Here is a 54752-nt window from a genome sequence, read left to right as displayed (position 1 = left end):
ACCTGGTCGAAAAGATTCCACTAACACATCCGCGGTTTTTACCAACTCCAAAAACATATTCTTCCCATGTTCTGACTTTAAATCGATACTGACACTACGCTTATTTCTATTTAATGAATAGAACATAGCTCCTCCAGTATCCGCGATAACAGGGTCTTCCCATCTTGCGTAATCGCCCATTTTAGGCTCTTCAACTTTTATTACATCCGCTCCGAAGTCCGCCAAAGTTGATGTGCAATATGGTCCTGGCAACAGGCGACTCAAATCTAAAACCCTGATATTTTCCAATGGAAGTGACATTTTAATTAACTACTCCTTTTCGTCTTGTTGTAAACAAGTTTTTAATTGTCATCTATTTTAGAGTTATTAAAGGATAACTCGACCCTGCTTATCAAAGTAATAATTTCAGTATATAATCCCCAAATTTCTCCTTAACTTCATCTAGTGTTAAGCCACTATTTGGCCGATACCATTGATAGGTCCAGTTCATTGAACCAAGAATCATCATTCGAACAAATGCTGGATCTTGGACATTAAATTCTCCAGTAGCAAGCCCTTTTTCGATCACTCTATCGAATGGATCCGAATAGAGTTTACGATATTTTAGTACCTTCTCTATTTGATCTTCGGCATAAAACTCTCTAGGACTGATCAGCACGTTATTCGTTTCCTTACAACCTATTACATAATCGATATGCGTTTCAATCATTCTTCGAAGGATTTGTTCAGCCGTTCCACCTTCATTTAAATTCTCTTCCAGATCTTTTATTCCTTGAGTAAATATAAAAATATGGCACTGGTACAATAAATCATTTTTATTTTTAAAATAATAATACAAAGAACCTTTAGTCATTAGCAGTTCCGCTGCAATATCTTCCATTGTTGCACCTGCATATCCTTTTTCATTTATAAGCTCTATAGCTGAGGCGATTATTTGTTCTTTCTTTTTTAATATTCTTCGTTCAAAAAGCTTCACTCTTCTGTCCACCTCCTAAATTACTGATTTCAGAACTAATTAATGTGAATATACTTTTTGGCTCTTCATTTAATAGATAAGGTTGAATTTCTACCTACTAGCAATTCTTATGGAGTGTAATGGCTTTCAAAATTTATTAATCTATCCTTTATGGGCTACTAATTTAATTGCCTAAGAATAATCCTAATAAAGCTATGATTTCAAAATCCTTAATATTTATTAGTTAAAAAAGCACCTTTTTAAACTTAATTTATTAATCTGATAATTCTCAACATAAAATTATTCTACCAGTGATTTATTTTATTGCAAGCATTTTTTCGAATAGCGTTATAATTTTGAACCCAGTTTAATCTATCCGTGAATCTCAAAACTAAAAATCCTGAAACGCGAAAAACCACAGTTAAACCGAGTATGATTAGGTCAAAAACGCAATCAATGCAAATTGGTTAACTGTGGCATAAATAGATCTAGTTTGGTCAGGTTAAAGTCTTATTCATCCTCCAAAATATCTACTAGTTTCTTAGATTTAAAAAGATGAATGTTCATCAAAATTAAGCTGGCGGTCATTAGTGGTAAACCAATTGCAATACCTATATGTAAAGGCTCTTTCAAGAAAGCAACACCCAATGCTATCGAAATAAAAGGGATGATAAATGTTACCATCACTGCAAGGAAGGGACCACTTGAAGTGATAATACTATAGAACAAGACGTAACCAAGTCCAGAGCTTAGGCTACCTAGAATAAGAAGCGGAATCAATACTTCTAGCGTTCCAAGTTGTAAAAAAGATTGAGGTTCTAAAAACAAACTAATTGGTCCATTGATAGCTACCGAAACTGCTAGTGTCCAAAAAGCAATCTGAAGAGGTGAAGTGTCTGAGAAGTATTTTGCGATCAACACAGAATTGAGTCCATACGCTGTTGTGGAGCAAAACATTAGAAGTGCATGTGGAAGGGAGAATTCACTACCCACTGCTTGTCCGGAAAAAGTAATTAGACAAACTACTGCAATGAATCCGATAACCAAGCTAACTACCTGGTTTGGTAATGGTTTTACTTTTATTAAGAACACTGAAAACACTACGGAAAATAACGGGGTCGTCGCATTTAAAATACTGGTAAGTCCAGTATCTATGCCCTTTAATGACAAACTCGTAAAATACCAAGGAAGTGCCGCGGCCAAGGATACTACAAATAGAAAAAACAAACTTACTTTCATATTTATTCGATATTTTGAAATCAGTATGAAGGGGATTAGTGGAATTAATCCAAACAAGCTTCGTAAAAAGGCAACTCCAGTAGGGGAGAAGGTATCTAAAAGAACTTTTGTCCATAAAAATGAGGAACCCCATAATACACTTAATATTAGTAAATACAAAATGGATTTCATTCTTTTTTCACCTCTTCTATCCTCGATCTAAATTACACATATCGTTTACAACGCCAGTCTCCTTGCCGGCGATTGTCTTTGACAACTTCAATCATCCGGCACAGCATATTCGAACATTTCATTCGCTTTTATAAAAAATCTTAACAAATTCTTTCACTTTAATATTTTGTAAAAGCACGCATTTCCAAATTGATTCAACCACAACTATTTTACTCGTACACAAGCCTTTTTGTCTGACTCATCGTTCCAGCAAGTGTCTCAACAATCTTTTCGTTGTCGGTAACTGTTGTATGGACGGTTGCGTTCACCTCTTCAAGGGATGCGCTTGACTCAGCAAGGAGGTCTGAAAATGTAACTGTCATTTGCCCAATATCCGCCGTTTCTTTCGTGATGGCACCCATTTTTTCATCAAACACACTAAACTTCTGGTGCAACTCGCTAAGTGTTGTGTGCATCGATTCAACTTGAGTCTCGGCCATTGTTGTCAATTTCACTTGGTATGAAAGCTTATCGGTACTACTCGCAAGATTTAGTCGAGAACGATCATTGGTGATGTTGACATCAGATAGATTTTCATGAATTCCCTTCAACGTATCCGCTGTCATTCCAGCAAGTTTTCGAATTTCAGTTGCCACAACCGCAAAGCCTTTCCCGTGCTCGCCTGCCCGTGCCGCTTCGATTGAAGCATTGAGCGCAAGAAGATTGGTTTGATCTGTTATCGTCTCTATCAATCTCGCAAGCTCGTTGGTTTTCATAATATTATCTGTAAGTGCATCAAAAGATGAGTTTAGTTCGCTCAAAAATGTTTCAACTTCTTGCATACCACCGCGTAAATTATGCATGACGTCAACGATTTCTTTCGATGCATCGCGCATTTTTAATGTGTCCTCATTCATTGTATGCGTTTCAGCATGCATTTCAATCACTTCACTTGTTGTTCGTTCTGCATTTTCCGCAATTCTGGCGATTTGTGACGCTTCTTGCTCAACCCCTGCTGCAACTTCACCCATAATCCCAAGTAATTGGTGCTGAGCCTCAAGATGGCGCGAAGCGGTTTCACTAATAGCTGTTAAATCTTCCGCTACTTTTTCGACTCCCCGATTAAGTGCTTCGTGCCTTTTTGACTCTTCTAGTGCGCTCACCACTTGTTCGATAGAAAATGCCTCCACTTGTTGTTCCAACTTTTTGGTCTGTTTGATTTGAATAAAAAGACCGGTCGCCATTAAAACTAAAACTAGCGCGAGGCTCCCTTTACTCTCTGCTATCTGTTCTTGGTAGGGATAGCTAACAAGGAATACCCCCAATACCACAAGGGCTAAGACAAAACCGTACGACATGATTCGCATAGATAAGTGAACACTCGCTATTCCTACAATGAAGAACGCGATGCCTACAGTGGCAACTGAGGGTGCTCCGACAACCCCACTATAAATCGTTGCAATTGCTGTTACCGTGAGCGTAATCCAAGGAAATGCTTTTTCAAAAACTACCCATTTTTTCGAAAGCAGAAAAAACAGCACTGTGCTGGCAACAGAAACGCCCATACTGATTATTTTCATCGTTTCTTGTCCGGATAGCATATAAAATATAAACCCAATAAAACTAGATCCGCCCAATGTAATAAATAAAATAAAGTTTTTGTTCGCAAATTCCTTCTGTCTGAGTGCTACAACATTTTGCATTGACTTCCCCCTTCGTAAATTTCTTAGTTCCTCATCTGAATAGCTTCTTCGTGCGTTTCCTGGATATAACGTGCAATTTCTTCTTGCTCATCCGTCAAATTGGTTAATGTTGCACTTAACTCTTGCACCGATGCGGTACTTTGTTCGATGATGCCGGCGAAATCGGTTGTGCGTTCTCGAATCGTTTCGCTATCCTTAGATATTGTAGAAAAATCATCAATAAAATCAGATAGTTCTTCCTGAAGTTTCGTCATTGAGACAAACAACTCATTAAACGATTCGCTTGAATCATCCGCTACAGCCATTTGAATACTCATTTGCTTCAACCCATCGCTAAGTTTCGACAAAGCTAGTTCATTGTATGTATTCACTTCTCCCAAATTATCATCAATTTGTTTAAGTGTCTCATCTGTTAATCCAGCCAACTTTCGAATTTCATCGGCTACAACAGAAAAGCCTTTTCCATGTTCGCCTGCACGGGCAGCTTCGATACTTGCATTCAGCGCCAACAAGTTTGTCTGATCCGTTATTACCTTAATGGAACTTGCCAACGCATTCGTTTCGTTAATTTTATCGGACAGAACTTCAAACGTTTCATTTAATTCCTTGAAAAAGTCACTGAACAAATCAACACTATCTTTTAAGTGTACAATTTTCGTCGTGCCCTCATTTGCTTTTTTCCCTGCATCATTTGCTTGTGCAGTTACCTCTATTAACCCTTTTGCAATTTCTTGAACTGAATGATACGTACGTTCAGCATTCTCTGCAATGTCCGAAATATGATCCGCCTGATATTGGCTACCAACACTTACTTCATTTACCGCAACGAGCATTTCGCGTTGTGACATACCGACTGTTCTCGTATTGTTATCCAGAATTTCTAAGTTCGAAGTGATTTTTACAACGGCCTCATCCAACTTACGAGCTTGTGCCTCTTCGTCAAGCGCTCTCATTGTTGTAAGTTCAATCAATTCCTCTACATGAGTAAACATTTTTCCATTTTGACGTGCCAAAAGAAAAAGTCCGATACCACAAAGAAAATGAAGTAAAATAAGATTCGTTCCACTGGCTTCAATTACTTCTGGGCTCATAAACGTATGATTGTTGTAGAGAAGTGCAACTAAACTAAGGCCATATGCAAACGCCATAATCTTCATCTGTGCATGAATGGTTCCCAAAATTAGCATTAAAAAAATAATACCTAAAGTTCCTAAATTTGAAACTGAAGAAAATAATAAACTCATAACGATGCTAAATATGAATAGAAGTAAAATATATGGCAATACACGTGATATTAATTCTACCCGTCGACCAATACTATAAAAAACAATCGCCAAAACAAGTGGAATCGCAATTGATAGGATGGTTTGCATTCCTGAATTTAAGACGATTTGTGCAAGTAGGCCTAGTCCAGCAGCAAGCCCAAACGCAAGACTCATTATTTCATTCTTTCGATTCCAATCCGTTCGTTTCAGTTCTATAATCGTCATCGTAAATCCCCCCTTTATATTCAGTTTTCAAAAGAGTACCACTATTTACACTTTATCATTTATGAATCAGTATTCATATAGATTTATCACTATAATTTTACAGTACTTCAAAAAGACGGTAGAGAAATAAATCTCCACCGTCTTCTTGTTTATTGTTTCGTATCGTAAAACGTGCCATCCCTCGCCACTTTAGAGTAGGGATTGATATAGGTTTTCATATGATCTTTTTTGGACTGACTTTCGGATATGTTGATCTTAATCTGCTTCCTGATCAGCGTAAGTTTTTTCTCGACATCTGCTTCCATAGCAATCAGTTTTTTACCGAGCACTTCTTCTTCAGCAGTAAAAGGTGCTACAATTTGTCCTTGTAACAAATCTCGCTCATCCAAATACCCTTCAACGTCGGCAATAATACCTTCTCGCTCATCTGCTGTCGTTCCGGCGATTGGAATCGCCAACAACTTCTCAGTGACATCCAACCAAGCAGTCATTGCCTCGCGAATCATATGCCATCCATATTTCCGTACTGTTTTGAACGATTGATTTGAATGACTTGTTTCCACGTATCCCGAAACTCCGTAATGATACCAGCAGCCTCGTCAAACAAAGCACTGTCGTTTTTAATGTTCCCGTCAATTAGACGACTGTTTGCAAATTCATACAGAATAAGCATGTTTTCTGAAATAGGAACAGACTTGTCCAACGTCAGCATTAGTTCTGAAATGATCGCCTGCGCTTTTTGGATTGCTGTATTTTTCTCTTCCAGATTCCCATTCTCAAGCGCTCTTTTTCCTTGTACAATAAACTTCAAGCAACCGTTGTACAACATAAGTGTTAGTTCACCCGGTGTCGATGTTGTAACCGTGTTGTTTTGGTAGGTTGCGTAAGGGTTGTTAATAGCCATTTTATATCTCCTTTTGTAGTGCTTTGATTGTTACATGCCTCCGCCGAGTGCACTCATTAAACCGGCTGATTGTGCGTTTGCACGGTTGATGGCTTGCTCCATTGCTGAGAACTGTCTCCACATTCGATTTTCTTCAGCTTGTAGACGTAACTCGAATGTCTCGATTTGTTTGTTCAATGAAGATAATGAACGCCCCATAGTGAATGTTTCATTTCCATCACCGATTTTTCCAGCTCTTTTAGAAATATCTTTTCGGCTATCATCCACAATCGTTTTCAATCTACGAGCAAATCCTTGGTCTTCTATTTTATCTCCGTCTTTCGAAAAAAGCTGATGCACCTTACTCGGATCATCATTAATTGCTTTTCGTAAATCGGTTTCATTTATGATTAGTTTTCCATTCTCTGTATAGCTCTTCGATGCTGTAATCCCTATATCCGCAAGAGTCGTTCCGCTCTCTCCACCAACATTCCCCATTAGGGCTGTTCGCATTTTCGTTAACATGCTTGAAAGGATTGGATCATTTCGAAGCGTTCCACTCATCGCTTTTTCTTCCCATTGCTCAATTTCTTTTTCCTTCATATCTGCCTTTTCTTCCGCAGATAGAGGGTGGAAAGAGCGATAAACAGGCTCACGGATTTGCTTGTTCAAGTCTTCGATTAATTTGTTATACTCATCGACAAATTTAACAACGTTTTCAACAATTGCATCTGTATCGGGTGCCGAACTGAATGAGATCTCTTTGGCGTTCGCTTCTTTTAGCGTGAACTCAAATCCATTTACTTCGACTTTATTCGTCGACCGTTCCATTTTAAGACCGTTTACATGGAAAATGGCATTTTGACCGGATGCAACTTCCTGACCGACTAAGCCAAGCCCTATAGCTAGACTCCCTGTAACAACGATTTCTTTTTCACCTTCAGGAAGTTTTCCACCGTGTTTTGATGTCATCGCAATTTTACCTGTTTTTGAATCAAAAAAAGCATTTACTCCTGACTCTTTATTAATCTTATCGATCACGTCTGATAATTTAGCCGTCGACTCGAAAGTAAACTCTGTACCCGGTTTAAGTACACCGTCTTTATCTATTGCATCAATTTTAATTGTAGTTCCACTAATCCCTAACTCAGCCAAAGTTGAGCCTGTAGATTTTCCTTTTGCGCTCGTTATTTCTGAACTTTGCATTGTCGAATTTCGCGCCAACTGATCAATTTTTATCGTTCCTGAAAAGTCACTAGTCGAAGTTATACTTCTGATTAACACATCATCAGGCGAAGAAATCGTCACTGTTTTACTTGAGTATTTATTTGACAGAATCATATTATCAAATGCCATCTTACTAAAATCATTCAGCCTACGGTTCGCCGTGCGGTAATTATCAACTTGCCACTCCGTAAATTGCTTTTTTTGGTTGATTTTATTAAGTGGGATACGCTTTGCATTCATCATGTCTCTAATAATCGAATCTGTATCAATTCCAGATGCCAATCCACCTATTCTCACAATCCATCACACTTTCTATTTTATATTTTTCGGTCGACGAGCAAGCCTACGAACTCTCGCATAGCCGCGTGAATATCCATTAGTTTTCTTGATGGTATTTCCTTAATAACCTCATCGGTGTCTGAATCGACGATTGTCACATAATACTCGTTAAGTTCATCATGTAATTGAAATTTCAATTGAGAATTTGCACTCTTTAAAAACGTATTCATGCTATCCAACATTTCTTTTGCTTCTTCAACTGGTAGAGGGCGTTCATCCGAAGATTTGGTATTTGCTTTCAAAGATACAGCTTGTATGGGCGCGACACCTTGAATATTCTTGTCTTGAGAAGCCTTTCCAACTGGGCTGCTTGTTTGCGCAGTGGATACACTACTATCTATTCGATTTACCATATACTCACAAACCTCCTTGAACTTAAGAAATATGCATTACTATTTATATCGGCATATTGGAATAAATGTTAAGTGCTCGAACGAAGTATAATTACCGGTATTTTGGTAATTGAAGATGGCTCGAATTCATAAATCCTATTTTAGGCTACTATCTAACTTCTTCTCTAACTCTTTAATTTCACTTTGATAACTTTGAATCTTCTTGTTAAGTTGGACACTCTTAGCGTTAGAAAGATTATTTTCAGAAGCAAACTGTGCAATCATTTTCATTTGATTTAGCTTACTTTCAATCTTTTCGAGGACTTTGTCGCGCGCTTTAACTTGTTTTAATTGCTGTTCGAGTCGTTCAATTTCATGCTTTGTGTTTTCATTCTTCATGATTAACTCCTTTTTGGGATGTACTTTCTATGTATATCGTCTAGTTGTGTTTGTTTTCAATCTTCTAGTTAAATATATTCAGTATCATTAAACTTTACATATCCAAAAAACGCGACCCGGAATCCGGATCGCGTTTTTATTAACCATATTAACGTAATAATTGAAGTACGCCTTGTGGTTGTTGGTTGGCTTGCTTTGCCGCTATGTCTTTCGACGATAGAATAGACTATATCTTCACCCTTCGATTTCTCGAGAGGGGCTGGGCGCTTCGGGAATAATTACTTTCCCTACGGATTTCATCGTCATAGCATTTTGCGTTAGACGGTTTACCCTAGTCGTTGAACGTTCCCCACGGTTTCCCGATAGGGGCTTCGCTGCTGATTGTCCAATCTCTTCTTTTTCAAACCATCGCGTATACCGTTTCCAGTTCCGCTGTGGTAGAAGAGCTCTAAGGAGGTTCCAGCAATTCACCCAGTTGTACTCTTACCCGTTACCAAGTAAGACGCCCTTGAATTGATTACCTAAGGAGTTGCAAAACACCTTGTGGCATCTGATTCGATTGAGCCAACATTGCTTGTGCTGCTTGAGTTAAGATGTTGTTCTTTGTGAACTCCATCATTTCAGCTGCCATATCTACATCCCTTATACGTGACTCAGCTGCAGTCAAGTTTTCAGAAGATGTTCCAAGGTTGTTAATTGTGTGCTCTAGACGGTTTTGTTTAGCACCCATCTGGGATCTTTCATCAGAAACTAATTGAATAGCATCTGCAATCTGTGTGATGGCAGCTGTCGCAGCATCAGCATCAGTAAGGGCTACAGTAGCAACACCTAGTGCGGCAGATTGCATATCAGCAAAATCAACTACTAGTTGCTGATCCTCATTTGCTCCAATTTGGAAAGTGAATGATCCAGTAGTTCCACCTGTTACATCTAATAGATTTTGTTCGTTGAATTGAGTAGTCGTTGCAATGCGATCAATTTCTATAATTAGATCATCCATCTCTAGCTGTAATTGTCCACGATCTTCCGCTGTGTTCGTATCATTACCAGCTTGAACTGCTAACTCCCTCATACGTTGAAGAATATCATGTGTTTCGTTTAAAGCACCCTCTGCAGTCTGAATCATAGATATTCCATCTTGAGCGTTTTTCCCTGCCATATCTAGACCACGAATTTGTCCACGCATTTTCTCGGAGATTGCAAGACCTGCTGCGTCGTCTCCTGCACGGTTAATCTTTAGTCCTGAAGATAGTTTCTCCAAGTTAGCTGCTGCTGCGTTGTTGTTTGAACCTAATTGACGGTGCGTGTTAAGTGCTGCGATGTTGTGATTGATAATCATTATTATTTCCTCCTTGAGTTTTGAGGTTCACGTCCTTGTGAACCTTGCTTATATTGTTGCTCACGGAGTAAGAGCCGGCCGAACTCTTATCTGCCGCTTACATTAGTTATATCGGATCGTTGCTAAAGGAGTTTAGTCGTTTAAGTAAATTATTCTTTTTTCTTTGTTAATTGTGAAAAGAGTGTGGCATCGAGTGTGATTGCTTCCGTGTTTGTGTCGGATATGGATTGAACAAGTTCACCGCGCAAAATGTCGACAGACTTTGGTGCTTCAATGCCGATTCGTACAGTATCGCCCTTCACTTCTAATATACGTATTTCGATATCATCACCGATGTGGATGGTTTCGCCTGATTTACGTGAAAGTACGAGCATAGGTTACGCCTTCCTTTCTGTTGCTGCGACTTGCTTGCCGATTGGGTGACGCATACCGAATGTGGTGTCATTAAGAATCATCTGTTTCGCTTTCTTCACTTTCGTTTGGAATATAAGAGGTGCTTGTAAGTTAATTGTTGATGTTTCGAATGGATCTTTTAATGAAAGAACTCCTAGAACAAAGACGTCTTCTTGTTTTTCAATCTCTAATAGATCGATTGTTGGTTCGTCGACTTTGAATGAATAATCCTCGATGACTGTGTATGGATTCGTAACGATGAACGCTATGTCAGATGTCTGAATTGATTGGAGTACTTGGAATTCGTTGTTGTCTTCTATAGGTAAAAGCGTAAATTCTTTTTCTGTTTCAAAGCCTGGGAGTCCTTTTGGGAAGGACCAGGTTTGGTCTGGGTTGATTTTGATTGTGCCGTGGAATTTTGTTTGGATTTGCATGGGTTTGCTCCTTTTTATCACGGGTGCCAGGTACAGCCACAATTCACGGAAGGACGTGAATTGTGTCCATACCTGGCACCCTTGTTTTTCCTTATCTCACCATTTCACATCTATCTGTATAGACGGCCAATGTTCCATTTCACGGGATACTTTGCCTGGCGTGTAGTTGTGGATTGGTTTGTTGATTTGGACGTCGTTGACTGGTTTTTGTGGTGTTGCATTGATGTTTGTTGTTCCTGGTTGGATGGAGACTTGTGCTTTGGAATAGCCTCCGATGAAACGGATGCCTAGTTGTTTTGGCGGTGGATTGGCGTTTTGTTTTGCAATGTCTGGGATTGGGTTTCCACCGTTTGCTATCTCCACCATTTGGCGTCCTTCTTCTGCGCGTCTTGCAATGCCTTCCATCGCACCTTGTTTACCAAGTTGTGCGTATTCTTCTGTGCGTTTAAAGACACTTTTCAGGTCGATTTCAGCACGTGCCTCGGTTGTATCTACTGATAGTTGTGATCTCGTTGTTGAGATTTCTAATGTTGCGGCTGGTTGTTGTTGATGCATTGTTGCTCTTGGTTGCTCGATTTCTTGTACTGGTTTTGTAGTTTGAAGACCGAGTATGCCGCGTGTTGTTTGGATTTGGAGTTGTGGGATGTTCATATTATGTCACCCTTTTATATGGTATGTATTAGGGTGCCAGGTACAGCCACAATTCAAAGGGGAAGGCAGTCTATAATCGCGACGTCATGTCGCAACGACTGCATGACTCACTTCATGTGAACCTCGAATTGTGTCCATACCAGGCACCCTGGATTCTACTTTATCTTAGAAAGTCTACTAGTGATGGTTGAATGATGCGTGCGCCGACGGAAAGGGCGGCACGGTGGATGGCTTCTTCGGTTATCATGTCCGTAATCGCTTTTTCGTAGTCAATGTATTCGTTTTCACTCATTTGTTTTTTGGCAGAGCCTTCTTGTTGACCCAAACGGTGCTCCATCATTTCGACACGGTTTTGCCTAGCACCGATGTTTGCGCGAGCTGTTAGTACAGCGTCTTGACTAGTACTGATGCTTGTTAAATGAGCACCAATTGCTTCTCCACCAGCATTAGATTCAATCGAAGTTATAAGTTCACCCATCATTTCATCTAATTCAGAAAATAATTTGTAGCCATTCGTATTGACTTGCAGTTCTATCCCGTCAAATACTTCGATTGCTACAACTGCTTCAAATCCATCGACTGCTGAACCTGTAGGTACTGCTGGATTTGGGGGCAATGTTGGCACCGCTAAAGAAGCACCAGCAATGGAATTAACTACTCCAGTAACAGGATCTTTTCCAAAAAGTGGACTACTTGTTTTCGTACCTGAAAACAGGTACTTATCTCCAACTTTGGTGTTCCCCATGTCCCGAATTTGTTCACGGATTTGCTTGATTTCTTCGACTATTTTCATACGATCATCATGTGTTTTTGTATCGTTCGCCGCATCCGTCGTCAGTTCTTGGATACGAAGAAGCGCTTGACCGGCTCCATCTAATGCATCGTCCGAACTGTCGAGCCAGTTGTTTACCTCGCCTAGGTTTTTCTGGTACTGAGCAATTTTATCAACCGTCATACGGTAGCCCATACCTTTCATTGCAACAACCGGATCATCTGATGGACGATTCACTTTCTTCCCTGTTGTGATTTGCTCTTGCAATTTACCCATTTTAGTGTAGCTCGAGGAAAGGTTCCGGAGCATATTGTTTGAAAGCATTGATTGTGTGACGCGCATTTAACTTCCTCCTTATACTACGTAAACGCATTATCTTCCAACGACACCCATGCCGTTAATTATTTTATCTAACGTTTCATCAACAACGGTAATCATTCTTGCGGATGCGTTGTACGATTGCTGGAAGCGAATCATGTCCGTCATTTCTTCGTCAAGTGATACTGAGCTAATCGAAGCACGACGATGTTCGACCGCACCTAGTAACGTCGCTGTATTGTGAGCAAGACGATCTGCTTGTTGGCCATCTACACCTAGTTTTCCGATTACACTTTGGAAGTAACTTTGAACGGTAGCACCGCCTGGGAAAACTTTTGAAAACTGCACGTTCGATAAATTGAGAGCATTTTTCCCGTTTCCTTCTTGCGGATTTTTTGGGTCAGTAGACGCCGCAGGATTGGAATCAGAAGCAGCAACTTGCCCTGGGTCCGCAATGATATCTTTATTAACGTAAATATTAGCTGCAGTGATAGGGTCCGTTGCAACATCTTTATTCACAAAAAAAGCTTTCCCTTTATCTCCATTTAAATCTGTTGGTCCTGTTGTAGGATCATTGGGGTCACCCATATGAACTTTATTAAACTCTTCCGCAAATTTGTTAGCCATCTCATTTAATTTCTCAAGCATTTCCGGAAAGAGACCTTTCACAGTACCTCCGGCATCTACATATCCATACGAGTCAACAAGTGATTTCATGCTACCCGTGTTTACCATTTGGTTGACATTTAATGTATCCCCAGCCACCGCACCTGACCCGGTAAATGTAAATTCAGTAACAGCATCGCTCGTCCCATTGTTTACAGACATTTCCGCGAAGTCATAGCCTTTGACAACCTCAATTGACGCGCCGGCAGTCTTTATACTGACAGTAACAGAACCTTCAGCAATTCCTTTAATTGCACGTCCGCCCGATGGGACATAGTCCGTTTCAATTGGCACAATAGCAGAAAGCTGATCCAACAGCATATCGCGCGCATCGTACAAATCATTCGGCAAATAGCCATTTGGCTCAACCTTTGTAATTTGGTCATTCAACTCTGATATTTGTCTTAGAATCGCATTTACATCTTTTGTCGTAATTCCGATTTCTTGACCGGTGTTTGTTTGAATGTCCCTCAATGATGTATCAATGTAGTTAAAGGAATCGGCAACCGCAACCCCTCGCTGCACAGTAACTTCCCGTGCTCCGCTATTTTCAGGATTTGCGGATAGTACTTGTAGAGATTGCCAAAATTCACTTAGTGACTTTTGCAGTCCGTAATCCGATGGTTCGTTCAACACGTCTTCCATTTGCGTAATTGCTTTGGAAGTTGTATCCCAATAGCCCAACTTCGTCGATTCTTGCCTGAATTGGTGATCCACAAACGAATCACGAATTCGTTGAATGGAGCCTGCTTGTACACCTGTTCCAAGAAAACCTGGCATCGTGCCCGCGTTTAAACCGACACCGGGATGTCCCGCGGTTGCTTCCATATTGACTCGTTGACGTGAATACCCGAGCGTGTTTGCGTTACTAATGTTATGTCCTGTTGTATAGAGTGCGGATTGTTGTGTAAACAAGCCTCGTTTACTCGTTTCCAACCCCATAAATGATGAGCGCATGGTGTTCCTCCTTAAGCTTGTGAATCAAAAGAGACTTGTTCTTTCGACACTTTTCTTCCACTAATTTCTGTTTTTGAGTAGGTCACGGATTCAGGTTGTGGCCTGACCATGTCCAGCGATAGATTCACGAACTGAAGTGACTGGTAGGTCAGCTTCTGGTTTAAGTCGTTTTGCCATTTCAAATCATGAATCGCATGCAGGAGACGGTCCCTCGACTCCTTAAGCATTTCTTTTTCTGTATCTTGTGCAACTTCAAGTACATCAGCAACAGTAGGTCCATTTGGCACAGATCGTCCTTGATCTGTCAGGTATTCCGCCACTGCGTTTTGTCTTTGTCTTTCCAATTGTACAATTGCTGCGAGGTGCGATTGCTCCCCTTTTAGAAGTTGGTCGAGCCCTTCCATGTCGCCTGTTTTTATTAGTGCAGTCTTGTCGTACGCCAATTGCAAAAGACTCCTATGAACTTTTTCTAAGTTGTCAAGCGTCGTCAAGATCGTTGTAATCGACATGATGTCATCTACTTTCATTCATTTTATTTATTGTAATAGTCTAGGATATTCGCAGCGAGTTTTTTTGCATCTACTTCATACGTTCCTGAATCGACTTGCGATTTAATTTGTTGAACGCGCTCGTTTCGCTCCAAGGAATAGGAAGATACTTCTGAGAGTTGCTTAGCCTCTTGTGAGATTTCTAATCGATCTGTTTGAGTGGCTTGTTTTTTACCTGCTTGATCCGCCTTCAACTGATTCGATTGATAGGGATTCACAACGGGTAGGTTCACTTTATTGATTTTCATTTTCTTCACTCCTCTCCACATGATTTGACCTTATGTTTTATTTCGGCATAAAGTCATGAAAGTTTAGGGCATTTTAAATGAAATCAGATTACCTACTCAAATAGTCCTTGTTTATAAAACTTAGTCTCGGTTGATAAGATACGCATTCTTTTCGTTTGCAGCAATGGCCTCTCTAAATTCTTCAGTAGCCTCATGTCTTTCCAGCTCAATCTTCATCGTTTCAGTACAATCCTGACACAGCTTCCCTTTCGATGTCAGTTCTCCACAACTTTCACATGGATAGCCTAAATTTGGAAACATTGCTGGTAACAAACGACCTTTTCGTACCCAATTATGGAGTAACGTCTCAGATACTTGGGTTTCTTCAACGATGCGCTCAATCGTAGCCGTACGATTTTCACGTCTTCTTAAAAACCGGGTTACTTCTTCATATTTTCTCTCTTCTGCCATTGCACATTTTCCACACACATCACGAATGCCTGTGTAGTTGAAAAATGAGCCACACGTTGGACAATCTCTTAAATCAGCCATTTTCCCATCTCCAGTTCTCTTATTTTAAGCTCTGTTAAATAATAATGTTGATAATTCTTATTACACAATAGTGCTGCTAATTTCCGTTTCAGACCCTAAGAGCGGAAAGATAAAGTTCAATCTTTCCCTTACGAGTTCCGGAGGGGAGGCGGTGGACCAAGCCCGCTGTTGTTTCACCCGACCCGCTGTCCTCCCGGAGTCGCCGTCTTTCACTTCAATCAATTTGTAATGTACAAAAATCACTTGTCCCACTACCCCCACACCACTAACCTTGAATCCAAACGATCCAGCGCAGAAGCGACAAGTGTGAGCCGAAGTAGTAAGACCGACAGTGAACTTTCTGACGGGCTTACTACGGGAGGCCATCACCAAGCGCCTAAGCGATATTTTCACGCCTACCACTCCACTCGAAAAGGAATGTACAAATAATTTATCGACTATTAACAGAGTTATTTAACATTGCCTATCGCTAAGCACGAATTAGCGTAATTGCCTCGACCCGAGTTGCACCCGCTTCTTTCAATAATGATGCAGCATGACGCAGGGTTGTGCCGGTTGTGTAAATATCATCTATTAGTATATACGTACTTGGTTGGATAACAACTTGCGGCTTCAGTTTGAATAAAGGAGCCATTGCAAGACGTTCCTGCTTTGTTTTTTCTCCCATACGTTCGGTACCCGTTTTTTCAAGTACATGAACATAGGAAACATGTGCACATTTTAACAGTTCGTCAATATGGGCAAATGTTCGTTCCATCCGCTTCTTTGGATGAATCGGGATTGGAACAACGATTGCTCCCTTTGGTATACTTCGTTTGATTTCTTTAGCGAAGACCTCTGCCAATGCGACGTCTTGTAAAAACTTGAATTGATGCAAGTAGCTTCTCATCGCGTCGTTGTATGCATAAAGCGATGTGATTTGATCTACAATCATGCCCTCTTCTATTATTTCGGCTATTTGAAAGTTTTTTGAACAGCTTTCGCAAATAATCGTTCGTTCATCCAGTCCGAGAAGAGATTTCCATGAGAAAGATGTAACAAGATTTTTTTCACATAACAAACAAGGGTTCACGTCGATGCTCCTCCTTTATTCAACCGGAGGAGTTCTTTTCTTGCATCATCCATACGATGTGTAATGCCGTGGTGAAACAAAACAAAGTCCCCGTCTGGGTAATCGACTGATCTTCCTACACGTCCTCCAATTTGAATCAGTGCACCTTGCGTAAATAGGTTGTGTTCGGCTCCTACAACTGCAACCTGGACATTGGGGATTGTAATGCCTCGTTCCAAAATGGTTGTCGTTAAAAGGCCGACAATCTTGTTGTCTCGAAGCGCTTGTACATACTCTTTTCGGTCCTCATGCGATGCGTGAACGCTTTGGATTGTTGGGTTGATTTTTTGGAATAAAGGTAGTGCCTCTTCCATGAGCTCGATGTTGTGGAAAAAAATTAAAAATGGTTCTTCACGTTCGATACGTTTCTCTGTCCAACGTAGAAGTTTTACCGGGAGTTTTCCTTTTATAATTTGTTTGGCGTAGTTCCAAAGGGATTCATAGCGTGGAATAGGGAGTGGGTATCCGTGAAAACGTTTATTAATTGTTGAGATATGACCTATTCGACGAATTTCATTAATTTGCTTTGCTGAAGGGGTCGCGGTGACGTAATGAATGGGCGCACCTGGTTTGGCTGCTTTCTTTACAGCTTTTTTAAGGGTTTCGTCCGCTGTATAAGGAAATGCATCGGCTTCATCGACGAAGAGTACGTCGAATGCCTGATGGAATCGGTACAGTTGGTGAGTTGTTGCGAGAAGGAGTTGCGCTGGACCTGCGCTAGGTTCTGCACCGCCGTATAACGCATCGATTGTTGTTTCTGGAAACGCCTGTCGGAGACGAGGTTCGAGTTCAAGAATTACATCTACCCGTGGTGCAGCGATGCAAATCCGTTTTCCTTCTTGCAGAAGTTTGAATATGGGGATGAATAAAATTTCAGTTTTTCCTGCTCCACAAGTGGCTAGTAACGAGGACGGAACAATACAGGGAGGGAAACCCAATGGATAACTTATCCCCAACAATGAATTCATTACTATTAAAGGTACATGCAAAGCATACCGCAACAATGGGATCCGCAGCAAAAGAGAAACACTCTCTTGAAAACATAAAGAAGGTGGTTGTGGACATAAAGGAAAACTGCCTGAAAGTTTATTATAAACACGAATGGTATCACTATACACCGTCCGGTACGTGGTATTAATAGCGTTAAGTATTCAGAATGGTGAGAAAAATGTAGATTACAGTCGTTAAGTGGTCTATGATAGATATTAACTATATATAAGGGAGGAATTGGAATGTCTGCAAAGAACAAAGTAGTTGCTGGGGACTATAATGGAAAACAAATCATTCAGGCGTTTGGTAGCGTCTCTTTATCTACAGGTCTATTAAAATCAATACCTTTGGATAAGACAACTGTAAAAGAATACGAGATTTTAGACGAGGAAAGTCGTAAGAGTGCGACAAGTGCAGTAGGAAGAGCTTTTGTTGGGGGCGTTATCTTAGGACCTGTCGGTTGGCTTGCTGGATTGTCTGCAAAGTCGAAAGGCACTCACACAATCGCATTAGAATTTAACGATGGAAAGAAAAGCTTGATTGAAATTGATAAAAAAGTATATTCGGCATTAGTAAAGAAGCTATTTTAATAATAAACAAAAAAAGGCGACTACTCTCAACTGAGTCAGTCGCTTTTTTCTAAATAAACACCAAGTAATTCTTCAGTACGATTTCGCAATCTTATATTGAAGTAACGACGACGATTCTCAAGTCCACCATAAAAAAAGTTGTATTCGGTGAAATCACCATCTACTCTTTCTTTAATTAGCTTCATATCCTTTTGTCGCATATAAATGTTAGTGTTTTTCAAATCAGATTGAACTAACTTTATCGCTTGCTCAATCATTTTCAAATATGGACTTTTAAATTTCAATGCACTAATTTCTATTTGCGCTTGATCTCTTTCTAATATTACAATTAGCATCGGGAAATAAATTGCATTTTCAAAGTGCAGTATTGCTTCATCCGGAATCACATTAAATCACCATGCTTTCTTTAGATGTAACAGGAACGATTGCCAATATGTTTTGAATTAGAAAGGTACGCTTAGATTTCCTTAGATAACAGTACGCTCGAAAAGATACCTCACCGACTTGCAAGACCTTAATCCTTCGCTTGCTGACTTCCCCACTTTTCGCCAGGTACATCATATCCAGTGAATCATTACGCTCCATTGAATTCAATAACTTACTACGCACACTCGTTCCCTCCTTTTTAACCATTATACCGAATAGACGTTCTATTATCAAGTAAATAAAAAAGTACCAATGGGCGCTTTTAATGAACGTGTTTCTTATATTCCTCATTTAGCTTTCGAGTTGCTATCTCTCTGGCCGTATCCATATCTTTCGAAGAGCCTTGCACCAAAATGTTTCGATATGGCGCTTCCCCCTCGTCGTACAGACTTAAGTATACGTCCCAGCGATCCGCGTACTCCAAAATAACATAATCTATCGCGTCACCATAGTCGTTAATCATAATCCAGTTATCTAAACTTACGGAATCAGCTCCAAGCGTTTCGTCATTGTCGAATAACTCTTCTAGTTTGGATTTCATTTTATTATCACCTCCCAATATACCTATTCTATTACGGTGCCAATAGTCCTTCTTTTTGACAAATAAAAAAGCATCTCGGGTGAGATGCTCAACAAAATGCTATGCTTCTTGGAGGTGACGTGAGTATTTTTCATTTTTTTCAACTATACTTCTTCTTTTCCTGTCCGCCTCTTTTGTAGAAAATAGTTTTTCTAAAAATTCTTCGGGATCCAACTCACCAGACTCATACATCTGTCTTAGAACTACATCTTTTCTTTCAACCGCTTTTTTCTTTTTCATAATAAAATGCCTCCTCTTCGTTTAAACTACTTAAATAATTAATTTCTTTATTTAGAATTGAAGAAATTGAATTTGAAAAGTAAGTAATGTAATCTATGTCATCCCTATCAAAAGAATTACTAAGTAGACCATCAACATTTAATATACCTATCGTTTTACTGTTGTATTTTATCGGGATGCATAATAATGATTTGTATTCCCTTGATGATTTGGGATTCCTTTCATAAGAAGCATCCTTCGTTATATCCGGATTGTAGTATTCTTTCCCATTAATATAACTGTATCCTGCTTTGCTGTTTGTTAAACTTAATCTCAGTTTTTCTACGCCTTCTGGAGAGTATCCGGCTCCATACAAAATCTTTAAATTATTATAATCAACCTTATAAAATACTGCAACCCTGTGTAAATTAGCCACTTCTTTTGTTATTAAACCAATTATTCCTGGTAAGAAGAAATCATAAAACCTTTTGACTTTTTCATGAAATTCCTCGTCAGACATACTACCATAATCTGAATGCGTTACCATAGACTGATTAAGTAACTTGATAACTTGAGTTTTTAAATGACTTTGTTTATTCAACTCACTAAATTGACTTTGAATGGTTGCGACTGCTTTATTAGATTCAAATTTTAATCCCCATAAACTTAAGGTTGCAGACCCTTTATGAATTTTAATACATATTAGAAGAAATATCACAAGCAAGCAACATAACAAGGCAATGGTAAGCCAAGGTACAACTTCAAACAAAAAATTAAACAAGGGCTCAAATTCCATCACTATAATCCCTCCCTTTCAATAATGGAAATAGCTAAACAGCACAGGAAATTAAGCCATAATTTATATTTTTGTTACTCTTTACTTCTACAAATTATTACATACTCCTTCATAAAAAGGAAAGTTTATCTATATATAGGAATATACTTGATCAATTTCAACAATAAGTCGTATTCATTTTCACAAATAAAAAAAGGCGACTACTCATAATCGAGTAGTCGCCTTTTGCATTACTTCATATTATTAAACCTTTGAAGCACGGTAGCCACCTGTTCCCTTGTGATTGGCTTCTTGGGGTCTTTGCCATTAAATAGTTTGTTAGTTTCGGCCCACTTCCACGCTCCACTATGCGTATCGCTAGGCGTGTGATTTACTGGTTTCGGCACATCGGCAACCTCCTTCTCAGGTATATATTTCTGCTTGAATACATGCTCAATATAATACCGCGCGACAGCTTCAGCGTACTTTTTCCAATCCTTCAATATTTTTTGCGTGTCTGTTGTATTATCAGCAAAACCATATTCTGCAATTACAACATTCACGTTGCCGGAAAGCCGATGCATAAAATACCAATCTCCACCACTACTGTTTTTTCTACTAAATACACGCCTACGCTTAGCGCCACAAACCACGATTGCATCTAATACACCTGTAGCGATTGATGGATTGGCATGGATAGAATGAATCGTTTCAGCCCCATCAGCCTGTCCATTATAGGCGTTGATATGATTACTTATACAATACTTCGCTCCGCTATTCTTAACCCGATTAGTGCGGGGTACTGAGTCCAGGTACTCATCAGTAGTTCGCGTCATGACAACTTTGATTCCATGACGTTCAAAGTGTCGCTTTTGTTCGAAAGAAATTTGAAGGACCATATCTTTTTCTTTCCAGAGACTATTCGTTCCACCGCCAGGATCTAATCCGCCGTGACCAGGGTCGATGCATATAATTTTAACCATATTATTTACCTCCCTTGAAAACTCTTGCAATAAATGTTGCAAATAATTCCCCTGTTTTTCCGTCACTCGATATTTTAAGGTGAGCAGAAATGGAGTTTAACTCACCCAATAGGTAACCTCCATATAAAGCATAAATCGAAGCCAATGCTATCTTTTCTGGAACAAATAAGAACGCGACAAACATAAACAAAACCAACACAATAAAGTACATCATTTTTTTAATAATCCCATAGAGCGCTTTGTTGCTCTCGAATTGTACAGTTGAGTTAAACCTCGCGTTTATAAAACCAAATGCAAAATCAATCGTACTTGCAACCAATATAACCGCTAATAAAGCTAGTAAATAACTATCATCCGTGGCTGTCAAACTCTGTAACCAAGCTATCATATCCATTAACCTCACCCTTCGTTTCTAATTTTGAGTAAACAAAAAGAACGCCCTAGCGAGGACGTTCTTGGTAGATCACTATATACTTGCGTCCCAGACATGAGGACCTTTGTATCTCAATTTCGCTCCAATAACTAACAAATCAATAGATATATCTTCATTTGTTTCATTTTCAAGAAAAATTTTAGATTCACTAACACTTATAACACATTGCGGTTGCTGATTTTTATACCACACAAAAACCGATGGTTCGTCTACTTTTTCAAGTTCGAATGGTATGAATCCAGTAATGCCTGCAGGTATTACATAGGTACTTGACTCAAAGTAATCAGCTATTTCTTGGGCAACTAAAGTTTTGGTGTATTCTTTCATTTCTTCGGACTTCTCTTGAGCTGAATCAGTAACCCACTTCTTTGCTAATATAAATAAAGCTGCTCCTGCTATAGCCACCGCGATTGTTAGACTTGCCAATATAATAGTTAACGCAATGGTAATAGTAAAATGAACATTTGATTGAACAGTATTAATCAAATTCTCCAAATGTGTTAATTGTAGATGATAATCTGTTTGATTTATCTCTATCTGAAACACCCCCCTCGCCATCATCATACGACAAGAAGGGAATTTTAACCATGAAAAATACACCTCAATGGGGGTTATTGACGTTACGCACCATGTTCCGTATGTTCATCACTTTATTTTTTATCAAAACAAAAGAACGCCCCGAAGGACGTCCTTGAATTTGAAACTTGTTGAAATTAGACCTAATCGGTCGTACTTGAATTCAAATAATCTTTACTGTAACGCCATCTGGTTGCACTTCAAACGTTTTGTTGCACTCAACACTAACCTGACCGTCGTTGCGTTGAATCATTTTTAAAATTGTTCCATCATCATACTCGGCAATTGATATAATTTCATCTGATGACATTTCTTCAACAGTGAACTTAATTCGTTTTCTGCCCTTCATATCGATTTTGATTTCGTTCATCTTATTAAACCTCCTCTCACTCACGATATAATTCGACATAAAAGGAGAAAAGCCTTCCTTCCAAATACAACTCTTACATTTTCGACCATAAAAAATACACCTCCATGGGTGTTATTGATGTTGCGCATAATGTTCCTACTGCTTAAGAAGTCGGTAAAAGATAATTAACAATATCATCTTTTATTTCTTTCATACCTTGGATATCAGGATGACCAGTTTGCACCGAAAATTCATTAGTGATTATATTTTCTACTTGGTAATGGTTAGTGGCGATTACCATTCCGTCTTTAATAGATGCCTTTAAATTATAAAGTGTAATATTAATAATTCTCGCATGGGGATTATACCGCTTAATGTAGTCAAGCATAAAACAGAACGCTGGAATTACTTTATCTTTATCCTCTTTTGTCCAATTAGAATATTGAACGCTACCAACCTCTGTGTGAGCACCACCGTCATTACTCCCTCCAAGTATAAATATAATGTCTGGCTTCACCTCTGTCGTCCTTTCAATTCCCAAACTTCTAACCATACGGGTTATAAAGGAAGTTGTTGTAGCGTCTGTATTGCTATATCCCTTGTTCGCTATCGTTGTACCAGTCCATGAATCGTTAATTAGTATGGGCATTTTTAACTCCTTGGATAACATCCACCACCAAGTATCCTCAAAAGAGTGAACATCACTTCTATCTGCCTCATCCCTATACCAAGAAATGTTACCTTCTGGAATCCACTCTTCAAAAGTTGATATGGAATCTCCCAATATAGATATGTTTTTTCCCACTAATAATGAAGCTAACTCTAGGTCGTATCCGTCACCTGATAATCTATCTGCAACAAGTGCCTTATCTGCAACAAGTGCCTTATCTGCAACAAGTGCCTTATCTGCACTTCCTGACGTTAAAGAGTTGGCAACACTCTTATTCAAGAACCCATTATATTTAGTATTCTTCATTACACTATCCATTTCTTCTTTGCTCGGTTCTTTACCAATTCCAAACACATCGGTTAAATCTATCAGTTGCATCTTTCGGTATTTAACCACATCACCTATCTCATAGTTATTGTTAGGTATGTGGAATATAGCGAGATACCCATTGACAGGGGACTCTACAACGTCTGTTAGGACGTTCCATTCGTTGGGTGTAGGATATAAACCGACATTGTATGTTGTACTCCCTACCACTAGATTAGTTTTGCTAGAATACTTTGGAAGTATTTCGATTTTAATATAATACTTGTGTCCTGCCAAAACTATGCCATCTTGCCTTATTCTGTTATACGTTGTTATCCTGTCTGTTTCATATTTTAACACATTATTCTCAGTCGATAAAATTCCACCATCTGCTTTCCAACCATTCGTGCCATCACTAAAGTTGCTATTTTTTAGTATGTTTGTACCGCCAGTCGCAACATCCCGCTCGATTTCTTCGAGTCTGTTCCTTAATGTTGAAAACGTTCGACTTTTCACTGATGATGTGTGAGCATCTGTCACCTCAACATTTGCATCCCCACTAGGTATAATTAAATTGTCAATTCTTAGGTTTGCTGATTCCACTTTCGTATCCACCATATATAAGTCCATCTGATCCACCTTATCCGCCAACTGAGTAGTAACACTTCCAAAACTATCATCGATTTTATCAAAGTTTTGATTCCATTCTTCTCGAACTAAACCGTCAGTAGGTTCCCACTTATTTAGTTGTAAATTCGTTGTTTTCTTACTAGCCATTCGATCACCTCATTATATTATTCATACGGGTATGGAGGCTCAATTAAGAATACCTCTTCCAATTCTTGATAAGTGAAATCTTCTGCCTGTTCCCATGTCAATCCGAAGGTTTCAACTTCTTCCCATGGCAAGTATGAATATTTAAATTTCACTTCTAAATGCCTTGGAATTACTTCGTCTAAAGCTTCACGGATATCTTTGATGTTACTCGGTTCTCCTCTTTTACCAAGAATCCTGAAATCCACGATTCCTGCACTTGGTAATTCGTTTATTTCCGAAAAATAGAATTCGTCCATGACATTCTTTAAAACAGAAGGTGTTACTGTACCAATGCCTGTTGCTTTTTTCTTAATTTCTAAACGCCTATCAGAAATTGCTTCATTACGTTTTTTCACTCCAACAAAATTCTCCCAATCATTTATTGAGTAAGTTGCAGTGCTGATAAAGAACTGATTGAATAATTCTTCTAGCTTAGCGTTAAGTCGAGTAAATTCATTCGCTTCTGAATAAAACAACGAACGAAAATCTTTAAATTCTTGATAAAATTGGGGTAAGTAGCTCAGCATCGATTCTCCAATTTCACGATCATAGACATATGCTTCCAATCTTGCACGACTGACAAGTTCTCCTTGTACTGTCTTGAATTTATGAGTCTTTGTTTTTACCAAAGCAGTTCCGATTGGGATTGCTTTGGTGTATTTAATTATCGTGGAGTTAGTTAATGGTACGGTAGCAATCCCAATCACATTAATCGATGTTTTCATAATCTTTACTACGAGTACCTCGATTGAAGCTGTTGCGCTAACACTTGTTTTTCCATAAAAAATGCGACTAGCTTTTGAAACAGCTGTCGCATTCCCTTTTAAATCTATTGGATCAATTAATACTTCGACCATGTTTCAGCACCGCCTTTAAGCAAGCGTAACGGTAATATCGCCTGCTGCTATTTTTAGTTGGTCGCTCGAAGCTATCGTTTTCGAATTAGTCAATGCACCATGGTATAAAAGATTCCCTGAAGTATTTGCATCAAGTATTCCTATATGTGTTACCGTTCCCCAATTAGCTGTAGCGATTGGATATAGCACATCAGCCGCACTAGATACCACACCATTCGTTGGAGCGCTGAATGTGATAACTTGCCTTGCATATGCCCCTCCAGTTACCTCAGTTCCTGTTTTTGCGTCGGTGGGGTCACTTGTATATAAAGCAAGATGCACTGTCGTTGGTGGCGTCCATGCCGTCCCTCGTAGTGTAGCGTTTAGTATTGCATTTTCTAGATAATCACTCATTGCTGCCATGTATTATTGCCTCCTTTTATGTTGTTAAAGTTAATGTACCTAGTACCGGTACTTCATCAGATGCTAAAGCGATGTTTGCTGTACCACCGTTAATTTCTAACTCCGAGTAATCGAGTACATCTTCGCCATCAAGTAGAGCGTTCCCGATTGCTGTATATCGCACTGCATCCTCCACACTCGCAATCGCTTTAAAGTAATTCGTAATGATCTCGCTAACAGAAGTTTTAGCAGCTTCAATACCTGCTCCGTCTTGTAATGTTAATTTAGCTGTAACGCCTATGATTCGCTCAGTAACACCGACCACTGTGACGATTGCACCCACTGGTCGTACACTCTCAATATAATCATTCGTGTTCGCTATTACGAGTGGAGAGGGACTTCTGCCATCGTTATTCATGATTACAACTTTAACCGTATTAGGCCCATCCCATTGTTCATGAATGCTTGCCTTAGCTACACCAGTAACTTCTTTCGCCCACTTTTCATACTCAAATGCGTTCCCACTGGATGATGGTTTTGTAATCTTTTCTTCTAATGCAATAAGCAAACTATCGTCCATCTGCTCTTCTTGTCCTGGTATTAATACATCCATTAATTCGGCTGTTCCGAGTCCGTCAATACTTTCAACTGGAATCAATTGACCAAATGGCCTATTTCCAGATTCCCCAGGTAACTCGGCTTCCATTAAATAGTTTCCAATACTTACTCTTTCGATAGCTTCATAGGTTAGATTGTCGATAGTGAAACGATTGTTTAATGGGATATTCATTAGTTCTCCGTCTGAATCCTTGAAGATTGCTTTGCGAACTGCAGGAGTAGCCAACTTTCGAAACACTCCAAAGTCTGCGGCCCTCAAATCTAATAAATCCCCATCTGTCGTCTTACCAAATATCAACCGATACATGATGCCCATTGTGTAATACACCTGTGCAATTTCCATTGCTGCAGGTGCTAGTGCATCAAATATAATAGATCCTTCACGTTTATCAATATCATCCGGAATACGATTCAGCATTCTTTCGATAATCGCTTCATAGCTTTCTTCCTCAAACAATGATGCTCACCTCTCTTAATACGTCTACATCACCGTATATCGTTAAAACCGTAAACGTAACCACCGCTTTATCCTTTTCAAAATCAAGCGCAAAATCTTCGATTGATGTTATTCGACCATCTTGTAACAGGGCTTCTTTTATTCTACGTGGCAATTCAGCACGAACTAGCACACGATTATTCCCCGTCATGTTCTCAAAACCATAATCATCAGAATAAATTAGATGTTCGAACCTGTCTGTCTGTAGTAACTTAAATATCGTCTGTTCCATAGCGTTCAAACCATCTACCATGCCTAAACATCGACCTCGCTCAAAGTCTAACTTGTACGTTCGAGTGGGTAATTCTGCTTCGTCAGTCACTTCAACTTCTTCAGATACTGCAAAATCTCCGAATGGTAGTACCATCAATCCACCACCTTATCTGATACCAGGTATTGTTGACCGCCTTGAACACGAAACAACGCCACTCTGTCATTAACTTTTAACCCTTCACGGATAACAATCTTGCTTAACGCAGAAGTGCCACCGTGATTATGAGTGAAGTCTATTTCTAGTTTTTTCACACGTTCGGTCATTATCAGGAAGTCTTTTGTTAGCTTCAATTTCTGGCTGATTTCAATTTCAATAGGCGACACCTTCACCACAGTACCGATTACGATATTCACAGGAGTCTGAGCATCACTTGTTTCGAACGCCATCTGTTTAATCAAGTCAACCATACTCATATGACTGCCACCTCTAGGTTCATCGTGTGGATGCCACCATCCCAATTGTGAGTGCATTCATTAACTAGAAAGTACTCTTTCACTCCTAATTTCTCAATGTAAATCATCACAAAAGAGCCACCACGTACTGCCCAATGTCCCAGGCAATCCAGTGATAGCGATTTAGTTTCCCTATTACGCAGTTTAATCATCTTGTCGGCCAAGTCTTTAATTTGTGCCGAGGTCATGTTTTCATCTACTTTACGAAACTCTTGCAATCGTCCCCATTTAGCAATGTTTTTACTATCTTGGACAATGTACACTTCACGCTTTTTAGTCGTTTTATTATCGTGAACTAATTTGACTCGGTTATATGTTTCTTTATCAATGGATTTCTTATAATCAAATCCATACATTAAACTCTTTTCTCCGATGTAAAATACATCAGCTGATATTTTCATGTTGTCAATATTCTTTAACATCAATGACCCGAAATCATCATAAAACACATAGTTTCGATTTGTAGCAATTAACGTAGAGTCTATTGATTTCATCACAACATCTAACGCTTTTTTATCATCCTCAATTAAAGCGGGTGCAACATATTTCGTATCTTCAAACTTACCCACTTTTAACTTGGCATCAGTGACGACTCTAGTAATCAACTTAGTTGCGGTCATAGCCGGGAATACATAGGTGTCATTAAACATGAGATACTTCAATTGATCGTAAGCTTTTACTTTAACCGTATCATCATCACCAAATGACACCTCGAAAACATACCCAAAAAACACCCCTACTTTACCGTCTTTAACTCGGATGATGCTTCCATTCTCAATTGGATGCTTTAATGGTTCACTGATTACAAAAGTAACGTCCAGCGTCCCAACCTTACCGACTCGGTTCGTTTTCCATTCGACATTAGATACTGGCATATCCCAAACGATGCCATTCTTGTTGTCAATTAATACTTCCATTTATCCACCTCATTTTGGCGGTAATTTAACCTTTAAACCAATAGGCAACCTTCTAAATTGACTATCTTTAATACCATTTAAATTCGCTATTTCCCTGAATCGATTGCCATTCCCTAAAAACTTTTGCGCTACCTTCCACAAGCTGTCACCCTTCACCAGTGAATACGTTTTAGGCTCTGGTTTGGGATTTTGTCTAGGTGGTGCTGCTTTCTTTACCACAACAGGTTTAGGTGCTGCCACCGCTACTTTTTTCGGCTTTTGTACAATCATCTTTTTAGGTGCAAATGGTACATACTTTTTTAGCTTTAGCTCAAAGTAAACATCACCGCTTGCATCAGATTCCTTGAAGTCAAACTTCTCAACGGTTACTAATTCGTTAATCGTGAATGAGCCATCCGCATAAATGTATCGGATCGGCTTCTTTCCAACCTTCCACTTCTTCAAGTAGTCCACATAATAACTAGGCTCAACGTGTGGAGTAACAGCTAAGTGAGTGGGTGACTTAGGAAAATAGGATTCCAACTCATATTCTTCTAAATCCGCAAACTTCGGAACATTAATAGAACCGAGTCCGGAAATGGTATATTCTTCACCATTGCCCGAACCCGATTCATTGACCTCAGAAGGATTTACAGGCAATTGGAAACCTTCTTTGTCACTGTTTGCACTAAAGTAAATTCCGTATGCCATTATGCGTAAACCCCCTCTGTCGAACGATCCATTTCTTCTTTCAAGTATGTTTCAATGGCTGAGATAATCTTCTTAATATCCGCATCTTCTCTAATTGTCATATCACCAAACGTAAAGTTCGGTTGCAAAGTTTGGAAGTTTTGAATAGAACGAATATCGGCAAGTTCTTTCAGCATTTTTAAATCTTCGTCAGCGATGCTGATTTCATCGTCAATTTTACCGATGGAGTCTAGTTTACCCCCTGTTGGATTGACACCTTTACCCCCGCTTCCGCCTTTACCACCTTTTAGATTCGAAGGGACTCCATCAAGCAGACCTTCCAACATGTCTAACCCTTGTGCTTTGTATGGATCAACTGTTGCAGCACCTCCAAGTGTAGGCATTTGGAAGGCTGAACCAGCAGCATATCCTTTTTTCATAGCTTCGGGAATACTCTTTAATTCCATGCGTCCAACACTATTGACATTCTTTTTACTTGTGGGTGCAACTAAGTTATTAGCTATGTTTTTCAATCCATTTGAAATAACATTGCCAGACCCTGTAGCTAAACTGCTTATCGTGCCAAACTTTACCCCTGGTATTTCGTTCATCGCTGTTATTACCTTGTTAATTCCACCTATAGCTATATTAGCTCCATTAACAAATGCATTCCCTAGCGCATTAGCAACATTATCGAATGATCCTGCCATTGAAGTCATGTTATCTATCACCACTTTAGACATGTCATAAAATAGTTTCTCAACAGCGTAAGTAGGATCTACGAATAAATTAAGAAGAAACTCCGAAAACATGGCGAAAATATTCCACATATTCGCAACCACGTTCCAGACCTGAGCGCCTAAGGTAAAGAATAAGGCACCTACATAGGCAAGCATTGTCTCCGACTTAACACCGAACGCTTGAATAACTCCTATCAATACTGTTATTGCAAGAATTATCCAACCTATTGGTCCCATTGCTGCAAGCCACGCTCTACCCATGTTATAAAGCCCCACCACTGCCGAGGGAATTAGTGTAGTAATCAATAACGTAAAGGCAAGCGTAACTGTCGGCCAATAATCATCTATCACCGTGGCGACCCAAATTGCCCCCTCGGCCATTGCAGCCATAAGTGTAGCGGCAATCGTTAATGACATAGCTAGGTTTCTAAAGAAGCCGTCAAACCTTCCTTCTTCAAAAGCTTCATTTAATCTTTCAATTACAGGTTTGAACGCATCAAGTGCTGGGCCTAGATAGGTAGGTATCTTTTTTACTAATTCAGTAAAATTGCTGATACCCCTTGTGATTGGTTCAATGAAATCCTCCAACATTTTATCTCCAGCATTACGCATGGAAGATTTAAAGGTGTCAATCGTTCCAATTATCGTTCCCTTCACACCAGCCATTGATCCACCGAATTGTTTCTCCATACCTTCAACCAATCCTGTTATCGCTTGTGCAGAACTTACTGCTCCGCTTGTTATTTGTTTCTTCATTTCCATTGCTGATACTCCTGCGGCATTACCTAACATTTCATAAGCGTTCACACCGTACTTAGCAAGTCGGTTCACTTCCATTGCGGTTATCCTGCCTTGCGTCTGAATAACCCCGAATATGTCAGCCATGTTCTGCATGTCGGCATTACTGCCACCGACCGCGGCCACTGTATCACCGAGAGCTTGCATAATGGGGAATGTGTTCTTTGCTTCGATTCCAAAGGCTATTAAGTTCCGACTCGATTCAAGCAGGTCTGGGAATGCGAAAGGTGTCGTTAACGCAAATGAGTACATATCATCCATATATTGTTTGGCCTTTTCTGCGTCACCCAAAAACACTGTAAATGCAGCAGATGATTGTTGTTTTAATACTTGGAAATCAAAACCTCTTTTAAAAATATCTCCAAGGAATGATTTAGCCATATTCAAAGCTTTATATGCACCGACTGCGGCTAGCAACCCTGTAACCATTGAGCCGATTCCGGGCAATCCTCCACTTATCGCATTGTTGTATTTCTCTTGTTGACTTGCAGCTTTACCTGCTCCATCGCCCGCTGAACCAGTAGCACTTGTAAGTCTTGTCATATCAGCAGATGCGTTATCAATTGCTTTCCTTGCTTTTTCCAAGCCTTTTGTATCAATGCTATTCGCTGTACTATCCATCTTCTCCATGACTTTGATAGTGCTGTCCATAGCTTTCATCATCTTCATGAGTGGACCTGTTAATTTATCTTGTAAGGATAGTGACGTTTGTACACCTGACATCTTTCCACCACCTTTTATCATAAGAAAAAGCACCCCATTTGGAGTGCTTCAAATTAAAACATTGTTCCTATCAATATTTTGTACATTTTTTCATTAATTTCTATTAGCGATTTTTTTCCATCTAGAAATTCTATGGCGATTGTATGTGTCCCCTTACTTTTTGCTGACAATCCTGCCAACAAACCAACAGGTCCTAACAACACTCCGCCAACCAACCCCCTAGATACTCCGCTTACTGCGCTTTTTCTATGCTCTTCAGTAATTACCTCGTAAGAAGCTACCGTTTTTTTGTTAAGTGGAATCTTTTCGATGAAACCCGTAAATAAGAATACCTCTTGTTTGCTAAATACAGATTCCCTTGCGATTAAAATACTTTTACCTACATTGTCTCCTGCGACAACCTTATTTTTAGACATTTTATCCCCACGTCCTCTTTTATACTATTATAACCTATAAAAGGATAATGGGTGTGTTATTTCCTATTCATCTTATCAGCGTCTTTCTTCTCCTGGGCAAGCTGAACCTTAATGCTCGCTATCAGAAAAGCGCGTTCTTTTCGAGGCATTTCAAGAAATTGCATAGGCATTAAATTAAACCGATGGATAGCTATGTGAGCATATACTGACATAGCGTCCCCATCGTCTATTAGTTTTTTGCTTCTTCAATCTCGTCATCAGCCGAAACATCAATTCCGCTGATTTCTGTTACTTTTTCAAGTATCTGATTTGCCTCACCTAGGTAAAACATTTTAGAGTATAGGTTTTCAGCCCCGAGTACGCCATATGATGTTTGTAATTCCTTGTCGTTTAAATCGGGAAATACAATAGATGCCGTACAAATCGAACGGTTATACTCAACTACGTCAAATACTCGTTCTTGCTTACCTTTTTTACCAGCCTTGTTCTTGAAACAGCGCTCGTTGATTAGATCAGCTTCTTCTGATAACAACGGACGTAATACAATTTCTTCTGGAAAACGTGCTAATTTAATAGACTCGTTTTCCGTTTCCTTGACATTCCCTTTTAAAAACGACTCGAATTTACTCATAATATGGTTTCCCCCTGTTTAATTAATGGATGTAAATTGATTCAATAAATCAAAGTCATCAAATGTGAATGAAATGTCCTCTTTCAATACATCATCAGAATCACCGTCAAGCATTGCAAGTAAAGCACCATCTGGAACGATGTTCTTTACCAATGTTGTTTGCTTACCCGCATCACTTGCCACATCATCATTGACAACCATTGCATCAAAGATGGGAGAGCGACCAGTACGCAAGTAATCTAGCGCCATAGCACGCATCTCTGGACGATGGTAATACACTGTCATACTACCAGTACCTTTAGCGCCTACAATCTTAGAACCATCCATACGTGCGCCAATGCGCTTAACATCGGCCTTAGTATACTCAATACTAGATTCAAACTTTGTGATCTCAGCGAACTCTAGTGAACGTCCACCGATTGTCAAAAACAATGAACCCTCTTTGCCACTGATCGCATCTTTCGTTTCCATAACTACCAATTAGTCCACCTCCATTATTTACAATTCACAGTCATGTATAGTTTTTCCATTGCATCTTGAATCGTGATACCTGAATCAGTAACAAGTGAATCCTTCTCAATTCCTTGTGTAATCCTAATTTCTTCTGACGTGTATTCGATCGCTTCTATGTTAGCAAGTGGCTCGTAAATGATTTTAATCAGGCTTGCTTTAAACAAGTTTCGACCGTTCTCGTTATTCGTGACTTTACCAATAAACGATGTTGTAAAGATGCGATGCGTATTATTAGAAATTGCATCCATTGTACGCACGATCTTATTCTTGCGGAAATCTTGATTCTTTTCAGCCGTGAATGTTTTAAACGTGTTAATGTCTTGTTCGACTACCACACGGTCATTGCTACGCGTGTAGATGATATGCCCGTCAAGTAATGCCTGTACAATTTCTGGGCTAGTCTTACGCTCACAATCAATTGCACCTGGATACTCTGCATATGTTAACGAATCGACACCAGCGTTTGCATAAGCACCTGCGTAAAAGTATAGAGAGTTACTAGCGGTTAGCGTTTCGCCACCTTCTAGCGTCACACCATTTAGTACAGAAACTGTACTTTCATGGTCAGCAGTAGCGTAATCATTCGTTACAAACGCTACATTCTTTCCTGCATCTTCGCGGAGTTGTTTAACTTTTAACGTAAACAGTGCTTTTAGTTCTTCTTCGTCAGTTCCGAGCGCAATAACTTTAAATGTTTGTGTATCAAGACCCGATGCAACAGCATTATAAGATTCATTAGTAGCAGCAACAGTTGTTCCAGCCGCTAGTGTTACAGTCGCATCACCTACTGGGAATGTGCCTGAGAACGTTACATAGTCATTCGCAACCAAGCCAGTAACTTCAGCAGCAGTTTGTGAGTCCACTTCTTCACCTGATAGGTACGTTTTGACTGTAGAATCACCGATACCTTTTGTGAACTTAACAGAAAGCTTATTTCCATCTGTACCACCATGTTTAGCAGTGACGACGAATGTAGTATCTGTTCCTGTCGCCTTTATTCCTTCACCATTAACGTTGTATACAGTGACTTTTCCAGTGCCTTTAAACGCTTCACGCAACTGTTTGATATCTTTCAACGGCGAACCGAATAGCGCCTTGAAATCGCTTGTAGGTGTCACCTCAATGAACTTACCAACCTCTCCCCAATTTAACGGGATTGGAAGAATCACCGCACCTGTTAAATCGAGTCCTGCATCAGCAAGTGAGTTAGTTTTAAAGTTTACATATGCACCAGGGCGCACTTTATCTTGTTTGTTCCAATTTCCACCACTCATTTACTTTTGACCTCCTTTTTCTTCCACTTTGTAACAATTGATTTAACTTCATCCTGTGAATAGGTTTCTCCATCTTTCAACAAGATTTGTAGAATGTTACGTTCGTTCTGATCTGTTTCAGCATCCACATGAGCCGACTTGCTGAATTTATTAATCTTTGGTTTCAATCGTTACACCTCCGAGAGTATTCATTTTATCGCCTGTGTTGACTTCCTTCAGTAATGCTCGAATATTAAATGTAATTACTAGAACGTCATCATTCATCGACCCTTCAATGTTGTGGACGTGGTGTTTATTTCCTATCATTCTAAAGTTAGTCTGAAAGGTTTCTAGCACCCCGTCACACTCTGTCCGTCTTTCATCAATAGATAGGGGAAAGTAGTTGATATTCACCGTATAGGTGCGTTCAACCATATTCAGTCCCGTATTTTGTGTGGTATCGACTAGCAACATTTGAAAGGATGGAGTTACGAGCCCTTGTTGAACAGGTTCGTCATACACTTTCAGTTCTCCGAATACATTGCGTATCCGGGCAATCATGAGGGACTTCAAATTATTCACCAAAGATTCGCCTCATTTCTTTTTCGACTTCTTTCTTCCACATGTTCGGGGCAATCCGTTCCATTTCGTCTTTTGTTAATTTCAACATAAATCGACCTTCAACCCAGCCCACAGTTTTACCAGCAACCACAACCCTGTGTCCTTTTTCGACAAAAGAAGCATATTCTAATTGGTTATAGATAAGGATCGTGTACGTATCACCTTTTTTAATAATGTGATACTTCCAATTCTGACGTAAATCACCAGTATCGACAGGAGTCATTTTCTTAACTTTGCGTATAGCTAATTGAGCAACACGTTTAGCTACTTTCAGATGAATGGCATGGGAAGTTTTGTTTAGTTTAATCAAGTTTTGCTTAATTTTATATACTTCGCTAAACTCAAAACCCATTAAGCCCACTCCTTGCGAATGAGCAAGACTTCTTGATGTGAGATATAAACGAATGGCTCTTTAGCTGATTCATACTTCACACCATTTACCGCCATTCTATCGCCAGCTTTTACTTCCACAGCGGGAGAGAGAAATAGCTTGGTATCGTATTGAATCTGATTGCCATCACCTTGTACTGTGTTATCCAGCTTCACTGACGATAATCGACAAGGTACGTCCGTATGAATAGGTTCCCATCGTTGACCATCCGCACCGCTAGGTTTCCTGTATTCGACATAACGCTGAATCTCAACCATTTTATCATTCATGAACTCAACCGCACTTGTTGCTTTAGCTAAGATGGATTGAATGTTCATAGCTACCACCTTAACTTTCGGAACTTATTCAATTGACTCGAATAGTCAAATATCAATGATTCTGTAGACTTTTCACCAACAGAAAGGGTGACGCTACTGAAATCAACAGTAACATCACCCTCTTTAATAGATTTAACCGCTACATTACCTTCTGGATCTAAACCTCTAGTTTCACCTTTGATGAAATCGACAACCATATTCGCATGAACGTATTTCAATTCGATTGGTATATCCTCACGATTGCAATAGTTCAATATGGCTTGTCCGACTTCTCCAATGGCAGCAGTTAATTCATCGTCTTTTGTATCGTCACTGATAGATAACTTAGTTTTGACGACTGCCAAGACTTCTTCGATGTAAGACATTCAATCACTCCTTATGGAGCAGACAGCGTTAACACGTGAGTATCAGTGAAACTGCCATCTGTCGTTGTTACTGAGGTTGTATAAACGCCCACTTCTGTTAGGTCCGTCCATTCGATTAAACCGGTAGCGCTAACTGTTAAACCAGTAGCCGATGGATCGATGCTATACGTCACTGTTTTATCAAGTGCTGTACTTGGTTCAATTGCGGCCGTTAACTGACGACTTGCCGCTGTTCCTGTATTAGCAGTGGAAGTTTTAGGTGTTAACGTTACGCCCGTGACTCCCTCGTCCTCAGAGGGGGAATCAGGGTGTTTTCACTACTTTTACAACCGCAATCTTATTGTCGTCTAGGATAAATTCACCCGCACGTCCAGCACCCTGTAAAGCTACACCGTCAAAATCCTCTGACTCGATTGTACGAGCTGTGTTAATACCCGTGAACGCTTTACCCACACCTTGGATATACGCATAAGCATATTCATCTGTTTGTAGTTGAGCATCTGGAATTTCTTCGATTAAGAAACCTTTAAACTTAATGATTCCGTTCTCGTCAATATTCGCAGATGAATTTTTGCCGCTAGTTGTTAGTGGGTGGTCAACGATAGCGTTATATAGCGCAGGATTAACCTTTGCAGTTTTAACTCCCACCGCTTCAATGTTGACAAAATAGGTAGATAACGTGTTAAAAAGTTCTAGCACCGAATCCGCAGTGTAGTCAGCCAGTTTTTCCTCATGTCCTGCAACTGTTGAAATAAACAGGCTATGTTTTGCGTTAAATTGACCAATTTTCGCTTGCGCTTGTAAGTCCAAACGATCAGCAACAGCCGAGTTCATATCGTTATTTACTGTGAAGCGGTCAATACCTTCGTGAATCGCCCACTCCCATGTATAAGGTACTGGTGTATTCGTGTAGATGATTTCTTTTCGTTCACCGAATCGACTTGTAGATGATGTACCTGTGCCCATTCCGATGTTCGCGCCTTTATTATACGTTCCAACCACCACTGGAATGTCGGACGTTTTTACCGAGAAAGCGCTATCGTTATGCTGTACACCGTCAAGTGCTTCAAGTGAACCTCCGAAAAAGTCTGCGAAGTATGCACGCTTTTCAAACACCGCTTGTAATAGCGCCTTGAATTGTGGTTGATAACTCTTTGCTGCTTGATTGTTGTTTTCTGTGCCTGCGAAGTGCTGGATATCCAATCGTAGGTGTAATTTTGGTTTCTCTTGTAACTTGAATTTATTAATCTCCATTAATAATCACTCTTTTCGTTTTTATTGGTATTTTTCTAGTTTTGCAGCGAATGGATCAAACGGTTTCGGCTCACCTTGGTTTCCTTCCAATGGTTTAGCACCGCTTAATGTATTCGTTTCGTCCTTTTCTGGAACAAACAAAAAAGACTTCGATTCTTGCAGCGTTTTAATCTGCTCATCAAGTCCTTTAGTAATGTTTCCCTCTTCACCTAATTCAATTGTCGCTTTGTCAATCAGACCAGCAACTAGATCAGCATCATGCACTTTGCCAGCCAATGCTAGTTTCAATGCTCCGCTAAGTTGTGTATCTTTTAGACGAGTTGCAAACTCCGTTTTCTCCGTGTCGTATTTACTTTGTAACTCGGTAAGTTGAGTCTGTAACTCTTCATTACCCTTTGCCTTACCCTGTAACTCTTTCAGGTCACTGTCACGTTGTGTGAGCTGTCCTGCTAAGTCCTCATTGCTTGCTTGTAGTTCGGCAACCTTTGACTTTTGGGATTCGATAGCTTTACCATGTTCGGCCATTGCCTTATTCACGGCTTCATCATCAAGTCCTAAGCCTTTTAGAAATTCTCTGTTCATATTTATCTACTCCTTTGGTTTACGATTTATTACGCAGTTACGTCTGCGAACCGCATTGATAGTTTACGTCCACAAATGCTAAGATGACGAGTTGTATATATTCATTCGAAAATCGGTCTAACTTTAACTATTTCCAAGGCTTGTTCAGTAGTGAACCCTTCTGCAACAAGGCTGTCGTATTTCGCTTTCATCCCCTTCGCTTGTGGAACAAAAAGTGCGAAGGCATATGGAAGTACCTCTTTATATTCGTCGATACCTTTTTGGTATTCACTTCTTGTATCAAGTTTTCTTAGCTTTCCACCTTCAACAGCTTTCATCTAAATCTCCCCCAACTCGTAATGGCTACATAACGGAGTAGCGAACCGAGATTGTGGATCACTTCCTTTCGGATTCGACCTTGTACACTTTAGGCTCATAAACATGACCGCAATGATGACATTGAACAACCTTGTTAAAAGGATTCCACTTGATAGCTTCCGCATCTTTATTACAACAATTTGCTCCCATCTCTGTTCACCACCTTTACTCAATGTTTTTGCCATACCATTCTTCATAAGTTATCGAATTTATCAATCCATCAGCAGATTGACGCTGTTCATTGTCCATGTATTCCGCTTCGTCAAACCACGGGATCGTTGTTGTTCGACACCGCACATGAAAAGGATTCGCTGTAACTCCAGGCTCGTAATCTTTCAAGTCGTACACCTTACCGTCCTGACCTCTACATATTGAAGATGTTCGACTGTCAAGAGTTGCTAGGATCTCGTATTTCTCAATATCCGCATCAACATAACTGTTTTGTGCAGCAAGGCCATGGAAGAAGTTGGTTTCTGTCCTGACAAGTGCTTCAACTCGTGAACGTGTAACGTCTGTTGCATCCATAATGGCTTTAGTTGTCTTTTGTAATGAACGACCGGATGCAAAACTTCTTTCCAGTTCTTTACGAATCGTAAGAAGTGCGCCCGATTGATGGTCCCATATTCTGTTGGAGAACTCTTTGCCACTCCAATTGTAGGTTAGTACACCTCGCATTGTTTTGTCTGATATAGCAGATACAGTACCAGTCAATGCCCCAGCTTGCGCTAAATCGTACATAGTTTTGAAATAAGAGCCTTGATACACCTCAGCTAATCCCGTATATGTGTACTGTTGCAATCCATTGGAACTGCCATATAGTTCAACCATCCGCATTTCAATACTCAAATTCAATGCTTCTAGTCTTGAAATACGTACACGATAACTTGTAGCATTTAATATTCTTTCGTATTGTGGATTTCCAGACATCGACATTGCACGGAATCGTTTCAAATCGATGTTCTTAAAGTCGCTTAATTCTTTAGCGGTTAGATACTTTCTAGCTTCACTCAGCGTAATCTGATTATCTACTGAATATCTTGCGTAAAAGGTTTCAATTTGTCGCATGATGTCCTGTTGGGCTTCTCGTAAACTGACATCCATTCTTGCTAGATACTTGCTTGCAACTAGCTGTGACTCCATTTCACGTTGAGTTGAACGAACTTGCCAATACTTCTTACTCGTCACCATCTGGATTCACATCCTTCGGCGGAAACTTATATTCAGCTTTCAGTTCAGCTTCTTGCTCTTCCAATCTATCTTCAACCTGGTCCGTATACCACGGATGATTCTCTCGGATTGTCTTATCGTCAAGGATGCCAACCGATTTAGCGACATTATCAATAGCTTCAGTTTCGGCAATGATAATATCACGGTTAAATATGATGTTTACTGCTTCATCAAAGAACTTCCCCTTGCCTGTCGCTTCAAGATACGTGTTAATGAAATAAAGCATGTGTTCAATGCTTGACTGGAACTCTGATTCAAGTACGTTACAATCCATATCTAAATCACTGTAACGAAACTTTAAAGCTACACCTGATGCATCACGCAGACTACTTTCTCTTGTATCCACACCTCTACCAAACTCATAGATAGAATTACGGGTACGATCTATCTCTTTTTCTACTGCTTCAGTTTCAATTTCAGCCTGTAGCTTATCCAAGTCCCCATTTTCATCTAACTTAACAGCCATGTATTCATTTAAGTCTGACAAGAACTCCGCTAAGTCCACACCACCGTAATTAACTAGCTTATAAATGAATTTTGGTACATCGGCTAGTAAATCTGCATTGGTTGATGCTTGAAGGTTGTAGTTGTCTACAAGAGACTTGATGCTGTCAACAAGTGGCTGTTCTTCTTCGTTGTATTTAAAATGAATCAGCGGAACTTTACCCCATGTAAATGGCTTGCCATTAAAATTAAAGTAACCAGGCTGTTCACCGTCTTTATTGTGGGAATAATCTTTAATGAGTTTACCGTTATCCATAATGTAAAATTCAATTCCGTTTTCATGGTAAAACTCAACCTTTGTTTTGATTACCTTTTTCTTGTTCTCATATACTGTAACTCCATACACGCGTGTAAATGACAGCACTTGCATATGTTCATTGTCTGCCCAATTGACAATGATCTGTTCTGATGGGAATTTCATGAACGATAATTCGCCAACTTCATTGATGAATGGGTAGAGATAAGCAATACCTTTATTGACTGCTTCCTTGCCTACGTTACGGATCTTCTTTAACATCCCTCGGTCAAATATTTCATCTACTATTTTTTTATACGCTTCATTTTCAGTACCAAACGATGGTTCTTTCGATAATAGATAACCAATCTTCTGGTCAACTAGCTTCTTAGCGAACCCATGAACTAACAACTGATTCGATTTCCACTTAATCTTTTGTTTCTTTTCAGTCAGAATGTCAGCTTTATTCAAGTAATAGCGTTCGCCTATAACCATGTTTTCCCTACGTTCGCTATTCTGCCATTCGGTAATCTCTGACTCCAATACTTCCTCATCAGTAATGACACCTTTAATCATGTTATCAATCACCCCATTCATTCTTTCATGCCAGCGCGGTTTATATAGGTCCTCTATTAGTATTTTAATCACCTCATTTTAGTACAGAAATACTGCTGTTGGTCGCCTTTTCGACAAGCCCTGTCAGTGCATCTGGTGCATCATCGTGTAGGTTCTTACCTATCTTTTGGAATTCTGTAAGATGTTTATAAAACTCAGGCCATCTATCTTTCCAGTCACTTGGGAAGTAGACGTGTTCTTGAACATAGGAACTTTCAGAAAGAATACGAGCCATCTTGTTTTTGGATTGATGAAACCACTTGACTGAAACCTTTTTGGTTTGGAATTCTTCCCAAATTATCCGCTTGACGTTTCTAGCGAACCCCTTACCTCCGTTGTTTGATTCTATATCAGCACGATTCACACCATTTCTTACCAACATGGCAGCAGTCTCACGTTCTGTTGTTTCCATGCCCTCTTGAGTGTAGTAAACATCTTTAATATACAATTCACCTTGATATAACCCAGCGACGATACTGCACAAGAAGTCAGAACCTTCATCGGCAGTATCTGTGTAGTTGACAATCCTTTCATATTGACCAGGTTCAACTTCATACGTTTTCAATGTTTTGTACAAGATCCCCTTAACATCTATCGGTTCTTGCTGATAGTTTGCGGACGCTATATCTTCACCCATTGCACGAACCTTCATGTCATAACTCTCTCTGGACAGTACCTCGTCACACAACATCGTGCCGTCATCTTGTAAGGCTTTCATAGATACGTGACGTATACGTTTACTCTGTTCGCTAAAATGACTCAACGTCATACCTGCTAAATCCTTATTAGCCCAACGAGTCATAATTAAAATTATTTTCCCGCCTTCTTCAAGACGGGATAACATCGTATTCGTGAACCAATCCCAGTGTTTTTCAAGGGTGAGAGAATTATATGCTTCAAGTGAGTTTTTCACCAAGTCGTCAATGATTAGCAATGAAGCACCAAATCCTGTTGCCGTACCGGTTGGTGAAGTAGCAAGATAGTTGTTATATCCACCTTCAAGACTCCACAGGTTCATTGCAGCATCGCCTTGCTTAATTGATACGTTCGGGAATATATCTCGGTAAACAACCATGGTTTCATCGGCTTTTTCTTCTGTAATACCGTTTCTTACCCCTTTAGAAAACATAGTGGACAGAGTTTCATTGTAAGAACCCGTCATTATTTTCTCTTGTTGATTCTTGCCTAAAACCCATTGTGCAAACAGTACAGCCGAACGTGACTTCCCGTGTCTAGGTGGTACGTTAACCACAAGAACTTCATCATCCGATTCATAGAATGATTGCATCTCATTACATAATTCCACTAAATACTCACGATCTTCTGCATAGAAGTCTGGTGCTGTTAAATGACAAAAATAAAAGAACTCGCGATTAGCAAGTTCTAATTTGGCAGCTCTTTTTAAAGCTTCAAGGTTGCTCATTTTTCTATCAGTCGCCTTAATTCTTCTGCGGTCAGTTCCTTCATAGGGTTATTGATATTCATATCGCCACTGTGCTGTATATCACGTTTATCTCGCCAGTCAGCAGGCTTTCTGTTCTTTAGCCAAAATATTTGTGCGGTAGTATCTGGATTGACTTCTTTTGTAACTACTTTGGTAACAGTCAATACATCTTTTTCGGCAATCTCGTCATATACTATTTCTCTAGTGACTTCATCGTACTGGTAGCCAAGCGCACGTTTTAGCAATGCATTCTCAACTTGTCTGTCCACAACTTCTTTCCCTCTTTTTAGGGCAACAGATAACGCAGAATACTTATTACTCCACACCCTTAACGTTTCACTTGTAATTCCTATGTTATGGGCAATTTGATCATTCGTAAGCCCATCTCTAGCCCAACCCTCAATCTTAACCAGGCCTTCATCTGTAAGCCATTCATGGTACTTACCTCGTCGTCCACCTTTATTCTTCTTGACTCTCAATCGCATCACCTCATTATGCTAGTTGCATTCTTTGACATAGAAAAAGCACCCGTTAGGATGCCTTGTAATTTAGTATCGGAAACGTTCCACAAATCCACAGGCCCTACTACAAGCCACTACTTATGATGTTTCCGCATCGTTTATTAAGGTACGATGGTTCGGCCTTTCCACGGGCGTTACGCTTATACCCTTCGAATCAAGACTTAGCGCTGCAATCAGATATAAATAATATGCCTTAACTGTGACATACGGATTGCGCCTGACTAAACCTGTAAAAAAAGATCCCGCAGTTTGTGATGAAGTTTATTTATTCGGCTTTTCCGAGCCGTTGAAACGAACTTGCCTGCGGGAAAAGTGTATAGAATTCTATGGCTAGAAACCTATACTACTAATCTAACACGAAAGTTGACGCTGAAAGTGACATCATTTATTTATGCTGTACAGTACGGATGAGCCATTATTATTTACTCGTTATTATTTGAGCTACCAACCGAATGAAAAACAATGCCAGTCCTGTGATTAAGAGGATATCCACCCATATAGGCACACTTAAACCTCCTTCACGTTATGTTCGTACTGTTTAATTATTTGGAAAGGTCTATGTGTCCATAAACCTCTTTTGGTAGCCAATCACCAAATTCATTTTTAGGTGATAAACCATATCTTAATATTGGATAGTTGCTTGCATCAGCCATAAAGCAATACCAATCTTGATTTAAGTTGAACTCTTTTCTTCCTACTTCCGTCAACTCGTTCAAGGAATAAGATTTCATTTTAAAACCTCCTTTCTGCTACGCATTATGTGTCAATCGTTCACCACAAACTCATTCTTTCAGCAGTTGTCAAAACAATCATGTCCCTAATCCTTATTGCTTGCCGTTTAGAATACCCTGTTTCCATCGCTATCTTGTCCCATAACTTCGAATGCTTAGTAAAGTACCTCGCCTGTGCGACTCGTTTGTAATCATCTTTTAAGTCATTGAATACACCTTCGATAATCTTCACGTTTTTTTCTAGCATCTCATATTGTTTGTTTTGCCGCGCATAATCTAATTTAAATACTTGTGCAGCAGTCGGATCACTCGTCAATCCTTTTGCTTTAATATCGCTGTTCACGTCTGCTTGAATACTGCTATCTAATTCAATATCTCGCATCTTGCTAATCATTGCCGTGTAATTAAACCATAAGGATTCAACATATCGAAACGTCGATGGTGTAATGTCGTATTCTAGCTTTAAAATAGCAATCACCCTTTCACATATCTGTCGTACAGTTCAGTTATTTCTTTACCTGTCTTATTTTCGAATGCTTCTAATGACCATCCAGTCCACAACATTAATGTCGCAATCATCTCTTCACGAATTTCTTGTTTCACCTACTACTTCTCCCTTCCTCGTAAACTTCTTCCAGCCATGAATAAAGCATCGTCATTTGTTTTACGACCAATTTGTTATTTTGGTATTTTTCACAAATCTCTGCTGTAGATTTCACTACCCACTTCCAAAATGGATCGCTATCCATTCCGAACTGGATTGCATTCTGATTCACTTGATTTATCCAATCAGCTATTTCAAGATAAAAGGCTTTATAATCCATAGGCTCACACCTCTTCGATTTTTATATAAATCCCAGGAAGACTCGCCCAAAACTTCTCAGCTATTAAACTAACAACTAGACTGTCATCCTTCCAAAACTTTAAATCCGTCATGCAGTCGAATAATAGTTTTTGACTGTTGTCGATATCGGGCCTGGTGTGTTTGTATTCACCGTCTGTATGATTTCCAGTAATCGGGAAGCACCACTTCACAAACACACGAATTGATTTATTGAACTGCCTCTCAGGTACGTGTTGTCCAAGGTGAGCCATCAAGAGTGCACGTGCTGCCTTTAAATCGTCCGGCTCGTAGAACACAGGTTTTCCGTTTACAACCCTTACCGCCTTCTGCTGGTGCGTCGTAGTCGGTGGTTTTTTCATTGGCATGAAGAACTCAACACTCATTCCAAATCGTCCTCCTTTACATAAACGCCGTTTATCATCTTCCCAGTTCGATTTTTTATTTTTTCATAAGCAAGCGCTGCACACCGTTCAATGCTCGTTCCTTTTTGCATCGCTAAAATCGTGAGTGAAACAAACACGTCTCCAATTTCTAGTTCTAATTCATCTTGGAGACCTCTTGCATTGGCTCCACAAACTTCTCCAAATTCCTCCCCCAGTTTTTGTATTTGTTTATCTGGATCAGCTGTATCCAGTTCACGGTAAATTGCCCACGTTCTAATTTTGTCTGTTAAGTCTTGCATCTTTTTCAACCTCCATATTTTTACATTTAATTTTTATTTTTTAATTTCGAGAAAAAAGCAAAGTCACGGAAAAGAGAAAAGTGAGTGGCGGGCAGAGCTTAAGCCCACCACCTTTTTTCTCCTTGACCCCCACCTGAGGGAAGAAAGAAATAGTATATTTATATATAGGGGTACTTTCCCTTTCCCTAGAGAAGGAAAAAGATATGTTTTTCCTTCACTTTCCCTGTATAAAGAAAGGGAAAAAGAAACGACTATTCTTTCCTTTCCTTAAGGAATGTAAGGAAAAAGCATACTTTCCCAATTTCCCTAGAGTAAGGAAAGTTCTTGTTATTCCTTACATTCCCTTTACTCGAGTGAAGTATTTTCATAATTTTTGCGTGACCATTCCGTCGTGCACATCAAAATGCTTGTGCTCTTTAATGCGATTTCTGACTGTTTTTTCAGTCACACCCATGTATTCCGCTATCGATTCAACCGTAATAATATCTTCAATTGCACATGCTTCATATGCTATTTCAAGTGCTTGTAACCGCTCAACTTTTCGTTCTGCAGCCGACTTTTTTTCACCTTTACCCTTCCCTTTTTTCTGCCAAGATGGACCATCACCTTCAGGTTGAATATCTTTTAAACTACCTACTTCATCGACCTTATGAATCGGATACTGGAACCACATATTGACAGGCTCAAAGCTTGGATATTCTCGCAATGTACCCTCTATTCGCCAAGCTGTTCGTATTTTAATAGCCTTGAGCGTCTCCTTGATTTCTTCTTGAATCATCGACACCTGTTCAGGCATCGCTTGTTTTGCATGATTTTCCATAACTATGGAACTGAGTAAGTCATCTTGTGAGATACGCTCGTCCAAGTAATTGAAGTTGTATTTCTTGAAGTATTCGTGATAGATGCTGCAAGTAACTTTATTTTCTTCTTGCTTCATTAAGTCATCTGTTAATTCGAGCTCCGTCAAATCGATTAATGCGTCTGGATCACGTGCGAACACGCCTGAGCCTGATGCTCTGTCCATTGACTTCTTCCCACCTTGCGACCCTTTACTGTGGTGATGACAGTAGATGACGCCACAACCTAATTCAGTTGCTATCTTATCGAATTGATTCGTGAAATGGGCCATCTGATCCGCACTGTTTTCATCGCCTGTTAATACTTTGTAAATCGGATCAATGATAACTGCAATGTAGTTTTCTTTAGCTGCTCGTCTGATTAGTTTAGGAGCAAGCTTGTCCATTGGTACGGATTTACCTCTTAGATTCCAAACATCAATGTTGGATAAGTTATCAGGTGGCCATCCATGAGCGTTATAGACATCCTTGAATCTATGAAGCGCGCTGGCTCTATCGAGTTCTAAGTTGACGTATAGGATTTTTCCTTTCGTACAATTGAATCCTAGCCATTGTTTGCCTTCTGCTATGGCAATCGATAGACCAATCAATGCAAATGACTTACCTGCCTTAGATGGTCCAGCCATTAGCATTTTATGGCCTTGCCTTAAAAGTCCTTCTATAAGAGGTGGCGCTTTATCCGGCATATCGTCCCAAAAATCTGTTAAGCTTTCTGGATCCGGCAAATCATCATTCAATCCTTCAACCCATTCGTGCCACTCTTCCCAATTGCTCATCCCGATATTTGTATCGATAATGAATTGCTTCTTTCCGTTGCGTTCAATTCCTGGCATACGACTTAATCGAGAAGGGTTTCGGTTTTGATTGTCGATATTCAGACCGTTCTTATTACAAATATTGTAGAGATAATCGACACGTTTTCGGTATTCATCATAATTGGCTGCATCCACTTTCACGATGGCATGAATGCTCTTTTTTCCACTGAATATCATAGCGGCAATTGGCAATTCCAGTTCTCGCATAATCGCATTCTGTTTATCTAAATCCATCGTATCCGATTCGACTAATGCGTATTTATATTCTGTTACGTTGTCATTTTTCACGCCTTTGCCATCAAGTGGATTGAAACGTATCCATGCTCCGGCTTCTGGATTGTAGTCACCGAATACTTTACCTAAATCTCCATCTGATTGACTCAACAATTGAATAAGCTCACCAGCTGTTCTATCCCAGGCACCTTTAGTAGGTAAATACTTTCCATCATCATTCTGCCAAGTAGATGTTACGTACCCTACGTTTTCAGATACATCGAACAACGTTTCCAGATATCTAGTAATCTCCTGAACAGGATTCCATTCAGTAGGCTCACTGATTTCCATACCTTCAATCCAGTTTTTATCAACTACCACATAATCTGATTTACCGTCAATTTCATCGTTCCAATCCAACTCATGATCTTCTCGATAGCCTTTAGGAGTCCAACCGTTATCTTTGGCCATTTGCGTTATTGTTGCTCCTGTTAAACCGGAACCATCAAACGACGTCCATTTCTTAAAGCATTCGCCCGGCTTATGGCGTGGATCTCCACTACTCCACGAATCCCAATCACTCGCTGTATATCCTTCTTCTTTCAGTGCCATTCCTACGCCCAGCCACTCCGTATAATCAAGACTAGCTGGATCTATATATTCTAAAAGCGGTATTAAATCCATTTTAATTTCGATGTTATTCAACCCCTTTTTTATTACTCGCCCTTTTGATTGCACCGGTGTATTACTTCGAAAAAGGATATTGGTTCTTTTTCAATCTTGTTAGCATCGAAAATAATAGTTGCCCCAACTCTTCCCTTTCTGAATCCGTTAGTTTGTCAACTGTCGGAAACACTCCGAAATCAATGCTTTGGTCTGAGTATTTATTCGTTGTGTGGATTCTAATTAACTCTGTTTCATTTGCCATTATTTTATCTCCTTTTATGTCGCTTTATGATCGTACTGTTTAGTTATCTAAGAACCCTCATACAGTCACTCAAAAAGTACTTCCCTACTGTAAGTTCATAACCATCTTCCATTTTCACTTGATAATATTCGCAACCATCATCTTCTGCAATATACCGTCCTGTAATGAGTCCTAAACCTCTTACATAGTTCTTGCTTTGTATAAAATGCTGTTTTTCTAAAGTGTGTACCGCTACTTTAAAATCCTTGATTAAAAAAACGTCACCTAATTCATGCTTGAAAGTGTTCATCCTTATTCCTCCTTATGTGTCAACTGTTCCTTAATTTCCGTTCGTTTTCCCATCGTTCTCGTTTATCTCTTACCGCATAAACGAATCTTTCCAATTCTCGCAGTTTCATAGCGTGTGGATCATGCTTGAATCTGATACCTAGCCTTTTCCCCAGACGTATTAACTCTTTCCGATGTTGTAAGGACGCTTCCCAGTTTGCACGATCTTTAGCTTGTCCGTGTAATCCCATACCGTCATGGATCATGGGTTATCCTCTAGCACTTTTTCTAGTATTTCCGCAGATTCGTTGTTATTCCATTTGTGCAATTCTAACGACATCATAATTGCACCGCGTAAATTAATGTTTTCTTCTCGCAACTCTTCATCCCCTAATCCCTTTTCCGCCAATCCAATCAATAAATTCAATTCTGATTCATTTAAAATAGGGTTGATGTTTTTATAAAAATTTGAATTTACATAGTTTTTTACGGATTTTAGTTTTTCTGCATCCGACATCATGAGTTCATGTGCCTCGTCCAGTGCTTGTTGTTTTTCCTCAAATGTGTATCTTGTCATTTCGAACACCTCCCTGTGAAAAAACCAAGACAATAGTAAATGGAAACAATGACTGAAGACATGAAAATGAATACGAAGTAATCAAACATTTATCTTCACTCCCCACGATATTCTTTTGGATTGATGCCCGGCGGAATTCTCCATCCGTTGCCCGCAATTCTATCGATTAAATTTTTAGCACTATCGAATGACCATCCACCTACGTGACCGAAACCACGTTGTTCCAAGAATCTGATTTGTTTTGGAGTTGTCATTCCTTCTTGCCTACGCTTATCCAAACGTTCAAGTAGTTTGGTAGCCTTCCCCGCGTTATCAACCATTTCCGGATGAATGCCTAGTTTTTCTAACGTGGCAACTTGTGCTTCACTTGGTGGTCCCATTTCCCAGCCGAATGTAGGTCGATAACTAGATAAATCTTCCGCTTGAATAGACATTTCAAATTGAAGTGGATCCACTAGCTTTCGTTTGCGTCGCTTCATTTCCTCGAGTTGTTTAGCAAGCGCTTCCTCACGTTGAGAAACGACATCTTCCGCTGCTTGTACTTCGACTAACTCCAAATCTAATGGAATGCCCGCTTCTTCGATTTGTTTGGTCATCGCATTAGCCACTTCATCATTTTCAGCAATTAAATGCGATGGATGACAAAGTTCATGGCGATCCGTATGCCATAGAAAATCAAGTAATAATAATTCAGTTTTACCAGGATACAGTCGGGTACCGCGCCCAACCATTTGGCTGTAAAGACTTCTAACTCTTGTGGGACGTAAAACAACTACACAATCAACACTTGGACAATCCCAACCTTCTGTAAGTAGCATCGAGTTACATAAGACGTTGTATTTATCATTATCGAAATCTGCTAATACTTCAGCGCGATCCTTGGATTCGCCATTTACTTCTGCAGCTCGAAAACCTTTTTCATTTAATATTTGTGTAAACTTCTGACTTGTGGCTACCAATGGAAGGAATACGACTATCTTTCTATCGCTTGCAACTTTTACCATTTCATCCGCAATTGATTCAAGGTAAGGATCAAGAGCACTACCTAATTCACCAAGTTTGAAATCACCTGCTTGTTGACCAATTCCTGATAAATCTAATTTCAAGGGAATCGTTAATGCTTTAATTGGTGAGAGATAACCTTCTTTAATTGCTTTTGGAAGCGTATATTCATAGGCTATATTTTCATAATAAGAACCTAAATTCCGCATATCTCCACGGTCTGGTGTAGCCGTAACGCCAAGTACATTTGCATCTTCAAAGTGTGCTAAAACCCGTTGATAACTGTCGGAAATACTATGATGTGCTTCATCAATTATGATTGTGTCGAAGAAGTCCCTATCAAATTGATTCAGTCTTTTTTCTCTCATTAACGTTTGAACACTACCAACCACTACTCGATACCAACTTCCAATAGATGTTTCTTCTGCTTTTTCTGTTGCAGTTTTCAATCCAGTGCTCTGTTCTAATTTGTCTGCAGCTTGATCTAGTAATTCACCGCGATGGGCAAGGACGAGAACGCGCTCGCCCTTTTTCACCCGGTCTTCAATGACTTTTGAAAACACAATCGTCTTACCCGTTCCAGTAGGGAGGACCAATAATGTTTTCTTGAAACCATTCGTTTCCCAATCTTCTTGAATAGCTACTCTTGCACCCTCTTGGTAATATCTGAGTTTCAATTAGTTCCCCTCCTAGAATTGTCCTGGCGTATATCCACCCTGTTGTGGCGCTGTCGGAAAAGGTGTCTGTGTTGCCGGTTGCTGCGGCTGAACTGGTGGTACTGGTTGCTGGTATTGTTGAACAGGTGGTGCTTGATATTGCGGTGGTGCTGGTTGTTGTTGCGCTCCGTTGTGCTTCAAAAAGTCTTCGTAAGGCAAGAAGTTTTTAATTTTGTTGTTCGTCTTTTCTTTGTACGTATCTTGAAATAATTCGCATCTACCTCTTGCTCCAACTACGGCTCCCCAATTCATGCGTACAGCTTCCCCTTCTTTTTTCTGTCCAATTGACGAGAAAAATGCAGAAAGAAAGCCTTCCGTTACCGAGTGCAAATATAAACTGTGTAATACGCTAGTTTGTCCATGCTCCCCACCATCAATATGAATCGTTAAAAATGCTTCATTACAAGCTGGTAACTTAGTGCTACCTGCAAATCTTCTACGTTCAAACTTTTCCACAGTGAAATTATACTCTCCCGCTGGTAAAAGTTTAAAAACTGGTCCATCCTTCTGAATCGTGTCATCCCATTGATATTCGCGTTCTTGTGTCATCTATTATTCCTCCTAGTATTTTTATCTTAGAATGGTAGACTCTCTCGGAAATCTATTACCATTTGAAAGACTTGTGGCCATGCCGCTACCAAAACCCCATCTATGAAACTCGGGTCATAATTTATGATTGGAGTATCCAATGGGTAGTATCCTTTCTGGCTAACAACGGACTGAATTTCATACTCTTTCACTTCGTTCGGTATCATTAAATCTTGTAACGCTTTCGGAATTGCAGGATCTAAAACCACTACTGGTGGTTGCGTCGGTGCTTTTTGCACGGTTTGCTGTGGTGGAACTGTCACTTGCGGAACAGGTACTTCTGGCTGTTGTATTGGCGGTGTAGGTGTTACTGGTGGAACTAGCGCCACTTCCGGTACAGACGCCATTTGTTGTGGCGCTTGTGTTGGCTGAATAGGTGGCGCTGTCAACGGAACTTCCGGTTGTTGCATTGGCTGTTGAACCGGTGCCGGTGCTGCATCATTAAAGATGTGAGCAATCTGTGCATATTCTAGTGGTAATTCATCTGGTAATCCCTGTCGGTTTTTTGCGTCCCATGCAGGGTGATGCGTTGTGTGGATCACACGTCTGCCACCTTGCACTTTGTGCTTCTTGCCATTCTCGTCTGCTGCAACGCTGAATGTTTTATAATTTAGAAACAGCAGCATATCCGCCCACTCTTTGACAAGCGGTGCTACTTTCTTACTCAATTTCAATTGATAACGGTCGTACGACCCCATTTCGTCAGGTTGGTCGAATTTAATGATTTGGCTATGAGCCACCAAGACAACATGCATTCCTGCTTCCACGACGTCGGATAATTTATTTAGAAAACGCCCAAACTCTTCTTCAAGAAACACGTAACCTTTTCCATAACCGAAATCCTCAATTCCTTTTTTAGAGTGAACAGCACAAATTGAAAGTATGCATAATCGTTCCGCCCAATCCGCCGTATCAATAATTAAAGTCTTGTATACACCCATTTGGAATTGACTTTTCGCCCAATCAACCTGCTCGCTAATCATTTGCCAACTGGTTGGTCTTGGTAAACGTATAACATTTAATTCCGTAGTAGATCCTTCTGTATCAACAAATACCGGATTAGGAAACATAGATGAAAACGAAGATTTCCCCACACCTTCCGGTCCGTAAATTACAACCTTTTTTGCAGTCTGTAATTTTCCGCTAATTACTTGCATTTAAAACTCACCCGCTTTCCACGTTGTCGGTGCTACTGGCGGCGTTTCTGGAACTAAGACTTGTCCATCTACATAGCCATCTTCAATAATGATTTGGCATTCTTCACCGGTACTTACTCTTGTGGCGATTGCCTGCAAACCTTCCTCTTCTAGCCACTGACCGAACTCAGTTAATGATTCAAGATCCATTTGCTCCAACTTGTCCAATAGAATGAATCCACAATCCGGCTTCAATTTGCGAACAATCGCCGTGGATACTTTTAATTGGTCGGAACCGCTCATATTGTCCCATTTCTGACCGTTGTAAATAAGTTCTCCATCCATTACACCTAGCCCATCCAGTGGCAAATTTGCATTTGTTAAGAGGTCCGTTTTCTTTTTGCGTAAATCATTGATAGTTGCTGTAAATTTGTCGTATTGTGCACGGTATTCATGAGCATCACTTTCGGCTTTATCCTTGTCTAAATTAGTACGGACTTTGCGGTTGATTTCATCAATCTGTTGGACATTGCGCTCAAGCTCGTCCGTTGACTCATCGTGCAAGTCCAGTGCTGATTTACGTGCTGTTTCCAAGTCTGTAGCTGTCTGATTATGCTTTTCAGTCATGCCCTGTAATTGAATCGTAAGGTCCTGAATTTGCTTACTTAAATGAGCAATACCGCTTTCTTCTTGTTGATACTGGAATTCAATTTGCGAAACCTGTTCACGTTTACGCTGGTTCTCACCATTTCTAGCTAAAATAGCTTGTTGCTGCTGAATCAAATCAGATGCAGATATCGGCTCTTTTGGTGCATCGGGAAAATAAGTCTGTTCATCTGCAAATTTTTTCTTTTGGTCGGCAATTTGACCGATTGTGAGGCGCTTGCTATAAAGTTCTGCTTCTTCTTTATCGAATGCATACAGCTGCTCACCCACGCCGATAATTTGCAGTAAAGTATTCGCCTTTTCCTTACTTGTTGAATTCATAAACTTTGGCAAATCGATAGCCAACTCACCAACAAAACTATCCAATAGTTGCTGTCCTGCTTTTTCTCCATTTGGATCAACAACTTTTAAATCGCTGTTTTTTCCTTTTCGTTCGACTACCAATCCATTTGATAATGTTATGGATAAATGTGGTGGTATGACACTGCCCTCACGATGCGCTTGAGAAGGACGGTATTTGTTACCACCCAACGCCCAAGCGATTGCATCCAGCACACTCGTTTTACCTTGTCCATTCCTTCCACCAATGATTGTGAGACCATTCGCTGTCGGCTCAATTTTGACTGCCTTTACACGTTTCACGTTTTCTATTTCAAGTTTGTTAATTTTAATCATAAATATATAAACTCCCTTCTTTTCGTGGTATTATTATGGTGAGTGTTTTATTTAGCGGCCGTCTGTAAACGGTCGTTTTTTATTTTCACTAAAATTTCAAATGCTTTTTGGTCTTTGGTTTCTAATGCTTTGTCGATTACTTGTGTAATATGAAAATTTGTAATCTCCGACATCAATGAATTGGTTTCCGCTTCTTTTCTTTGTTTAGCTTCTTGAACGGCGTTTTCGATAACTTTTTTGACGAATTCTTCAAACATTCTATCCCTCCCCTAGTCATCCAACTTAACCGCAGCCATAGCCATTTCTGGTTTTTTTCTTTCATCCCTACGCTTGATCCCGGTAGGTGTTGTCATCCAGTGAATGTATTGCTCAGTTACTCCCAAATATTCAGCGCACTCTTTTTTTGATCCCATTAGAACGAGTTCGCCTTTTTTATAAATGGCATAATCGCCTTGGTATTCAGTTGCAGCGGGTTTAGTTGCAGCTAAACGCTTATCCCAACCTCTTTGCACCCTACTATTGTAGGTCCTTCTGTTGATTCCGTTTTTAATGGCTGTATCAACCATTAATTTCACCTCCCCTCATTTTCGAATTAAAATCACAGGTTCAGGCAAAACAATTTTCACAGCAACGCTGGATTTTTTATGAACACCTCTTCCTTCCTTTGTAGTAGGATACTTTTCTATCAATCTGCGCATACAATCCGCTCTGGTTCCGCTTGCATAAATTGTTTTGCTCGACACCCCAACCGCTAGAAAATCCACTTAGCTTTCACCTCCCCTCAAGTTCCTTTTCTTTTTGCAATTCTTCCATGAGTTTAATAGCTTCTTCGAGTCGATGCTTGGCCATGTCTAAATCATTTTCATTGAGCTTTTTTAATGCTAGATACAAGCACAATTTGACACCTTCGAATTCGTAACTCATGAAGCAAACTCATAAGCATATTTCAGAGGTTTCAAATTTCTGAAATACTTCTTTCTTGAATCCGTCCATTGTTCTTGGTTGTAGCAGAAAGCCCATTGAGTACCGTGAATCGCAAACATCTTCTTGTATGCAACCTCTTCTGTTTTTGCGAAGATAACTTGGTAGGTATTGTGTTTTGGATGGCCCGATCCAAATGTGAAGTAGAACTTCTTCATAATGTTTCCCTCCCTTTCTCGTTAAACGATGCGAAAGTGTTCTTGCTGTATCGTGAACCTAAGCCGGATTAACGAATAATCTTTAGTCGATTCAAGTAGTTCGCAATAAGCTAAAGTAAAATCATTCTTCAAGTTTTTCATGCGCGCCCGCTGGATATAGGAATCTTTGATTAACAGCACTTCTTTCAAACGATTCGTCCATAATGCCATTTCTCCGAATTTCACTTTTCTTCACATCCCTTCGAATTTAGTCACCCATCGACCATTTGGTTTTTTAAAAGTTGTTCGATGGAATTTACTCACCACTTCATTATTAATTTCCCCCTTTACCGTCCAAGTGGATTCTA

79 protein-coding genes and 1 pseudogene (2 of these 80 cut by a window edge) are annotated in these 54752 nt (G+C 39.8%); 2 read left to right on the top strand and 78 right to left on the bottom strand.

Annotation, left to right across the window (positions count from 1 at the left end; translation table 11 throughout):
• The 21 genes from ACXYMX_RS00675 to ACXYMX_RS00575 form a co-directional block, all read right to left on the bottom strand.
• Nucleotides 1–300, bottom strand: partial view of a CaiB/BaiF CoA transferase family protein gene (locus ACXYMX_RS00675; protein WP_459042284.1) — the beginning only. The gene continues 849 nt to the left of window position 1, outside the view; only the first 300 of its 1149 coding nucleotides appear in the window; its start codon is at nucleotides 298–300; its stop codon lies off the left edge, out of view.
• Between the two features lie 91 nt (nucleotides 301–391).
• Complete coding sequence (locus tag ACXYMX_RS00670; protein ID WP_459042283.1) at nucleotides 392–976, bottom strand: TetR/AcrR family transcriptional regulator; 585 nt, start codon at nucleotides 974–976, stop codon at nucleotides 392–394.
• 489 nt (nucleotides 977–1465) lie between these two features.
• A complete protein-coding gene (locus tag ACXYMX_RS00665; RefSeq protein WP_459042282.1) occupies nucleotides 1466–2365 on the bottom strand; it encodes a DMT family transporter in 900 nt (299 codons plus the stop codon).
• Between the two features lie 209 nt (nucleotides 2366–2574).
• Nucleotides 2575–4047, bottom strand: a complete 1473-nt coding sequence (locus ACXYMX_RS00660) for a methyl-accepting chemotaxis protein (protein ID WP_459042281.1) — start codon at nucleotides 4045–4047, stop codon at nucleotides 2575–2577.
• A gap of 23 nt (nucleotides 4048–4070) precedes the next feature.
• Entirely contained in the window at nucleotides 4071–5537 is a 1467-nt protein-coding gene (locus ACXYMX_RS00655) for a methyl-accepting chemotaxis protein (protein WP_459042280.1), read from the bottom strand.
• 149 nt (nucleotides 5538–5686) lie between these two features.
• A complete protein-coding gene (locus ACXYMX_RS00650) occupies nucleotides 5687–6100 on the bottom strand; it encodes a hypothetical protein (RefSeq protein ID WP_459042279.1) in 414 nt (137 codons plus the stop codon).
• Nucleotides 6040–6441, bottom strand: coding sequence for a flagellar export chaperone FliS (fliS, locus tag ACXYMX_RS00645; RefSeq protein WP_459042278.1), 402 nt, complete (start codon nucleotides 6439–6441; stop codon nucleotides 6040–6042). Before fliS ends, ACXYMX_RS00650 begins: the two co-directional genes overlap by 61 nt.
• 30 nt (nucleotides 6442–6471) lie before the next feature.
• On the bottom strand, nucleotides 6472–7944 hold the full coding sequence (gene fliD, locus ACXYMX_RS00640; protein ID WP_459042277.1) for a flagellar filament capping protein FliD: 1473 nt from the start codon (nucleotides 7942–7944) through the stop codon (nucleotides 6472–6474).
• A 20-nt stretch (nucleotides 7945–7964) separates the two neighbouring features.
• Nucleotides 7965–8339, bottom strand: a complete 375-nt coding sequence (flaG, locus tag ACXYMX_RS00635) for a flagellar protein FlaG (protein WP_459042276.1) — start codon at nucleotides 8337–8339, stop codon at nucleotides 7965–7967.
• A gap of 135 nt (nucleotides 8340–8474) precedes the next feature.
• Nucleotides 8475–8717: a hypothetical protein gene (locus ACXYMX_RS00630; RefSeq protein WP_459042275.1), complete on the bottom strand. Its 243-nt coding sequence runs from the start codon at nucleotides 8715–8717 to the stop codon at nucleotides 8475–8477.
• Nucleotides 8718–9234: 517 nt separating this feature from the next.
• The gene (gene hag, locus ACXYMX_RS00625) at nucleotides 9235–10056 is read right to left on the bottom strand and encodes a flagellin Hag (protein WP_459042274.1); all 822 of its coding nucleotides are present in this window, start codon (nucleotides 10054–10056) and stop codon (nucleotides 9235–9237) included.
• 149 nt (nucleotides 10057–10205) lie between these two features.
• Nucleotides 10206–10430, bottom strand: coding sequence for a carbon storage regulator CsrA (csrA, locus tag ACXYMX_RS00620; protein WP_459042273.1), 225 nt, complete (start codon nucleotides 10428–10430; stop codon nucleotides 10206–10208).
• 3 nt (nucleotides 10431–10433) lie between these two features.
• Nucleotides 10434–10883, bottom strand: a complete 450-nt coding sequence (gene fliW / locus ACXYMX_RS00615; protein WP_459042272.1) for a flagellar assembly protein FliW — start codon at nucleotides 10881–10883, stop codon at nucleotides 10434–10436.
• 96 nt (nucleotides 10884–10979) lie between these two features.
• Nucleotides 10980–11534, bottom strand: a complete 555-nt coding sequence (locus ACXYMX_RS00610) for a DUF6470 family protein (protein ID WP_459042271.1) — start codon at nucleotides 11532–11534, stop codon at nucleotides 10980–10982.
• Between the two features lie 160 nt (nucleotides 11535–11694).
• A complete protein-coding gene (flgL, locus tag ACXYMX_RS00605) occupies nucleotides 11695–12648 on the bottom strand; it encodes a flagellar hook-associated protein FlgL (protein ID WP_459042270.1) in 954 nt (317 codons plus the stop codon).
• 30 nt (nucleotides 12649–12678) lie between these two features.
• The gene (flgK, locus tag ACXYMX_RS00600; protein ID WP_459042269.1) at nucleotides 12679–14247 is read right to left on the bottom strand and encodes a flagellar hook-associated protein FlgK; all 1569 of its coding nucleotides are present in this window, start codon (nucleotides 14245–14247) and stop codon (nucleotides 12679–12681) included.
• Between the two features lie 11 nt (nucleotides 14248–14258).
• Nucleotides 14259–14756 carry a flagellar protein FlgN gene (locus ACXYMX_RS00595; RefSeq protein ID WP_459042268.1) on the bottom strand — a complete coding sequence of 166 codons (498 nt, stop codon included), beginning with the start codon at nucleotides 14754–14756 and terminating at the stop codon, nucleotides 14259–14261.
• 23 nt (nucleotides 14757–14779) lie between these two features.
• Nucleotides 14780–15043: a flagellar biosynthesis anti-sigma factor FlgM gene (gene flgM, locus ACXYMX_RS00590; RefSeq protein ID WP_459042267.1), complete on the bottom strand. Its 264-nt coding sequence runs from the start codon at nucleotides 15041–15043 to the stop codon at nucleotides 14780–14782.
• 120 nt (nucleotides 15044–15163) lie between these two features.
• Nucleotides 15164–15574 carry a TIGR03826 family flagellar region protein gene (locus ACXYMX_RS00585; RefSeq protein ID WP_459042266.1) on the bottom strand — a complete coding sequence of 137 codons (411 nt, stop codon included), beginning with the start codon at nucleotides 15572–15574 and terminating at the stop codon, nucleotides 15164–15166.
• Between the two features lie 469 nt (nucleotides 15575–16043).
• A complete protein-coding gene (locus ACXYMX_RS00580) occupies nucleotides 16044–16646 on the bottom strand; it encodes a ComF family protein (RefSeq protein WP_459042265.1) in 603 nt (200 codons plus the stop codon).
• Nucleotides 16643–17623, bottom strand: coding sequence for a helicase-related protein (locus ACXYMX_RS00575; protein ID WP_459042264.1), 981 nt, complete (start codon nucleotides 17621–17623; stop codon nucleotides 16643–16645). The genes ACXYMX_RS00580 and ACXYMX_RS00575 overlap by 4 nt, the downstream gene beginning before the upstream one ends.
• On the opposite strand from ACXYMX_RS00575, the gene ACXYMX_RS00570 reads away from it, so the two are divergent.
• A complete protein-coding gene (locus tag ACXYMX_RS00570) occupies nucleotides 17623–17823 on the top strand; it encodes a hypothetical protein (protein ID WP_459042263.1) in 201 nt (66 codons plus the stop codon). The genes ACXYMX_RS00575 and ACXYMX_RS00570 overlap by 1 nt on opposite strands.
• A gap of 94 nt (nucleotides 17824–17917) precedes the next feature.
• Nucleotides 17918–18265, top strand: coding sequence for a hypothetical protein (locus ACXYMX_RS00565; RefSeq protein WP_459042262.1), 348 nt, complete (start codon nucleotides 17918–17920; stop codon nucleotides 18263–18265).
• A 35-nt stretch (nucleotides 18266–18300) separates the two neighbouring features.
• Here ACXYMX_RS00565 and ACXYMX_RS00560 read toward each other — a convergent pair whose 3' ends face one another.
• From ACXYMX_RS00560 to ACXYMX_RS00280, 57 genes and pseudogenes are all read right to left on the bottom strand, one after another.
• The gene (locus tag ACXYMX_RS00560; protein ID WP_459042261.1) at nucleotides 18301–18651 is read right to left on the bottom strand and encodes a hypothetical protein; all 351 of its coding nucleotides are present in this window, start codon (nucleotides 18649–18651) and stop codon (nucleotides 18301–18303) included.
• Between the two features lies 1 nt (nucleotide 18652).
• A complete protein-coding gene (locus ACXYMX_RS00555) occupies nucleotides 18653–18874 on the bottom strand; it encodes a transcriptional regulator (RefSeq protein WP_459042260.1) in 222 nt (73 codons plus the stop codon).
• Between the two features lie 79 nt (nucleotides 18875–18953).
• Complete coding sequence (locus ACXYMX_RS00550; RefSeq protein ID WP_459042259.1) at nucleotides 18954–19232, bottom strand: hypothetical protein; 279 nt, start codon at nucleotides 19230–19232, stop codon at nucleotides 18954–18956.
• Nucleotides 19233–19331: 99 nt separating this feature from the next.
• Entirely contained in the window at nucleotides 19332–19511 is a 180-nt protein-coding gene (locus ACXYMX_RS00545; protein ID WP_459042258.1) for a hypothetical protein, read from the bottom strand.
• Nucleotides 19489–20286, bottom strand: coding sequence for a GAF domain-containing protein (locus ACXYMX_RS00540; protein ID WP_459042664.1), 798 nt, complete (start codon nucleotides 20284–20286; stop codon nucleotides 19489–19491). The genes ACXYMX_RS00545 and ACXYMX_RS00540 overlap by 23 nt, the downstream gene beginning before the upstream one ends.
• Before the next feature lie 230 nt (nucleotides 20287–20516).
• Nucleotides 20517–21248: an N-acetylmuramoyl-L-alanine amidase family protein gene (locus tag ACXYMX_RS00535; protein WP_459042257.1), complete on the bottom strand. Its 732-nt coding sequence runs from the start codon at nucleotides 21246–21248 to the stop codon at nucleotides 20517–20519.
• Between the two features lies 1 nt (nucleotide 21249).
• The gene (locus ACXYMX_RS00530; protein ID WP_459042256.1) at nucleotides 21250–21642 is read right to left on the bottom strand and encodes a phage holin family protein; all 393 of its coding nucleotides are present in this window, start codon (nucleotides 21640–21642) and stop codon (nucleotides 21250–21252) included.
• A 72-nt stretch (nucleotides 21643–21714) separates the two neighbouring features.
• The gene (locus tag ACXYMX_RS00525; protein ID WP_459042255.1) at nucleotides 21715–22227 is read right to left on the bottom strand and encodes a hypothetical protein; all 513 of its coding nucleotides are present in this window, start codon (nucleotides 22225–22227) and stop codon (nucleotides 21715–21717) included.
• Nucleotides 22228–22420: 193 nt separating this feature from the next.
• Nucleotides 22421–22627 (bottom strand): hypothetical protein, encoded by a 207-nt coding sequence (locus tag ACXYMX_RS00520; protein WP_459042254.1) that lies wholly within the window; start codon nucleotides 22625–22627, stop codon nucleotides 22421–22423.
• Between the two features lie 142 nt (nucleotides 22628–22769).
• Nucleotides 22770–24359: an SGNH/GDSL hydrolase family protein gene (locus ACXYMX_RS00515; RefSeq protein WP_459042253.1), complete on the bottom strand. Its 1590-nt coding sequence runs from the start codon at nucleotides 24357–24359 to the stop codon at nucleotides 22770–22772.
• A gap of 17 nt (nucleotides 24360–24376) precedes the next feature.
• Nucleotides 24377–25255 carry a putative phage tail protein gene (locus tag ACXYMX_RS00510; RefSeq protein ID WP_459042252.1) on the bottom strand — a complete coding sequence of 293 codons (879 nt, stop codon included), beginning with the start codon at nucleotides 25253–25255 and terminating at the stop codon, nucleotides 24377–24379.
• 15 nt (nucleotides 25256–25270) lie between these two features.
• Nucleotides 25271–25657 carry a phage tail fiber protein gene (locus tag ACXYMX_RS00505; protein ID WP_459042251.1) on the bottom strand — a complete coding sequence of 129 codons (387 nt, stop codon included), beginning with the start codon at nucleotides 25655–25657 and terminating at the stop codon, nucleotides 25271–25273.
• Between the two features lie 16 nt (nucleotides 25658–25673).
• The gene (locus ACXYMX_RS00500) at nucleotides 25674–26711 is read right to left on the bottom strand and encodes a baseplate J/gp47 family protein (RefSeq protein ID WP_459042250.1); all 1038 of its coding nucleotides are present in this window, start codon (nucleotides 26709–26711) and stop codon (nucleotides 25674–25676) included.
• Nucleotides 26704–27117 (bottom strand): DUF2634 domain-containing protein, encoded by a 414-nt coding sequence (locus ACXYMX_RS00495; RefSeq protein ID WP_459042249.1) that lies wholly within the window; start codon nucleotides 27115–27117, stop codon nucleotides 26704–26706. Before ACXYMX_RS00495 ends, ACXYMX_RS00500 begins: the two co-directional genes overlap by 8 nt.
• A complete protein-coding gene (locus tag ACXYMX_RS00490) occupies nucleotides 27117–27437 on the bottom strand; it encodes a DUF2577 domain-containing protein (protein ID WP_459042248.1) in 321 nt (106 codons plus the stop codon). The genes ACXYMX_RS00495 and ACXYMX_RS00490 overlap by 1 nt, the downstream gene beginning before the upstream one ends.
• Nucleotides 27434–28393, bottom strand: a complete 960-nt coding sequence (locus tag ACXYMX_RS00485; protein ID WP_459042247.1) for an XkdQ/YqbQ family protein — start codon at nucleotides 28391–28393, stop codon at nucleotides 27434–27436. Before ACXYMX_RS00485 ends, ACXYMX_RS00490 begins: the two co-directional genes overlap by 4 nt.
• A 9-nt stretch (nucleotides 28394–28402) precedes the next feature.
• The gene (locus ACXYMX_RS00480) at nucleotides 28403–29083 is read right to left on the bottom strand and encodes a LysM peptidoglycan-binding domain-containing protein (protein ID WP_459042246.1); all 681 of its coding nucleotides are present in this window, start codon (nucleotides 29081–29083) and stop codon (nucleotides 28403–28405) included.
• Nucleotides 29083–31323: a tape measure protein gene (locus tag ACXYMX_RS00475; protein ID WP_459042245.1), complete on the bottom strand. Its 2241-nt coding sequence runs from the start codon at nucleotides 31321–31323 to the stop codon at nucleotides 29083–29085. Before ACXYMX_RS00475 ends, ACXYMX_RS00480 begins: the two co-directional genes overlap by 1 nt.
• 53 nt (nucleotides 31324–31376) lie before the next feature.
• The gene (locus tag ACXYMX_RS00470; protein ID WP_459042244.1) at nucleotides 31377–31739 is read right to left on the bottom strand and encodes a hypothetical protein; all 363 of its coding nucleotides are present in this window, start codon (nucleotides 31737–31739) and stop codon (nucleotides 31377–31379) included.
• A 229-nt stretch (nucleotides 31740–31968) separates the two neighbouring features.
• A complete protein-coding gene (locus ACXYMX_RS00465) occupies nucleotides 31969–32370 on the bottom strand; it encodes a phage tail assembly chaperone (protein WP_459042243.1) in 402 nt (133 codons plus the stop codon).
• An 18-nt stretch (nucleotides 32371–32388) separates the two neighbouring features.
• Nucleotides 32389–32841, bottom strand: a complete 453-nt coding sequence (locus ACXYMX_RS00460) for a phage tail tube protein (RefSeq protein ID WP_459042663.1) — start codon at nucleotides 32839–32841, stop codon at nucleotides 32389–32391.
• Between the two features lie 23 nt (nucleotides 32842–32864).
• Nucleotides 32865–34157: a phage tail sheath C-terminal domain-containing protein gene (locus ACXYMX_RS00455; RefSeq protein WP_459042242.1), complete on the bottom strand. Its 1293-nt coding sequence runs from the start codon at nucleotides 34155–34157 to the stop codon at nucleotides 32865–32867.
• Nucleotides 34154–34324, bottom strand: coding sequence for a hypothetical protein (locus ACXYMX_RS00450; protein ID WP_459042241.1), 171 nt, complete (start codon nucleotides 34322–34324; stop codon nucleotides 34154–34156). Before ACXYMX_RS00450 ends, ACXYMX_RS00455 begins: the two co-directional genes overlap by 4 nt.
• A complete protein-coding gene (locus ACXYMX_RS00445; protein ID WP_459042662.1) occupies nucleotides 34308–34718 on the bottom strand; it encodes a phage tail terminator family protein in 411 nt (136 codons plus the stop codon). Before ACXYMX_RS00445 ends, ACXYMX_RS00450 begins: the two co-directional genes overlap by 17 nt.
• A complete protein-coding gene (locus tag ACXYMX_RS00440) occupies nucleotides 34711–35109 on the bottom strand; it encodes an HK97 gp10 family phage protein (RefSeq protein ID WP_459042240.1) in 399 nt (132 codons plus the stop codon). Before ACXYMX_RS00440 ends, ACXYMX_RS00445 begins: the two co-directional genes overlap by 8 nt.
• The gene (locus ACXYMX_RS00435; RefSeq protein WP_459042239.1) at nucleotides 35109–35465 is read right to left on the bottom strand and encodes a hypothetical protein; all 357 of its coding nucleotides are present in this window, start codon (nucleotides 35463–35465) and stop codon (nucleotides 35109–35111) included. The genes ACXYMX_RS00440 and ACXYMX_RS00435 overlap by 1 nt, the downstream gene beginning before the upstream one ends.
• 2 nt (nucleotides 35466–35467) lie before the next feature.
• Nucleotides 35468–35830, bottom strand: a complete 363-nt coding sequence (locus ACXYMX_RS00430) for a phage head-tail connector protein (RefSeq protein WP_459042238.1) — start codon at nucleotides 35828–35830, stop codon at nucleotides 35468–35470.
• Between the two features lie 11 nt (nucleotides 35831–35841).
• Nucleotides 35842–36099: pseudogene (locus tag ACXYMX_RS00425) on the bottom strand (putative Ig domain-containing protein); the annotation flags it as partial.
• 34 nt (nucleotides 36100–36133) lie between these two features.
• Nucleotides 36134–37084, bottom strand: coding sequence for a phage capsid protein (locus tag ACXYMX_RS00420; RefSeq protein WP_459042237.1), 951 nt, complete (start codon nucleotides 37082–37084; stop codon nucleotides 36134–36136).
• A 21-nt stretch (nucleotides 37085–37105) separates the two neighbouring features.
• Nucleotides 37106–37666 carry a phage scaffolding protein gene (locus ACXYMX_RS00415; protein ID WP_459042236.1) on the bottom strand — a complete coding sequence of 187 codons (561 nt, stop codon included), beginning with the start codon at nucleotides 37664–37666 and terminating at the stop codon, nucleotides 37106–37108.
• Between the two features lie 101 nt (nucleotides 37667–37767).
• Nucleotides 37768–37983, bottom strand: coding sequence for a hypothetical protein (locus ACXYMX_RS00410; RefSeq protein WP_459042235.1), 216 nt, complete (start codon nucleotides 37981–37983; stop codon nucleotides 37768–37770).
• Between the two features lie 205 nt (nucleotides 37984–38188).
• A complete protein-coding gene (locus ACXYMX_RS00405; protein ID WP_459042234.1) occupies nucleotides 38189–39211 on the bottom strand; it encodes a minor capsid protein in 1023 nt (340 codons plus the stop codon).
• A complete protein-coding gene (locus tag ACXYMX_RS00400) occupies nucleotides 39198–40565 on the bottom strand; it encodes a phage portal protein (protein ID WP_459042233.1) in 1368 nt (455 codons plus the stop codon). Before ACXYMX_RS00400 ends, ACXYMX_RS00405 begins: the two co-directional genes overlap by 14 nt.
• A gap of 73 nt (nucleotides 40566–40638) precedes the next feature.
• Complete coding sequence (gene terL / locus ACXYMX_RS00395) at nucleotides 40639–42027, bottom strand: phage terminase large subunit (RefSeq protein ID WP_459042232.1); 1389 nt, start codon at nucleotides 42025–42027, stop codon at nucleotides 40639–40641.
• Nucleotides 42024–42527, bottom strand: coding sequence for a helix-turn-helix domain-containing protein (locus tag ACXYMX_RS00390; protein WP_459042231.1), 504 nt, complete (start codon nucleotides 42525–42527; stop codon nucleotides 42024–42026). Before ACXYMX_RS00390 ends, terL begins: the two co-directional genes overlap by 4 nt.
• 584 nt (nucleotides 42528–43111) lie before the next feature.
• Nucleotides 43112–43300, bottom strand: a complete 189-nt coding sequence (locus ACXYMX_RS00385) for a hypothetical protein (RefSeq protein ID WP_459042230.1) — start codon at nucleotides 43298–43300, stop codon at nucleotides 43112–43114.
• Between the two features lie 40 nt (nucleotides 43301–43340).
• The gene (locus ACXYMX_RS00380; RefSeq protein WP_459042229.1) at nucleotides 43341–43778 is read right to left on the bottom strand and encodes a hypothetical protein; all 438 of its coding nucleotides are present in this window, start codon (nucleotides 43776–43778) and stop codon (nucleotides 43341–43343) included.
• Nucleotides 43775–43903, bottom strand: a complete 129-nt coding sequence (locus ACXYMX_RS00375) for a hypothetical protein (protein ID WP_459042228.1) — start codon at nucleotides 43901–43903, stop codon at nucleotides 43775–43777. Before ACXYMX_RS00375 ends, ACXYMX_RS00380 begins: the two co-directional genes overlap by 4 nt.
• On the bottom strand, nucleotides 43900–44124 hold the full coding sequence (locus tag ACXYMX_RS00370; protein WP_459042227.1) for a hypothetical protein: 225 nt from the start codon (nucleotides 44122–44124) through the stop codon (nucleotides 43900–43902). Before ACXYMX_RS00370 ends, ACXYMX_RS00375 begins: the two co-directional genes overlap by 4 nt.
• 4 nt (nucleotides 44125–44128) lie before the next feature.
• Nucleotides 44129–44527, bottom strand: a complete 399-nt coding sequence (locus ACXYMX_RS00365; RefSeq protein ID WP_459042226.1) for a RusA family crossover junction endodeoxyribonuclease — start codon at nucleotides 44525–44527, stop codon at nucleotides 44129–44131.
• The gene (locus ACXYMX_RS00360; protein ID WP_459042225.1) at nucleotides 44524–44826 is read right to left on the bottom strand and encodes a MazG-like family protein; all 303 of its coding nucleotides are present in this window, start codon (nucleotides 44824–44826) and stop codon (nucleotides 44524–44526) included. Before ACXYMX_RS00360 ends, ACXYMX_RS00365 begins: the two co-directional genes overlap by 4 nt.
• A gap of 364 nt (nucleotides 44827–45190) precedes the next feature.
• On the bottom strand, nucleotides 45191–47416 hold the full coding sequence (locus ACXYMX_RS00355; protein ID WP_459042224.1) for an AAA family ATPase: 2226 nt from the start codon (nucleotides 47414–47416) through the stop codon (nucleotides 45191–45193).
• Between the two features lie 40 nt (nucleotides 47417–47456).
• Nucleotides 47457–47639: a hypothetical protein gene (locus ACXYMX_RS00350; RefSeq protein WP_459042223.1), complete on the bottom strand. Its 183-nt coding sequence runs from the start codon at nucleotides 47637–47639 to the stop codon at nucleotides 47457–47459.
• Nucleotides 47640–47682: 43 nt separating this feature from the next.
• The gene (locus ACXYMX_RS00345) at nucleotides 47683–47928 is read right to left on the bottom strand and encodes a hypothetical protein (RefSeq protein WP_459042222.1); all 246 of its coding nucleotides are present in this window, start codon (nucleotides 47926–47928) and stop codon (nucleotides 47683–47685) included.
• Nucleotides 47929–47947: 19 nt separating this feature from the next.
• The gene (locus ACXYMX_RS00340) at nucleotides 47948–48172 is read right to left on the bottom strand and encodes a hypothetical protein (RefSeq protein ID WP_459042221.1); all 225 of its coding nucleotides are present in this window, start codon (nucleotides 48170–48172) and stop codon (nucleotides 47948–47950) included.
• A complete protein-coding gene (locus ACXYMX_RS00335; RefSeq protein WP_459042220.1) occupies nucleotides 48169–48483 on the bottom strand; it encodes a hypothetical protein in 315 nt (104 codons plus the stop codon). Before ACXYMX_RS00335 ends, ACXYMX_RS00340 begins: the two co-directional genes overlap by 4 nt.
• A gap of 95 nt (nucleotides 48484–48578) precedes the next feature.
• Entirely contained in the window at nucleotides 48579–50162 is a 1584-nt protein-coding gene (locus ACXYMX_RS00330; RefSeq protein ID WP_459042219.1) for a DEAD/DEAH box helicase, read from the bottom strand.
• A 12-nt stretch (nucleotides 50163–50174) separates the two neighbouring features.
• Nucleotides 50175–50750: a hypothetical protein gene (locus tag ACXYMX_RS00325; RefSeq protein WP_459042218.1), complete on the bottom strand. Its 576-nt coding sequence runs from the start codon at nucleotides 50748–50750 to the stop codon at nucleotides 50175–50177.
• A gap of 26 nt (nucleotides 50751–50776) precedes the next feature.
• A complete protein-coding gene (locus ACXYMX_RS00320; RefSeq protein WP_459042217.1) occupies nucleotides 50777–51946 on the bottom strand; it encodes an ATP-binding protein in 1170 nt (389 codons plus the stop codon).
• Nucleotides 51947–53266: an AAA family ATPase gene (locus ACXYMX_RS00315; RefSeq protein ID WP_459042216.1), complete on the bottom strand. Its 1320-nt coding sequence runs from the start codon at nucleotides 53264–53266 to the stop codon at nucleotides 51947–51949.
• Nucleotides 53267–53313: 47 nt separating this feature from the next.
• Nucleotides 53314–53523, bottom strand: coding sequence for a hypothetical protein (locus tag ACXYMX_RS00310; RefSeq protein WP_459042215.1), 210 nt, complete (start codon nucleotides 53521–53523; stop codon nucleotides 53314–53316).
• Between the two features lie 12 nt (nucleotides 53524–53535).
• Nucleotides 53536–53832 (bottom strand): hypothetical protein, encoded by a 297-nt coding sequence (locus tag ACXYMX_RS00305; RefSeq protein WP_459042214.1) that lies wholly within the window; start codon nucleotides 53830–53832, stop codon nucleotides 53536–53538.
• Nucleotides 53833–53847: 15 nt separating this feature from the next.
• The gene (locus ACXYMX_RS00300; protein ID WP_459042213.1) at nucleotides 53848–54030 is read right to left on the bottom strand and encodes a hypothetical protein; all 183 of its coding nucleotides are present in this window, start codon (nucleotides 54028–54030) and stop codon (nucleotides 53848–53850) included.
• A gap of 7 nt (nucleotides 54031–54037) precedes the next feature.
• The gene (locus tag ACXYMX_RS00295; RefSeq protein WP_459042212.1) at nucleotides 54038–54190 is read right to left on the bottom strand and encodes a hypothetical protein; all 153 of its coding nucleotides are present in this window, start codon (nucleotides 54188–54190) and stop codon (nucleotides 54038–54040) included.
• Complete coding sequence (locus ACXYMX_RS00290; protein ID WP_459042211.1) at nucleotides 54187–54405, bottom strand: hypothetical protein; 219 nt, start codon at nucleotides 54403–54405, stop codon at nucleotides 54187–54189. Before ACXYMX_RS00290 ends, ACXYMX_RS00295 begins: the two co-directional genes overlap by 4 nt.
• 21 nt (nucleotides 54406–54426) lie before the next feature.
• Nucleotides 54427–54630, bottom strand: a complete 204-nt coding sequence (locus ACXYMX_RS00285) for a hypothetical protein (RefSeq protein WP_459042210.1) — start codon at nucleotides 54628–54630, stop codon at nucleotides 54427–54429.
• Between the two features lie 6 nt (nucleotides 54631–54636).
• Nucleotides 54637–54752, bottom strand: partial view of a hypothetical protein gene (locus tag ACXYMX_RS00280; protein ID WP_459042209.1) — the 3' portion only. The gene runs 76 nt beyond the window's last position; the window shows 116 of its 192 coding nt (coding positions 77–192); its start codon lies off the right edge, out of view — the gene reads right to left on this strand; its stop codon occupies nucleotides 54637–54639.

It is taken from the genome of Sporosarcina sp. CAU 1771, from assembly GCF_054482775.1.
The sequence above is the reverse complement of the archived record's forward strand: the minus strand, read 5'-3'. Positions and strand labels throughout refer to the sequence as shown.

Bases quoted from the DNA above. Each gene is read 5' to 3' on its own strand.
- ACXYMX_RS00665 (WP_459042282.1), bottom strand. From the start codon at position 2,365: ATGAAATCCATTTTGTATTTACTAATATTAAGTGTATTATGGGGTTCC.
- ACXYMX_RS00660 (WP_459042281.1), bottom strand. From the start codon at position 4,047: ATGCAAAATGTTGTAGCACTCAGACAGAAGGAATTTGCGAACAAAAAC.
- ACXYMX_RS00655 (WP_459042280.1), bottom strand. From the start codon at position 5,537: ATGACGATTATAGAACTGAAACGAACGGATTGGAATCGAAAGAATGAA.
- fliS (WP_459042278.1), bottom strand. From the start codon at position 6,441: ATGGCTATTAACAACCCTTACGCAACCTACCAAAACAACACGGTTACA.
- flaG (WP_459042276.1), bottom strand. From the start codon at position 8,339: ATGGTAAATCGAATAGATAGTAGTGTATCCACTGCGCAAACAAGCAGC.
- ACXYMX_RS00630 (WP_459042275.1), bottom strand. From the start codon at position 8,717: ATGAAGAATGAAAACACAAAGCATGAAATTGAACGACTCGAACAGCAA.
- hag (WP_459042274.1), bottom strand. From the start codon at position 10,056: ATGATTATCAATCACAACATCGCAGCACTTAACACGCACCGTCAATTA.
- csrA (WP_459042273.1), bottom strand. From the start codon at position 10,430: ATGCTCGTACTTTCACGTAAATCAGGCGAAACCATCCACATCGGTGAT.
- fliW (WP_459042272.1), bottom strand. From the start codon at position 10,883: ATGCAAATCCAAACAAAATTCCACGGCACAATCAAAATCAACCCAGAC.
- ACXYMX_RS00610 (WP_459042271.1), bottom strand. From the start codon at position 11,534: ATGAACATCCCACAACTCCAAATCCAAACAACACGCGGCATACTCGGT.
- flgL (WP_459042270.1), bottom strand. From the start codon at position 12,648: ATGCGCGTCACACAATCAATGCTTTCAAACAATATGCTCCGGAACCTT.
- flgK (WP_459042269.1), bottom strand. From the start codon at position 14,247: ATGCGCTCATCATTTATGGGGTTGGAAACGAGTAAACGAGGCTTGTTT.
- ACXYMX_RS00595 (WP_459042268.1), bottom strand. From the start codon at position 14,756: ATGTCGATTACAACGATCTTGACGACGCTTGACAACTTAGAAAAAGTT.
- flgM (WP_459042267.1), bottom strand. From the start codon at position 15,043: ATGAAAATCAATAAAGTGAACCTACCCGTTGTGAATCCCTATCAATCG.
- ACXYMX_RS00585 (WP_459042266.1), bottom strand. From the start codon at position 15,574: ATGGCTGATTTAAGAGATTGTCCAACGTGTGGCTCATTTTTCAACTAC.
- ACXYMX_RS00570 (WP_459042263.1), top strand. From the start codon at position 17,623: ATGGATAACTTATCCCCAACAATGAATTCATTACTATTAAAGGTACAT.
- ACXYMX_RS00565 (WP_459042262.1), top strand. From the start codon at position 17,918: ATGTCTGCAAAGAACAAAGTAGTTGCTGGGGACTATAATGGAAAACAA.
- ACXYMX_RS00550 (WP_459042259.1), bottom strand. From the start codon at position 19,232: ATGAAATCCAAACTAGAAGAGTTATTCGACAATGACGAAACGCTTGGA.
- ACXYMX_RS00545 (WP_459042258.1), bottom strand. From the start codon at position 19,511: ATGAAAAAGAAAAAAGCGGTTGAAAGAAAAGATGTAGTTCTAAGACAG.
- ACXYMX_RS00540 (WP_459042664.1), bottom strand. From the start codon at position 20,286: ATGGAATTTGAGCCCTTGTTTAATTTTTTGTTTGAAGTTGTACCTTGG.
- ACXYMX_RS00535 (WP_459042257.1), bottom strand. From the start codon at position 21,248: ATGGTTAAAATTATATGCATCGACCCTGGTCACGGCGGATTAGATCCT.
- ACXYMX_RS00530 (WP_459042256.1), bottom strand. From the start codon at position 21,642: ATGGATATGATAGCTTGGTTACAGAGTTTGACAGCCACGGATGATAGT.
- ACXYMX_RS00520 (WP_459042254.1), bottom strand. From the start codon at position 22,627: ATGAACGAAATCAAAATCGATATGAAGGGCAGAAAACGAATTAAGTTC.
- ACXYMX_RS00515 (WP_459042253.1), bottom strand. From the start codon at position 24,359: ATGGCTAGTAAGAAAACAACGAATTTACAACTAAATAAGTGGGAACCT.
- ACXYMX_RS00510 (WP_459042252.1), bottom strand. From the start codon at position 25,255: ATGGTCGAAGTATTAATTGATCCAATAGATTTAAAAGGGAATGCGACA.
- ACXYMX_RS00505 (WP_459042251.1), bottom strand. From the start codon at position 25,657: ATGGCAGCAATGAGTGATTATCTAGAAAATGCAATACTAAACGCTACA.
- ACXYMX_RS00495 (WP_459042249.1), bottom strand. From the start codon at position 27,117: ATGGTACTACCATTCGGAGATTTTGCAGTATCTGAAGAAGTTGAAGTG.
- ACXYMX_RS00490 (WP_459042248.1), bottom strand. From the start codon at position 27,437: ATGAGTATGGTTGACTTGATTAAACAGATGGCGTTCGAAACAAGTGAT.
- ACXYMX_RS00485 (WP_459042247.1), bottom strand. From the start codon at position 28,393: ATGGAAGTATTAATTGACAACAAGAATGGCATCGTTTGGGATATGCCA.
- ACXYMX_RS00480 (WP_459042246.1), bottom strand. From the start codon at position 29,083: ATGGCATACGGAATTTACTTTAGTGCAAACAGTGACAAAGAAGGTTTC.
- ACXYMX_RS00475 (WP_459042245.1), bottom strand. From the start codon at position 31,323: ATGTCAGGTGTACAAACGTCACTATCCTTACAAGATAAATTAACAGGT.
- ACXYMX_RS00470 (WP_459042244.1), bottom strand. From the start codon at position 31,739: ATGTCTAAAAATAAGGTTGTCGCAGGAGACAATGTAGGTAAAAGTATT.
- ACXYMX_RS00465 (WP_459042243.1), bottom strand. From the start codon at position 32,370: ATGAGTAAATTCGAGTCGTTTTTAAAAGGGAATGTCAAGGAAACGGAA.
- ACXYMX_RS00460 (WP_459042663.1), bottom strand. From the start codon at position 32,841: ATGGAAACGAAAGATGCGATCAGTGGCAAAGAGGGTTCATTGTTTTTG.
- ACXYMX_RS00455 (WP_459042242.1), bottom strand. From the start codon at position 34,157: ATGAGTGGTGGAAATTGGAACAAACAAGATAAAGTGCGCCCTGGTGCA.
- ACXYMX_RS00440 (WP_459042240.1), bottom strand. From the start codon at position 35,109: ATGGGTTTTGAGTTTAGCGAAGTATATAAAATTAAGCAAAACTTGATT.
- ACXYMX_RS00435 (WP_459042239.1), bottom strand. From the start codon at position 35,465: ATGAACATTCAATCCATCTTAGCTAAAGCAACAAGTGCGGTTGAGTTC.
- ACXYMX_RS00430 (WP_459042238.1), bottom strand. From the start codon at position 35,830: ATGTCTTACATCGAAGAAGTCTTGGCAGTCGTCAAAACTAAGTTATCT.
- ACXYMX_RS00420 (WP_459042237.1), bottom strand. From the start codon at position 37,084: ATGGAGATTAATAAATTCAAGTTACAAGAGAAACCAAAATTACACCTA.
- ACXYMX_RS00415 (WP_459042236.1), bottom strand. From the start codon at position 37,666: ATGAACAGAGAATTTCTAAAAGGCTTAGGACTTGATGATGAAGCCGTG.
- ACXYMX_RS00410 (WP_459042235.1), bottom strand. From the start codon at position 37,983: ATGAAAGCTGTTGAAGGTGGAAAGCTAAGAAAACTTGATACAAGAAGT.
- ACXYMX_RS00405 (WP_459042234.1), bottom strand. From the start codon at position 39,211: ATGGTGACGAGTAAGAAGTATTGGCAAGTTCGTTCAACTCAACGTGAA.
- ACXYMX_RS00400 (WP_459042233.1), bottom strand. From the start codon at position 40,565: ATGATTAAAGGTGTCATTACTGATGAGGAAGTATTGGAGTCAGAGATT.
- terL (WP_459042232.1), bottom strand. From the start codon at position 42,027: ATGAGCAACCTTGAAGCTTTAAAAAGAGCTGCCAAATTAGAACTTGCT.
- ACXYMX_RS00385 (WP_459042230.1), bottom strand. From the start codon at position 43,300: ATGAAATCTTATTCCTTGAACGAGTTGACGGAAGTAGGAAGAAAAGAG.
- ACXYMX_RS00370 (WP_459042227.1), bottom strand. From the start codon at position 44,124: ATGGATTATAAAGCCTTTTATCTTGAAATAGCTGATTGGATAAATCAA.
- ACXYMX_RS00365 (WP_459042226.1), bottom strand. From the start codon at position 44,527: ATGAGTGTTGAGTTCTTCATGCCAATGAAAAAACCACCGACTACGACG.
- ACXYMX_RS00360 (WP_459042225.1), bottom strand. From the start codon at position 44,826: ATGCAAGACTTAACAGACAAAATTAGAACGTGGGCAATTTACCGTGAA.
- ACXYMX_RS00350 (WP_459042223.1), bottom strand. From the start codon at position 47,639: ATGGCAAATGAAACAGAGTTAATTAGAATCCACACAACGAATAAATAC.
- ACXYMX_RS00345 (WP_459042222.1), bottom strand. From the start codon at position 47,928: ATGAACACTTTCAAGCATGAATTAGGTGACGTTTTTTTAATCAAGGAT.
- ACXYMX_RS00340 (WP_459042221.1), bottom strand. From the start codon at position 48,172: ATGATCCATGACGGTATGGGATTACACGGACAAGCTAAAGATCGTGCA.
- ACXYMX_RS00335 (WP_459042220.1), bottom strand. From the start codon at position 48,483: ATGACAAGATACACATTTGAGGAAAAACAACAAGCACTGGACGAGGCA.
- ACXYMX_RS00325 (WP_459042218.1), bottom strand. From the start codon at position 50,750: ATGACACAAGAACGCGAATATCAATGGGATGACACGATTCAGAAGGAT.
- ACXYMX_RS00320 (WP_459042217.1), bottom strand. From the start codon at position 51,946: ATGCAAGTAATTAGCGGAAAATTACAGACTGCAAAAAAGGTTGTAATT.
- ACXYMX_RS00315 (WP_459042216.1), bottom strand. From the start codon at position 53,266: ATGATTAAAATTAACAAACTTGAAATAGAAAACGTGAAACGTGTAAAG.
- ACXYMX_RS00310 (WP_459042215.1), bottom strand. From the start codon at position 53,523: ATGTTTGAAGAATTCGTCAAAAAAGTTATCGAAAACGCCGTTCAAGAA.
- ACXYMX_RS00305 (WP_459042214.1), bottom strand. From the start codon at position 53,832: ATGGTTGATACAGCCATTAAAAACGGAATCAACAGAAGGACCTACAAT.
- ACXYMX_RS00295 (WP_459042212.1), bottom strand. From the start codon at position 54,190: ATGAGTTACGAATTCGAAGGTGTCAAATTGTGCTTGTATCTAGCATTA.
- ACXYMX_RS00290 (WP_459042211.1), bottom strand. From the start codon at position 54,405: ATGAAGAAGTTCTACTTCACATTTGGATCGGGCCATCCAAAACACAAT.